Origin of the sequence: Glutamicibacter sp. BW77, from assembly GCF_002332285.1 — a bacterium.
In the GTDB taxonomy this organism is placed as follows: domain Bacteria; phylum Actinomycetota; class Actinomycetes; order Actinomycetales; family Micrococcaceae; genus Glutamicibacter; species Glutamicibacter bergerei.
In genome coordinates this window covers 57,672-102,342 of sequence record NZ_NRGT01000069.1, presented here as the reverse complement: position 1 = coordinate 102,342, position 44,671 = coordinate 57,672, and the positions used below count along the sequence as shown (strand labels likewise).

At 61.2% G+C, this 44,671-nt stretch carries 40 protein-coding genes and 1 tRNA gene (1 of these 41 running past the window's edge); 7 read left to right on the top strand and 34 right to left on the bottom strand.

Annotated elements, in window-relative coordinates:
• Positions 1 to 819 (top strand): HNH endonuclease signature motif containing protein (locus tag CIK74_RS12010; RefSeq protein ID WP_141392942.1); only part of this gene is annotated, 819 nt, incomplete at its 5' end.
• Between the two features lie 144 nt (positions 820 to 963).
• Here CIK74_RS12010 and CIK74_RS12005 read toward each other — a convergent pair.
• The 4 genes from CIK74_RS12005 to CIK74_RS11990 form a co-directional block, all read right to left on the bottom strand.
• On the bottom strand, positions 964 to 2,529 hold the full coding sequence (locus CIK74_RS12005; RefSeq protein ID WP_096256454.1) for a transporter: 1,566 nt from the start codon (positions 2,527 to 2,529) through the stop codon (positions 964 to 966).
• Complete coding sequence (locus tag CIK74_RS12000) at positions 2,511 to 3,269, bottom strand: ABC transporter ATP-binding protein (RefSeq protein WP_096256453.1); 759 nt, start codon at positions 3,267 to 3,269, stop codon at positions 2,511 to 2,513. The genes CIK74_RS12005 and CIK74_RS12000 overlap by 19 nt, the downstream gene beginning before the upstream one ends.
• A gap of 184 nt (positions 3,270 to 3,453) precedes the next feature.
• Positions 3,454 to 4,365: a tetratricopeptide repeat protein gene (locus CIK74_RS11995; protein WP_096256452.1), complete on the bottom strand. Its 912-nt coding sequence runs from the start codon at positions 4,363 to 4,365 to the stop codon at positions 3,454 to 3,456.
• On the bottom strand, positions 4,365 to 6,110 hold the full coding sequence (locus CIK74_RS11990) for a hypothetical protein (protein WP_096256451.1): 1,746 nt from the start codon (positions 6,108 to 6,110) through the stop codon (positions 4,365 to 4,367). Before CIK74_RS11990 ends, CIK74_RS11995 begins: the two co-directional genes overlap by 1 nt.
• A gap of 159 nt (positions 6,111 to 6,269) precedes the next feature.
• Between CIK74_RS11990 and CIK74_RS11985 the strand changes: the two genes are divergently transcribed.
• Positions 6,270 to 7,673, top strand: coding sequence for an AI-2E family transporter (locus CIK74_RS11985; RefSeq protein ID WP_240520534.1), 1,404 nt, complete (start codon positions 6,270 to 6,272; stop codon positions 7,671 to 7,673).
• A 30-nt stretch (positions 7,674 to 7,703) separates the two neighbouring features.
• On the opposite strand, the gene CIK74_RS11980 is transcribed toward CIK74_RS11985, so the two are convergent.
• Positions 7,704 to 8,054 (bottom strand): ATP/GTP-binding protein, encoded by a 351-nt coding sequence (locus tag CIK74_RS11980; protein WP_096256450.1) that lies wholly within the window; start codon positions 8,052 to 8,054, stop codon positions 7,704 to 7,706.
• Between the two features lie 91 nt (positions 8,055 to 8,145).
• On the opposite strand from CIK74_RS11980, the gene nucS reads away from it, so the two are divergent.
• A complete protein-coding gene (gene nucS, locus CIK74_RS11975; RefSeq protein WP_096256449.1) occupies positions 8,146 to 8,841 on the top strand; it encodes an endonuclease NucS in 696 nt (231 codons plus the stop codon).
• A gap of 9 nt (positions 8,842 to 8,850) precedes the next feature.
• Positions 8,851 to 10,059 (top strand): N-acetylglucosamine-6-phosphate deacetylase, encoded by a 1,209-nt coding sequence (locus CIK74_RS11970; protein WP_096256448.1) that lies wholly within the window; start codon positions 8,851 to 8,853, stop codon positions 10,057 to 10,059.
• A gap of 95 nt (positions 10,060 to 10,154) precedes the next feature.
• On the opposite strand, the gene CIK74_RS11965 is transcribed toward CIK74_RS11970, so the two are convergent.
• From CIK74_RS11965 to argS, 20 genes are all read right to left on the bottom strand, one after another.
• Complete coding sequence (locus CIK74_RS11965; RefSeq protein ID WP_096256447.1) at positions 10,155 to 10,583, bottom strand: DUF2550 domain-containing protein; 429 nt, start codon at positions 10,581 to 10,583, stop codon at positions 10,155 to 10,157.
• A gap of 8 nt (positions 10,584 to 10,591) precedes the next feature.
• On the bottom strand, positions 10,592 to 10,861 hold the full coding sequence (locus tag CIK74_RS11960; RefSeq protein WP_096256446.1) for a F0F1 ATP synthase subunit epsilon: 270 nt from the start codon (positions 10,859 to 10,861) through the stop codon (positions 10,592 to 10,594).
• Positions 10,862 to 10,863: 2 nt separating this feature from the next.
• Positions 10,864 to 12,309 (bottom strand): F0F1 ATP synthase subunit beta, encoded by a 1,446-nt coding sequence (gene atpD / locus CIK74_RS11955; RefSeq protein ID WP_096256445.1) that lies wholly within the window; start codon positions 12,307 to 12,309, stop codon positions 10,864 to 10,866.
• A gap of 38 nt (positions 12,310 to 12,347) precedes the next feature.
• Entirely contained in the window at positions 12,348 to 13,241 is an 894-nt protein-coding gene (locus CIK74_RS11950; RefSeq protein WP_096256444.1) for a F0F1 ATP synthase subunit gamma, read from the bottom strand.
• 78 nt (positions 13,242 to 13,319) lie between these two features.
• The gene (gene atpA / locus CIK74_RS11945) at positions 13,320 to 14,957 is read right to left on the bottom strand and encodes a F0F1 ATP synthase subunit alpha (protein WP_096256443.1); all 1,638 of its coding nucleotides are present in this window, start codon (positions 14,955 to 14,957) and stop codon (positions 13,320 to 13,322) included.
• A 132-nt stretch (positions 14,958 to 15,089) separates the two neighbouring features.
• On the bottom strand, positions 15,090 to 15,902 hold the full coding sequence (locus tag CIK74_RS11940; RefSeq protein ID WP_096256442.1) for a F0F1 ATP synthase subunit delta: 813 nt from the start codon (positions 15,900 to 15,902) through the stop codon (positions 15,090 to 15,092).
• On the bottom strand, positions 15,902 to 16,456 hold the full coding sequence (locus tag CIK74_RS11935; RefSeq protein WP_096256441.1) for a F0F1 ATP synthase subunit B: 555 nt from the start codon (positions 16,454 to 16,456) through the stop codon (positions 15,902 to 15,904). The genes CIK74_RS11940 and CIK74_RS11935 overlap by 1 nt, the downstream gene beginning before the upstream one ends.
• Positions 16,457 to 16,538: 82 nt before the next feature.
• Complete coding sequence (locus tag CIK74_RS11930; protein ID WP_096256440.1) at positions 16,539 to 16,751, bottom strand: hypothetical protein; 213 nt, start codon at positions 16,749 to 16,751, stop codon at positions 16,539 to 16,541.
• A 103-nt stretch (positions 16,752 to 16,854) separates the two neighbouring features.
• The gene (gene atpB, locus CIK74_RS11925) at positions 16,855 to 17,646 is read right to left on the bottom strand and encodes a F0F1 ATP synthase subunit A (RefSeq protein ID WP_096256439.1); all 792 of its coding nucleotides are present in this window, start codon (positions 17,644 to 17,646) and stop codon (positions 16,855 to 16,857) included.
• A gap of 286 nt (positions 17,647 to 17,932) precedes the next feature.
• Positions 17,933 to 18,367 carry a hypothetical protein gene (locus CIK74_RS11920; protein WP_096256438.1) on the bottom strand — a complete coding sequence of 145 codons (435 nt, stop codon included), beginning with the start codon at positions 18,365 to 18,367 and terminating at the stop codon, positions 17,933 to 17,935.
• A 147-nt stretch (positions 18,368 to 18,514) separates the two neighbouring features.
• Positions 18,515 to 19,633 carry an MraY family glycosyltransferase gene (locus CIK74_RS11915; RefSeq protein ID WP_096256437.1) on the bottom strand — a complete coding sequence of 373 codons (1,119 nt, stop codon included), beginning with the start codon at positions 19,631 to 19,633 and terminating at the stop codon, positions 18,515 to 18,517.
• Positions 19,630 to 20,316, bottom strand: coding sequence for an L-threonylcarbamoyladenylate synthase (locus CIK74_RS11910; protein ID WP_096256436.1), 687 nt, complete (start codon positions 20,314 to 20,316; stop codon positions 19,630 to 19,632). The genes CIK74_RS11915 and CIK74_RS11910 overlap by 4 nt, the downstream gene beginning before the upstream one ends.
• Positions 20,317 to 20,346: 30 nt before the next feature.
• Positions 20,347 to 21,201 (bottom strand): peptide chain release factor N(5)-glutamine methyltransferase, encoded by an 855-nt coding sequence (prmC, locus tag CIK74_RS11905; protein WP_240520533.1) that lies wholly within the window; start codon positions 21,199 to 21,201, stop codon positions 20,347 to 20,349.
• A gap of 16 nt (positions 21,202 to 21,217) precedes the next feature.
• Positions 21,218 to 22,294, bottom strand: coding sequence for a peptide chain release factor 1 (prfA, locus tag CIK74_RS11900; protein ID WP_096256434.1), 1,077 nt, complete (start codon positions 22,292 to 22,294; stop codon positions 21,218 to 21,220).
• Between the two features lie 148 nt (positions 22,295 to 22,442).
• Positions 22,443 to 24,923 carry a transcription termination factor Rho gene (gene rho / locus CIK74_RS11895; protein WP_096256433.1) on the bottom strand — a complete coding sequence of 827 codons (2,481 nt, stop codon included), beginning with the start codon at positions 24,921 to 24,923 and terminating at the stop codon, positions 22,443 to 22,445.
• A 331-nt stretch (positions 24,924 to 25,254) separates the two neighbouring features.
• On the bottom strand, positions 25,255 to 26,187 hold the full coding sequence (gene thrB, locus CIK74_RS11890; protein ID WP_096256432.1) for a homoserine kinase: 933 nt from the start codon (positions 26,185 to 26,187) through the stop codon (positions 25,255 to 25,257).
• A gap of 103 nt (positions 26,188 to 26,290) precedes the next feature.
• Complete coding sequence (gene thrC / locus CIK74_RS11885; RefSeq protein ID WP_096256431.1) at positions 26,291 to 27,391, bottom strand: threonine synthase; 1,101 nt, start codon at positions 27,389 to 27,391, stop codon at positions 26,291 to 26,293.
• Position 27,392: 1 nt separating this feature from the next.
• Positions 27,393 to 28,682: a homoserine dehydrogenase gene (locus CIK74_RS11880; RefSeq protein WP_096256430.1), complete on the bottom strand. Its 1,290-nt coding sequence runs from the start codon at positions 28,680 to 28,682 to the stop codon at positions 27,393 to 27,395.
• On the bottom strand, positions 28,683 to 30,104 hold the full coding sequence (lysA, locus tag CIK74_RS11875) for a diaminopimelate decarboxylase (RefSeq protein ID WP_096256429.1): 1,422 nt from the start codon (positions 30,102 to 30,104) through the stop codon (positions 28,683 to 28,685).
• A 4-nt stretch (positions 30,105 to 30,108) separates the two neighbouring features.
• Positions 30,109 to 31,749 (bottom strand): arginine--tRNA ligase, encoded by a 1,641-nt coding sequence (gene argS / locus CIK74_RS11870; RefSeq protein ID WP_096256428.1) that lies wholly within the window; start codon positions 31,747 to 31,749, stop codon positions 30,109 to 30,111.
• Positions 31,750 to 31,901: 152 nt separating this feature from the next.
• Between argS and CIK74_RS11865 the strand changes: the two genes are divergently transcribed.
• Positions 31,902 to 31,977: transfer RNA gene (locus tag CIK74_RS11865), tRNA-Arg, on the top strand.
• A gap of 113 nt (positions 31,978 to 32,090) precedes the next feature.
• Here the strand turns inward: CIK74_RS11865 and CIK74_RS11860 are convergent.
• From CIK74_RS11860 to CIK74_RS11845, 4 genes are all read right to left on the bottom strand, one after another.
• Complete coding sequence (locus tag CIK74_RS11860) at positions 32,091 to 33,122, bottom strand: GTP-binding protein (protein WP_096256427.1); 1,032 nt, start codon at positions 33,120 to 33,122, stop codon at positions 32,091 to 32,093.
• 206 nt (positions 33,123 to 33,328) lie between these two features.
• Positions 33,329 to 34,120 carry an ABC transporter ATP-binding protein gene (locus tag CIK74_RS11855; RefSeq protein ID WP_096256426.1) on the bottom strand — a complete coding sequence of 264 codons (792 nt, stop codon included), beginning with the start codon at positions 34,118 to 34,120 and terminating at the stop codon, positions 33,329 to 33,331.
• Entirely contained in the window at positions 34,113 to 35,033 is a 921-nt protein-coding gene (locus CIK74_RS11850) for an ABC transporter permease (protein WP_096256425.1), read from the bottom strand. Before CIK74_RS11850 ends, CIK74_RS11855 begins: the two co-directional genes overlap by 8 nt.
• A 101-nt stretch (positions 35,034 to 35,134) precedes the next feature.
• Positions 35,135 to 36,139, bottom strand: coding sequence for an ABC transporter substrate-binding protein (locus CIK74_RS11845; RefSeq protein WP_096256424.1), 1,005 nt, complete (start codon positions 36,137 to 36,139; stop codon positions 35,135 to 35,137).
• Between the two features lie 415 nt (positions 36,140 to 36,554).
• On the opposite strand from CIK74_RS11845, the gene hrpA reads away from it, so the two are divergent.
• Positions 36,555 to 40,568, top strand: coding sequence for an ATP-dependent RNA helicase HrpA (gene hrpA, locus CIK74_RS11840; protein ID WP_096256423.1), 4,014 nt, complete (start codon positions 36,555 to 36,557; stop codon positions 40,566 to 40,568).
• Between the two features lie 7 nt (positions 40,569 to 40,575).
• On the opposite strand, the gene CIK74_RS11835 is transcribed toward hrpA, so the two are convergent.
• The 3 genes from CIK74_RS11835 to CIK74_RS11825 are packed head-to-tail and all read right to left on the bottom strand — an operon-like array spanning position 40,576 to position 42,553.
• A complete protein-coding gene (locus CIK74_RS11835) occupies positions 40,576 to 41,004 on the bottom strand; it encodes an HIT family protein (protein ID WP_096256422.1) in 429 nt (142 codons plus the stop codon).
• 14 nt (positions 41,005 to 41,018) lie between these two features.
• Complete coding sequence (locus tag CIK74_RS11830; protein WP_096256421.1) at positions 41,019 to 41,873, bottom strand: sulfurtransferase; 855 nt, start codon at positions 41,871 to 41,873, stop codon at positions 41,019 to 41,021.
• Positions 41,870 to 42,553: an MBL fold metallo-hydrolase gene (locus CIK74_RS11825; RefSeq protein WP_096256420.1), complete on the bottom strand. Its 684-nt coding sequence runs from the start codon at positions 42,551 to 42,553 to the stop codon at positions 41,870 to 41,872. The genes CIK74_RS11830 and CIK74_RS11825 overlap by 4 nt, the downstream gene beginning before the upstream one ends.
• A 141-nt stretch (positions 42,554 to 42,694) precedes the next feature.
• Here CIK74_RS11825 and CIK74_RS11820 point away from each other — a divergent pair, with 141 nt between their 5' ends.
• Positions 42,695 to 43,099, top strand: a complete 405-nt coding sequence (locus CIK74_RS11820) for a Fur family transcriptional regulator (RefSeq protein WP_096256419.1) — start codon at positions 42,695 to 42,697, stop codon at positions 43,097 to 43,099.
• A gap of 60 nt (positions 43,100 to 43,159) precedes the next feature.
• Here CIK74_RS11820 and CIK74_RS11815 read toward each other — a convergent pair whose 3' ends face one another.
• Positions 43,160 to 44,017 carry a metal ABC transporter permease gene (locus CIK74_RS11815; RefSeq protein WP_096256418.1) on the bottom strand — a complete coding sequence of 286 codons (858 nt, stop codon included), beginning with the start codon at positions 44,015 to 44,017 and terminating at the stop codon, positions 43,160 to 43,162.
• Positions 44,018 to 44,023: 6 nt separating this feature from the next.
• A protein-coding gene (locus tag CIK74_RS11810) for a metal ABC transporter ATP-binding protein (RefSeq protein WP_096256417.1) crosses the window boundary here: on the bottom strand, positions 44,024 to 44,671 show its 3' portion. It continues 186 nt past the right edge of the window; the window shows 648 of its 834 coding nt (coding positions 187–834); its start codon lies beyond the right edge, outside the window — the gene reads right to left on this strand; it ends in the stop codon at positions 44,024 to 44,026.

Genomic DNA, 44,671 nt, shown 5'->3' with positions numbered 1-44,671 from the left:
GCGCAGGCTCGGGTCAACCGGCCTCCCCAGGCCGGCCCGGTTGATGAGTCGGCTAGTGCTACGGACTCTTCCTCCACTGAGCAAGCTATTGCCGAACCCGCACCCGCTGCTGCTGCTGAGCCAACCACCACACCAGAACCACAAGACGAAGCACCAGAGCAGACAACCCCAGCAGAACCCACAGTAGAACCCAGCATCCTGGATTTCTTACCCGAAGGGGCACAGGAGGAAGCAATCTGGGAACCAGAAACCATGGAACGCCCAGCTACGGTCCCCGAACGAGCGCTCAACGCGTTGATGGACATCCTCACCACAATCCCCACGACCGGGGGTGGTAGCCAACGGATCAGACCTGAAGTCCTGGTGCATTTGAAGCTCGAAAATTTGCAGGACCTCGCCTCCGGAGATGCCCGCACCGCCCACGGGGTGAAACTTCCGCCCGGGGATTTGAGACGGTTGTTATGCGAAGCAGATATCATCCCGGCAGTGTTCAATTCGAAGAGTGAACTGCTCGATTATGGTCGAGCTCAACGGTTGGTGCCGGAGAAACTCAAACGCGCGGTGCTCGCGCGTGATCATGGGTGTATTGTGCCTGGTTGTACCGAGCCACCGGAGAAGATTGAGTTCCATCATATTGATCCGTGGTGGATGGGCGGCGAAACGAAGTTGATCAATTTGAGTGGCCTGTGCCGGGGTGCGCATATGGATGCTGATTCGGGTCGGATCAAGATTGTGGTGGTTGACGGGCTACCGCACGTGATTTTGCCGAAGCATATTGACCCGGAACAGTTACCGCGGCGTAATACTTACTGGGATTGACCCCGCCGGTCAGCGAGGGCAATACCGCGTCGGACCCCACTCGAAACGACTCAGTCGAAACGCCCCCTAAAACGCGACAACGCCCGCAGCCCTCGAACCAGATTTCTCCGGTCCGAGCGCTGCGGGCGTAGTCGCTGGGTACCTCTAGCGGTTGATCATGACCGACTGCATCAGCTCAGGCGCACGTTGATCCATAGTCCTGCCACCAATCCGGATGCCAAAGAACAGCATCAGCGAACCGGTAATCAGCCCTACGGCCAAGCTAATGTATCCGGCCAACGACGAGTGCATCACCCAACCGGTGATGTACGGAATCAGCGTCGGAATCAGCAGCACACCCATGATGCCGAAGGTCGCAAGCTGAGTCACCGCCACACGCGCTCCACTTCCCGGTGGAGTTTTCATCGGGTTATCTCCCGGCAGCGGTACCGCGTAGGTGTAGCGGGCCGAGGCGATCGAGGAAACACCCAGCGCAATCAAGAATGCGCCGAGCGACAGCCCCAAGTCTCCGGGGATGCGCCACGGCTGACCGGTCAGCGCGGCAGGAAGTACCGCGGCCAAAATCAGCGGCACGATCACCAGCACGAAGCAGGCCATCACGCGTCCCAAACGATCGGCCTTGCCCGAGACGCCGGTGAGCACATGCAACGCAAAGGCGGTGTTGTCATAAGACACATCGGCGGAGATCGCAAACCCCATCAGGATGCCGATCATCGGTCCCAACAACAGCATCATCGTGTAGCTACCGGTAGATCCACCGGCAAAGTAGAAGATCACCGGCAACATCGGCACCATGATCACACTCAGTGCGTAGCGCGGGTCCTTGAACCAATAGGTCAGGGCGCGAGCGGCCACCGCACCGGCGGGTGTAGCCGGGGTGAGTTTGAAGAAGCCCAAGCCTTTGGCGCTCGACGCACGCTGCGCCGCAGGAGGAGTCACCGTCGCCTTACCGGTAGCCCGGGTGAGCAAGAAGTACAGTCCGATCAGGTACACCAGAGCTAGGCCGGCATACATCGCAGTCATGCCCATCTCCCCGGCAGCCAACGCGCCGGGCACCGCAGCAAAAGCACCCAAGGGGGTGTAGCCGAGCACCGCGGAAATCGGCACCAACACTTCAAAGATAGATTCCGCGTTTGAGCCGATGGTACTGAAGATCGGCCCCAGGCCAACCAGCAATAGGAACAACAAGGCAAAGGACAATTCGCGGAAGCGTCGCTTGGCACGCAGCGCGGTGGCCACGATCGTCAGGTACTGACAGGCGAACATTGCCATCAGCCAGGTACCCACCGCACAGAGCAGCCCGACCACGAACACCGCCGGGTCAAGCCGCCAGATCGTGGAGAACCCTAGGGCGGCGAGCAGCGTCAACGCCGCCGGGATGGAGATGAACCCGGCCAGGATCAGCCCGCGCGCCAATGTCTTTTCTTCGATCCCAAAGTGCACAAAGCGCTGTGGTTCAAGGGTTAGATCCACACCGGTAATCAACGGCGGAATCACCGCCCAGCCCAGCACGATCACCGATCCGGCCAGAATAGCTACCCAGCCGCGCAGATCACTTTGGTCGGCGGTAAACCAGCCGGCCAGCGAAAGCATCACCACGATCCCTAGCGCGTAGAGCCCACCGATGATCACGCCCACCAGTTGCCAGGGGCTTCGTTTAAACCCGTTGCCTAGCAGCCGTAACTTCAGCCTTAGGAGGTGCGCAACCATGACAGCCCTTCGCTGGTTCCGCGCCCGCCGACCAGATCCACAAAGCGATCTTCGAGGCTCATGCCGTCGCGTACCTCGTCCACCGATCCGGAGGCTTTAAGCATGCCGCCGTCGATGACCGCCACGTGCGAGCACATCCGCTGCACCAGGTCCATCACGTGGCTGGAGACGATCACGGTGCCGCCAAAGGACACATAGTCATTGAGGATGTCGCGGATATTCGCCGCCGACACCGGGTCCACCGCCTCGAAAGGCTCATCGAGCACCAGCAGCTTCGGTGAGTGAATCATCGCGGTCGCCAGGGAAATCTTCTTCGTCATACCTGCGGAGTAATCTACGACGAGCTTGTCGCCGTCCTCGCCGAGGTCCATCACGCGTAGCAAATCTTCGGTGCGCGTGGCCACTTCCTCGCGATCCATGCCGCGCAGCAGTCCGGCATAGGTCACCAGCTGCCGTCCGGTCAGCCGGTCAAACTGACGTACCCCATCGGCAAGTACGCCTAGCGTAGCCTTGGCCTCGTGTGGAGCGGCCCAGATATCTACGCCGTTGACTAGTGCACTTCCCTGGTCCGGGCGTAGCAACCCGGTGGCCATCGATAACATCGTGGTTTTACCCGCCCCATTGGGTCCGACCAGTCCGTAAAAGGATCCGGTGGGCACCTGAAGGCTGACGTTATTCACCGCCACCTTGTCGCCAAACTGCTTGGCAAGATTTCTAATTTCGAGCGCCATGCTATTCATGTTTCGAGACTATCAATCGCCCAAGTCAACTCGCATCATCCTTTGGAGTTAATCTCGAAGCCCAGCGCTCTGCTAGGGCGGAGCCCAATCGATGGGGATGCCACGTCAGGGCGCAAAAAAGGCGACCGGCCACATCAGCTAAAAATGTGGCCGGTCGCCTCTACGACGGGTAAAGCTGCACGGGTTAGAAGAGCACGCGAGATAATTTCTGGCGCGAAGCTGCCACGCGCGGATCGGCGTTGCCGATCACCGCATACAGTTCAATCAACCGACGACGCACACGCTCACGGTCCTCATCGGCCAGTCGGGAAATCAACGTAACCAACCGCGCGAAGGCGTCTTCCACATGCCCGCCGACCAAATCCAGGTCGGCAACGTTGAGCTGCATGTCAAGATCATCGGGGTTCGCTGCCGCCGCGGCGCGCGAATCGTTCAAATCAAGATTTGCCGTACGCGAAAGCAAACGCACCTGATACACGCCCACCTGCGCGTCGTGATCATTAGGCTTTTCGGCCAAAGCTTCGAGGTATGCGGCCTCCGCGGCCGCATAATCACCGGCGTCGATCGCATCCACCGCCTTCTGATGCAACGGCGGCAGTTCTGCTTCGCCGCTGTCACCGGAGAACGCCGGAACGCTCCCGCCAAGCCCCTGCTGCGTCGCCAGTTCGGCCAGCTGGTTGAGCACCTGGTCGATCTGTTCGGCAGCTGCCGGACCTTGGAACAAAGGCACCGGCTGCCCGTTGACCAGCGCGATCACCATCGGGATCTGCTCGGCGTTGAAGGCCTTAGCGATATTTGGGTACTTCTCCGCGTCGACCACACCGAGCACCATCTTGCCGGCACGGCGATCGACGAGGGTTTTGAGCGCAGCATCAAGATCGACCGAAACCTGCACGCGCGGCGAGCCCAGGGAGACGATCGCCGGAACCCGCTGAGACAGGGCAACAAACGGCTGGAACGCGGCCTCATCAAGGTTCATCGTCCAGCTGGCAACTGTCGCAGCCGCGCTATCTGACTCGGTGGCCTGTGGCCCGGAACTTGCCAGCGCGCCGAGGTCGATGGCTCCGCGCGCGGAAGGGATATGTGGTTCAGTCATTAGTTTTCCTCCACCTGCTTGACGCTCAGCAACGAAACCTCGCTGGCGACCAGCTGAATCTTGTCGTCGTTACCGGATGCGGGGATGTACATCATCACCGGTTCGGCGTACGTGATCTCTACGTTACCGTTTGAGGTGCTCGATCCAAGCAGCTTCTTGGTCAGCTCGTCGGCGCTCTCCAATGGGTCGGCATCCTCGGTGCGTTCAAAGACTGCCTTCTGGTTCAGTCGACCGGTGACGATCGCCCCGCCATCAGGAGTGGAAACCACTTGGGTGTCCTTATCGGTGACCGTGCGCGAGTACTTCACCTTCGCCTCCTTGGCATCCTTCTGCTCGGCCTTCTGCCCGGAGTGGATCGCCTTAATAAATTCGGATTCCGCGAAGTTGTCCTTGCGCTTGGACTTTTCGTTGGTCAGCACGTCGGCCAGCTGCGTCAGCGCGTCTTTTGGCTTCACCTTCAGCCCCTCGGCATTGGCGTCGAGCTGCGTCACCGATGGGTCACCGACCGCAATCCCGGGGAAGGTTGAGTTCGGCAGCATCTGCGCCGCGAAGGTGAGCTTGTAGTTATCCCGGGCACTGTTCTGTTGCAGGGTCAACGCGATTGGCAAGGTGGCCGGATCGGAATCCTTCGCGGTCACCACGGTGATCACGCGCGGGAACTTCGCCTCGGAGCTATTAGGCACCGCGGCCGAACGAATGACCGAGGTCTTCAGCGCCAGTGGCTTAGCGATCTTGATCTTGTCGTTGAGGATGTCGTAACGCTTGGTGCGCAGGTCCTTAAAGGCACCGGAGGCGCGCGAGTCCAAATCCTTCTTGGTGTTCTTCTCGTCGGCCTTGCCGATCTGCTTCTCCACGTCGCTGAGCACGCGCTGCAGCTGTTCTTCGGTGAGTACCGGGTAGCTCGGCTTTTCCTCCGCAGTAGATTCCGAAGGTTTTGCCGAGGCCGACGCAGATTCAGAGGCCGACGCAGATTCAGAGGCTTTTGGCGAGTCCGATGGCTTATCGCTGGTCGGCGCCATCGGTACGCTAATTCCGCTCACCGCGAGGGCCAGCACCGCGGCAACCGCGAGCGAATTCTGCTTCGTCGGTCCGTTCTTAGTATTTGCTACCGCGGTTTCTGCCCGACGCCCGGAGTTAGCCGATTTAGCCGGCTTGATCACGCGCATCACCAGCAGTGCCACACCGAGTACCAACAGCAGTGCACCGATGATGATCAGTGGCAACGCCCATGGCATGGCGTCATCGTTGGCGTAGGTCACCGAGATCTCACTGGGCGCCGCCTTGGTGCCGTCGGCTGCCAGCAGCAGCGACCAGTCACCGTCATCCGGGGCGGTCCAGCGGTAGGTCATCGTGCCATCGGCCTTCTGCGAATCGAAGAACAGGTCATCTCCTGCGGGGTTCGGAGTCTTCTTCTCCCCATCGATGCGCTCGGCGATCAGCTGATGATTTTCGCGATCCACACCGGTCAGCTCCACGTGGGCAGCGTCGCCCACCCAGGCTTCCACGTCATAACTGCGCGCCAGCGAGGCGGTAAATTCGCCCTTGCCGGTGATCACCAGTTCCACCGGCTCGGAGCCCGGGTTCTGCACCGAGGGTTGAATAACCGTCAGCGGCGACTCTTCCTTAAACTCTGGCATGCTTGCGGTGACCGTTTCGGGCGGGGCCCAAAAGGTCTTCTGTCCGATGCCTACTACCAGGGCAATTGCCCCCAGTAGGATCGCGATCACGGAGATAACTTTTCGCACGACTTCACCTATTCGCCAACGGTCACAGCTGTTCTTTCACAAGTCTAACGAGTCCTTAGCCCCAATGGTTCCGAGAACAGACTGTGAACTGCCTCAAATGCACATGTCGGGGTGTCATAGAGCACTTTGTCACGCTCGCCGAGCGGTATGCTCAGTGCCATGGACAGTAATCAGTCGCCCGATCAGCGCGGCGATGCGGCAAAGCACCACGCCGCACAAGGCCCGGCCAGCGAACCGGCACACCCCACACAGTCCGCCACACCCTCCGGGCAGCCGCCAATCCCCAAAGCTAGCGGCCCGGCGCCCGGCTCACCTCACACATCCCCGGCCACCGGCGCGCATTCCCACGGCTCATCACCGCGGCCCGCAGCCGAGGCAGATCCCGAAGATCCCGCCGAGAGTCGTTCTGCCACTACCCGCTGGGCGCGTCGGCTCTCGCGCACGGTCAACTCACTGTTCAAAGCCCCGAACCACCCCGGTGCACTTGATGAACTACCCGAGAGCGAAACCGATACTCCCCAGCCGATCCCTGCGTTACACCCGATCTCCATGGGATTTCTTGGCACCATCGGCGTCGGCATCGCGCTGGCCGGCTACTACCTGCTGACAAATGTCGGCTCGCTGATCACCTGGATTTCGATCGCGCTGTTCATCGCACTGGGCCTCGACCCGGTGGTGCGCTTCCTGATGCGCCGCGGGCTGAACCGTCCGCTGGCGGTGACCAGCACAATGGTGGGCCTGCTCGCAATTTTTGGCGGCTTCATGGCGCTGATCATTCCTACCCTGATCGCGCAGATCACCCAATTCATCTCGCGCGCCCCGGAGATCGTGGATAACTTCTTAAACAGTGCCTGGGTCAAGCAAATCGACGCGCAATACGCGGTCTCGTCGCGCATTAATACCGAGGTCGAACGCTTCTTTGGCGATTCCGGCGCGGTCACCAATGTATTCGGTGGCGTCTTGGGCGTGTCGCAGACCGTCGCGCAGTCGATGTTCGGGGTGCTGATCGTGCTGGTGTTGGCGATCTACTTCCTCGCCTCGCTGCCGGGCATGATGTCTTTCTCGCTGCGCCTGGTCCCGCGTTCCAAGCGCAACCGCGCCGATCAGATCATCACGCGCATCACCCGCTCGGTGGGTAATTATGTGATGGGTCAGGCCAGCGTCGCGGTGCTCAACGCCTCGGTCGCGCTTATTTTGATGACACTGCTGAAGGTCCCCTTTGCGGCCTTGCTGACCTTATTGGTCGCGATGCTCGCCTTCATTCCGCTGGTCGGAGCGGTGATCGCCGGGGTCTTGGTCACCCTGGTCACGCTCACCCTAGGCTGGCAACCCGCGCTGATCTACGCGATCTGCTACTTCGGTTACCTTCAGGTCGAGGCGTACTTCATCTCCCCGCGCATTATGAACAAGGCGGTCGCGGTCCCCGGCGCGGTCGCGGTGATCTCGGTAATCGCCGGCGGCACACTGGTGGGCATCACCGGCGCGCTGATGGCCATTCCGGTCGCCGCCAGCGCCATGATTTTGCTGCGTGAGGTGTTCATCGCCCGCCAAGACCGGCTTTAATGTCCGATCCGTGCGCACACCGGGCACAACTCAGTACCGGTAGGAGCGCGATTCCCAGCAGTTCGGATGCCAATGCCGACGGTTTCCGGCCGCCGCCTCATCACCGGACCAATGATCGGCCCGCCAGGTCACCAGGTGAGCCACCCCGGGGGTAATCGGCCGATGACAGCCCGGGCAGGTATAGGTTTTTTGCGCGTTCAGCGGGGAAACCTTGCGCACATGCCACTGCCCATCGGGGGCATCTTGCAACTTTGCCACCCCGTAGCGGGCGCGCTGCATCCAGTCATCTTCCGCGCCCTGATCACGGGTTGGCCCCGCGGATCGCGACCTGGATTTTGCGGCGGGTCCGCTGGAGCGGCGTGGACGGTTCGAGCGTGGCATGCCTTTAATCATGCCGTATCGCCGGCCCCGCAGACGAACTGCGCGCAGATCGGGTCGCAAACCTCGCCGGCTTAGCGGTAGGCTTGATCGCGTGCGTTTAGTGGTTGCAAAGTGTTCAGTAGATTACGAGGGCCGTCTTCGAGCCCACCTCCCCCTAGCTACCCGGCTGATTATGGTCAAGGCCGATGGTTCGGTGTTGATCCACTCCGACGGCGGCAGTTACAAGCCGCTGAACTGGATGAATCCGCCGCTGGTATTACGTGAGGCGAGTCCCGATGAGGACGCCGCCGCACTTGGCGCGCTCAGCGTCTGGAACGTCTCCAGCGCGAAGACCGATGACAAGCTGACCATTTACTTCCACTCCATCGAACACGATTCGGCCCACGAGTTGGGGACCGACCCGGGGCTGATCAAAGATGGTGTGGAGGCCGATCTGCAACGCCTGCTGGCCGAACAGATCGAACTTTTGGGCACCGGGCACCGGCTGGTACGCCGCGAATATATGACCGCGATCGGCCCGGTAGACATCCTGGCCCGCGATGCTTCGGGCGCCGCGGTGGCCGTGGAGCTTAAACGCCGCGGCGACATCGACGGGGTGGAACAACTCACCCGGTACCTAGAACTGCTCAACCGCGACCCGCTGCTCAAGCCGGTCACCGGAGTCTTCGCCGCCCAACAGATCAAACCACAGGCGCGCACCCTGGCCGAGGACCGCGGAATCCGCTGCCTGACCCTAGATTACGATGCAATGCGCGGAATCGATGACTCTTCGGGCAGACTCTTCTAAGCTAGGTACATGAATACCGCTTCGCGTTACGCCATCTTCGCCACGCTCATCTCCGACGGGCAGAAAATCAGCGATGGCGCATTGGCCATCGAGGACGATCGCATCCGTTTTGCCGGTAGCCGCGATGACTGGCTCACCCAGTCCGACGCCGACCAATTCCCCGAGCACCCGGTGCCACTCGGTTCCATCCTGATCCCCGGGCTCATCGACCTGCACAACCACGGGGCGCTGGGCGCGGACTTCGCTAACCCGGAACACGGACAGGTCTCCGACGCCCTGGACTACCTGCACCGCGCAGGCACCACCACGTTGCTGGCCTCATTGGTCACCGCCGAACCGGCAGAAATGCTGCGCGCCGCGGAAATCCTTGCCGAATTCGCCGAGGCCGGAAAGATCGCCGGCATCCACGCCGAAGGTCCGTTCCTCTCCGAGGCCCGCTGCGGCGCCCAAGACCCACGATTCCTGCGCGATCCGGATCCAGAATTTATCGACGAGTTGATCTCCGCCAGTCGTGGCCAGCTGCGCACGATGACCTACGCACCCGAACGCCCTGGCAGCGAGGAGCTCATCGAACAGCTAGTCGCACTCGGTGTGGTGCCCTCACTGGGCCATACCAACGCCAGTGCGCAGGTCACCGCCACCTCACTACAGTTCGCCCGCGAACAGCTTCAAAACGCCGGCGTGGATGGCTTCACCGAAAAGCCGACCGTCACCCACCTGTTTAACGGCATGCCCTCGCTGCATCACCGTGAGCCGGGTCCGGTAGCCGCCTGCCTGGAAGAAGCCGCGCGAGGCAACGCCTACCTCGAATTGATCGCCGACGATGTCCACCTGTCCCCGGAGACCGTGCGATTGGTGTTTAACCTCATCGGTGGCCACCGTGTGGTGCTGGTCAGCGATTCGATGTCCGCTACCGGACTTTCCGACGGGCAGTACACCTTAGGCCCGGCCAAGGTCACCGTCAGCGACGGCCAAGCCCGCCTTGCCGACGGTTCGCTGGCCGGGGGCACCGCCACGCTACTTGAGGTGTTGCGCTGTACGGTCAGCGCCGGTATCGCGCTCACCCGCGCGGTCGAGTCCGCGACCTCCATCCCCGCCTCGCTGATCGGCCTGGCCGACGAGGTAGGCTCGCTGCATTACGGTTTCTGCGCCGATGTGGTGGTACTCGACGCCCAGCTGGAGCTGCACCAGGTCATCCGCAACGGCCAGGTACTCTAAAACAAAATTACCCCCACGCAAAAAATCCCGTCGCATAACACCTAATAGGTGCCATGCGGCGGGATTCGTGCTGCGGGTGGGCCCCGCAGAAAAACTTAGATTTGCCAGCTACCGGCGATCGGCCCGGCTTCAAGCCAGGCGGAAAAACCGGTGTAGTCACGGTAATCCATGGCCAGTTCCCGATCTTCGCCGGCCTGTACCAGTTGCACGATGATAAATCCCGGGGGAATTAGCATCGCTTCGTTCGCCGTTGGCCGGCGCCAACCATTGAGGTCTAGTCCGTGGCGCTGCAGTACAAAACGCGGCACCGGGGAGACAGAGAAAAACCGCAACAGATCCACATGTCCCCCGCCGTAGCGGGCGATCACCATCATCCACCGGCCTTTCGGCGTGAGGATGGAGGCGTCGAAGGTGCCCAGCGTGCGCCGCAGTTGAATGCGGCGCACGGCCATGGCCCCGAAGAACAGCACGATGCACGTCAAAACGAGCAGTGCGAGCAGAACTGGTGCGGTTATCTCAATCAATGGTTCGCCTACGCTGCGGTACCAATCACAGCGTTATCGGCGACGATCACTACGCGGTCCGAATCGACTGAGAAGAATCCTCCGTCGATCTGCACCGTGAAGCGAGCTTCGGAAACTGGAGCGATTTCCAGATCCCCAGAGGCAAGCACCGAAAGCATCGGAACGTGACCGGGCAAAACGCCGATCTCGCCGTCAACCGACCGTGCCTTGACCAGCTTCGCAGCGCCGGACCACACGAAGTGATCCGCCGCAACGATTTCTACCTGAAGCTCAGCCATAATTAGCTGGCCTTCTGGATTTCGGCCCACTGGCGCTCGACGTCGTCAAGACCGCCGATGTTGAAGAACGCCTGCTCTGCAATGTGGTCCAATTCGCCATCGGCGATGGCCTTGAAGCCTTCGATGGTGTCCTTGATGTCCACGGTCGAACCCTCAACACCGGTGAACTGCTTCGCGGTGTAGGTGTTCTGCGAGAGGAACTGCTGCATACGACGTGCACGGGCGACAACAATCTTGTCTTCTTCGCCCAGTTCGTCGATACCCAGGATCGCGATGATGTCCTGAAGTTCCTTGTTCTTCTGCAGAATCGCCTTCACACGGATGGCGGTATCGTAGTGATCCTGTCCGATGTACTGCGGATCCAGGATGCGCGAGGTCGAGGTCAGCGGATCGATCGCTGGGTACAGACCACGCGAGGCGATTTCACGCGACAGCTCGGTGGTTGCATCCAAGTGAGCGAAGGTTGCTGCTGGAGCCGGGTCGGTGTAGTCATCGGCCGGGACGTAGACTGCCTGCATCGAGGTGATCGAGCGGCCCTTCGTCGAGGTGATGCGTTCCTGCAGCAGACCCATTTCATCGGCCAAGTTCGGCTGGTAACCCACGGCCGAAGGCATGCGGCCCAACAGGGTCGACACCTCGGAACCGGCCTGGGTGAAGCGGAAGATGTTGTCGATGAACAGCAGCACGTCCTGGTTCTGCACATCGCGGAAGTATTCCGCCATGGTCAGTGCCGACAGTGCCACGCGCAAACGAGTTCCAGGTGGCTCATCCATCTGGCCGAACACCAAGGCGGTGTCCTTCAGAACGTTGGCTTCTTCCATTTCGACCCAGAGGTCGTTACCTTCACGGGTGCGCTCGCCCACACCGGCGAATACCGAAGTACCACCGAAGTTACGTGCAACACGGGTGATCATTTCCTGGATCAGCACGGTCTTACCCACGCCTGCGCCGCCGAACAGACCAATCTTGCCACCCTTGATGTAAGGGGTGAGAAGGTCGATCGATTTGATGCCAGTTTCCATCATCTCGGTCGAACCCTCAAGGTCCGCGAACTTCGGTGCTGGGCGGTGGATTGGCCAGCGCTCGGTGACCTGAATCTCCGAGTTATCAACGTCTAGGGCATCGCCCAATACGTTGAAGATGTGGCCCTTGACGCCGTCGCCTACTGGGACGGAGATCGAAGCGCCGGTGTCCTTCACCTGGGCACCGCGAACCAGGCCGTCAGTGGCCTGAAGCGATACCGCACGGACCAGGCCCTCACCGAGGTGCTGGCTGGTTTCGAAGGTAATAGTTTTGGTTACACCGTTGAGGGTTAGCTCTGCGGTGAGTGCGTTGTAGATTGAAGGCAGTGCATCGGCAGGGAACTCGACGTCCACGACCGGGCCAATCACGCGGGCAATACGGCCGGTGGCCCCTGCGGTAACCTGCTCGTTGATTTGGGCAGTCATCTTTCTCACTTCTTATCTGGTCGGAGAGAAACGGAAATTTAGCTGTCCAGCGCGTCTGCGCCGGCAATAATTTCCGAAAGCTCCTGGGTGATTTCAGCCTGACGGGCGTTGTTAAGCAATCGCGTGAACTTCTTGATCAGTTCGCCGGCGTTGTCGCCTGCAGCCTTCATCGCGCGCTGACGTGCAGCAAGCTCCGAGGCTGCGGACTGCAGCTGGGCATTGAACAATCGAGAATCGATGTATCGCGGAAGCAGTGCGTCCAGCACTTCTTCCGGCGATGGCTCAAACTCGTACAGTGGCAAAAGCTCGTCGGTTGGAGTCTCGGAATCATCCTCGACAACCTCCAACGGCAACAGACGGATGACCGTCGGTTCCTGCGTAACCATCGACTTGAACTGGGTGTATACGACGTGGATTTCGTCCACGCCACCCTGCTCGTAGTCGGTGGCGAAATCCTCTAGGAGGATATCGCGCAGCTCGCGTGCGGTTTCGAAACGCGGAGAATCGGTATCCCCGGTCCACACTCGCTCATATCCGCGTGAACGGAAATCGAAGTAAGCCTGAGCCTTGCGGCCGACCAAATAGGTCTTGACTTCCTTACCATCCTCACGCAGGAGTTCCACGAGGTGCTCAGCCTGCTTCAGAACGCTGGCGGAGTAGGACCCGGCAAGTCCTCGGTCCGAAGTCATCACCAAAACGGCTGCCCGTCGAACCTGTGCAGGCTCGGTGGTCAGTGGGTGTTCGACATCGGCCTGGGACGCGACGGCGGTTACTGCACGGGTAATCGCATTGGCATACGGCAATGAAGCCGAAACACGCGTACGTGCCTTACCAATGCGGGATGCAGCAATCAGTTCCATCGCCTTGAAGATCTTGGCCATCGACTTAGTCGATCCGATCTTCTGGCGGTAGACCCGAATCTGGGCTCCCATGTGTGTCCTTTCCTTATTCCCTACGTTCGGGGTGTGGCGCCGCTAGCGACGCCGCACCCCAAAACGTGAAGGAAATTGTCAGCGCTTCTGCTTGACGATCTTTTCCTGGTCAACGGACTCGGCATCGAGAGCGTCGTGCTCTTCGTGTCCGGCGGCGACCAGCTGGTCATCACCGTCACCGAAGAATCCGGCCTTGAAGTCTACAACCGCAGTCTTCATGGCTTCCAGAGTCTCGTTCTCCAGCTTGCCGGTCTGGCCGATCACGTTCAGTACCTCGGTGCGGTGACGCAGGTAGTCGATGAATTCAGCTTCGAAACGCTGAACATCTTCCACTGGGACATCGTCGAGGTAACCGTTGGTGCCCGACCAGATCGAAACGACCTGATCTTCAACCGGGTACGGGGTGTACTGACCCTGCTTGAGCAGCTCCATCAGACGTGCACCACGGGTCAGCTGCTGCTTGGAAGCAGCATCCAGGTCCGAGGCGAACATCGCGAAGGCAGCCATGTCGCGGTACTGAGCCAATTCAAGCTTCAAAGTACCGGAAACCTTCTTCATGGCCTTGACCTGTGCCGAACCACCCACGCGGGACACCGAGATGCCCACATCGACGGCTGGACGCTGGTTAGCGTTGAACAGGTCCGACTGCAAGAAGATCTGACCATCGGTAATCGAGATAACGTTGGTCGGGATGAACGCGCCTACGTCGTTAGCCTTGGTTTCGATGATTGGCAGACCAGTCATCGAACCTGCACCGAGCTCGTCCGAAAGCTTGGCACAACGCTCAAGCAGACGGGAGTGTAGGTAGAAGACGTCGCCTGGGTAAGCTTCGCGTCCTGGTGGACGGCGCAGCAACAGCGATACCGCACGGTAAGCTTCAGCCTGCTTGGACAGATCATCAAAGACGATCAGAACGTGCTTGCCACCGTACATCCAGTGCTGGCCGATGGCCGAGCCTGCGTAAGGTGCCAGGTACTTGAAGCCTGCTGGGTCAGATGCTGGGGACGCCACGATCGTGGTGTATTCCAGTGCACCCTTATCTGCGAGGGTCTGACGAACGGCAGCGATAGTCGATGCCTTCTGTCCGATAGCCACGTAGATGCAGCGAACCTGCTTGGTTTCGTCTCCGGTTGCCCAGTTGGCGCGCTGGTTCAGAATGGTGTCAACCGCAATAGCGGTCTTACCGGTCTGGCGGTCACCAATGATCAGCTGACGCTGGCCACGGCCGATCGGGATCATGGCGTCGATAGCCTTCAGACCGGTCTGCATTGGCTCGTGCACGCTCTTGCGCTGAGTGACACCTGGTGCCTGAAGCTCCAAGGCACGACGGCCTTCGGCTTCAATTGGGCCCAGGTTATCCATTGGCTCACCCAGTGGGTCAACCACGCGGCCCAAGTAGCCGTCGCCGACTGGAACCGAAAGGATCTCGCCGGTGCGCTCGACCTTCTGGCCAGCTTCGATGCCGGTGAAGTCACCAAGCACAACAACACCGATTTCGCGGGTGTCAAGGTTCTGGGCTAGGCCCAGGGTGCCATCAGCGAATTTCAGCAATTCGTTGGCCATGACGGAAGGAAGACCTTCCACCTTGGCGATGCCGTCGCTCGCGGCGACGACGCGTCCCACCTCGGTACGCTCTGCCTTACCCGGTTCGTAGGAAGATGCGAACTCGTTTAGGGCATTACGGACGTCGTTGGCATTGATGGTCAAATCGGCCATCTGCAGTCCCTGCTCTCCTAAATTGTGACTCGTGTCTGAAAAGAAAAGATACGAATCGAATGTGAATGAAGTCTGTTGTGGTCCTGGTAGCTAGGACATTGGATTCGGGATTACTCCCGGTTTCAATGAGACCTAGCTAGCCAGGGCGCGGCGCAAGTCGGCCACGCGTGATGCCACGGAAGCGTCGACAACTTCGTCGCCAACCTTGACCACCAGTCCACCGACCAGCGATGGGTCGGTGGTGGCATTGAGCTTAAGCTGACGACCGTAAAGCTTGTTCAGGCTGGTCTCCAGACGCGATAGCTGAGCCTCAGAGAGCTGCACAGTGCTGGTCACCGAAGCGATCCAACGCTGCTGGCGCTTGGCCACGAGCTCAACAAAACGTGCAACCAAAGCTGCTGGCTTCAAACCGCGAGGGTTTGAAACAGCCTGGGAGATCAAAACCTGCGCGGTCTGCGACGCGTTAGGCACGAGCTTGAGCGCCAGTGCACGCTTAGCCTCGTCTGGGGCCTGAGCATCATCCAACGCACGCTGCAGCTCGTGGTTAGCACGAACTACCTCGATGAAGGAGAACAGATCCTGCTCCAGCTTGTTCAGCCCATTAACGCCGTCCTGCTGCTCGGCTACCGCGGAGACCGCGGTAACTGCCAGCGTTTCGAGCGCATCGCTAATGTCGCGTTCCGAGCTCCAGCGGGTGGAAGCCAACTGCGCAACGGTAGCCTCGGCATCAGCCGAAACCTTTCCGCGCAAAAGCTGTGCCAGAAGGCCTGCCTTATCGGCAACTTCACGGGCTGGATCAGTCATTGCGCGGCGAAGACCGGCATTTGCATCCAGTACTTCCAGGACCGCGAACAGTTCCTTTGGCAGATCAATAGATGCCTGTGCCAGCTTGGGTTCTAAAAACTCCAAAGCCTTTGCTAGTGACTCGCTCGATACACTTGCCATTAGTTCGATGCACCTGCGTTCTGCTGAGCTTCTAAATCGGTCAGGAACTGATCAACCACGCGCTGTGCACGGGCATCGTCCTTGAGAGCTTCGTCAACTACCTTGCTTGCAAGCTCGGTAGCCAATACGCCCACGTCGGTGCGGAGCGAAGTCAGAGCAGCAACGCGCTCTGCCTCAATCTGACGGTGCGACTGCTCGGTGATACGAGTAGCCTCATCGGTTGCTTTGGTCTTCAGATCTGCAAGGATCTGAGCGCCTTCGCTACGAGCTTCCTCACGGATGCGGTTGGCTTCCGTGCGGGCTTCGAGAAGCTGAGCCTTGTACAGTGCCAAGGTCTCTTCTGCTTCTTTCTGCGCTGCTTCAGCCTTCTCCAGGCCACCTTCGATCGCGGTGACGCGATCTTCATAGGACTGCTCGAACTTCGGAGCAATTACCTTGATGACGATGAACAGAAGGACCGCGAAACCAACGCCCGTGACGAGAATCTCCCACGGGTTCGGCAACAACGGGTTAACCGATTCGCTCGCAGCGAGGATGAAATCAGTGCTGTTCATTCTCACTATTCCTTATCTACTAGTTTCCGCTTTGTGTGTACGCCTCGCGATAGTGGCGAGGCCACTACAAGTTGCGAAAAGACTAGGCGCCGACGACGAAGGCGAAGACCAAGCCCAAAATTGCAAGTGCTTCAGCAAGTGCGAAGCCAAGCATTGCGATTGGCTGCAGGATGCGCTGTGCTTCTGGCTGACGAGCAACACCATTGATGTAAGCAGCGAAGATCATGCCAACGCCGATAGCCGAACCAATTGCAGCCAGGCCGTAGCCGATCATATTCAGGGAGCCATGCAACATGTGATTATGTTCCTTTCAAGATACCGGGCTTTTGCCGGTAGGTTGTGAGGTATTCCTTGAGCGATTCAAGGAAGATCTTTAGTGGGTGGAAGAAGTGTTGGCCTTAGTGGGCGTCGGCTTCAATTGCACCCTGGAGGTAGATCGCGGTCAGCAGGGTGAAAACAAAGGCCTGCAGGACCATGATCAGAAGTTCCAGGAAGTACATTGCGACCGATCCGAGGATGACCAAGACGCCAAGACCATTCATAGCCAAGGAATCCTGAACAACAATCAGGTGACGAGCACCGGAAGCTGCCAACATCACGATGATGTGACCGGCCAGCATCGTTGCCATCAAACGCAGCGAGTGCGTCAGCGGGCGAACGATGAAGTTAGAGATGATTTCCAAAGGAATCATCAGTGGCATGATCCAGCCCGGAACACCGGACGGAACAACTGCCAATTTGAAGTAGCGAATACCATGGTTTTTCAAACCTACGGCAATCCAGGTGCCGTAGATGATGATGGCCATCGCATATGCAGAACCAGCGTGTGAGAACGATGGAATCTGCAGGAATGGGATTGCTCCGAAGAGGTTATTCAGCAGGACGAAGAAGAAGGTCGCGAACAGCAGAGGAATCCAAGGACGGAAGTTCTTCTCACCAATGATGTCGCGGCCAATTCCGTTACGCACGAAAGCGTAGCCGGACTCGGCGAGGTACTGCGTCTTGCTTGGAACCAGCTTCGGGTTCTTGATGGCCGCGGTGAAGAACCAAGTAATGAGCACGATCGAAAGCACGATCATGAACATCTGCTTGCCGAAACCGGTTCCGTACTCAGCGAACCACGGGAAAATGTCCGGGAGGTGAGTATCGGATACGGATGGCGGAATAAATCCGCCTTCTTCTGAGGCCATTGGGAGCGCAAACGCGAACAACGCGCTGTCCTCTCTGCAGTAACGGTCACGGGCAAAAGGCGGTGACTGGCGGTAACTGCCTCTCACCGTGTGAAGAAAAAATCAAACGGGTTACATCGGAGTTTTTGCGAAACGCATCGACGCTGATGAAGTGCCATCCTCAGGTTGCCCCAAGGATGCCAGTCATAGACGGCCGATCACCGTTAAGCAACCCACCAAAAATGACCCGTAGTAAGCTTATCAAACTCACAGCTCGCCCCAGACCTAAAGACTGGTGGCACTATGTCTATGCTTCGTTGTAGATGGCAAGACGTGTCTTCATAAAGGCACGAATCTCACCGGTCTGCCAGGCAACGAGGCTGACTGCAGCTGCAAGCACGAATCCCTGTCGATTGACCCAGTCAGGCAATCCCAGGTTCAACAGCAAGAAGGCAATACCAAATACCTTGATGACGAAAGTTCCCAGAAACGCGGGCATGGCCCACGTGCTGCGGAATCGTCCGGCGGCCTCAGCAATCAAAATGCTGACGGCGAAAAAGCCGATCACTAAGCCGTAAGCTAAAGCCCCGGACAGTGCATATCGCAAATCTGCAAACAACCACGAAATCAGGAAAAATGCGGCCGCTGCGATCAACGAGTACAGCATGGAGATACCAAGAATTGGTAGCCAGATGGATTTCGGAGCGGCAGAGACGACAACGCGAGCCGAATGTGAATTCATGGCCGCACTCTCCCTCTAGTTCGCTGTCAAAGATCTATCTGCAACCGAATAATGCTGATGAAACTCATTACCCCCGCGCAGTATAAAACTACTTGGGAGATGATCCGTAATGAATTCTACACGAGATAGAAACTGATTGCTTGGGAATTACTTGTCAAGCCTTCTTCGCAGATTCACAAAACGAACCGAGACCAACGGCCACCAGGTCAGCAAAGCGGCGCCAATGACCAGAATTACAATGATTGGGATCAACACCGCAAGCGGGATGAACGCGATCAAAACCACCGTGGCAGCAACCAAAGCGGCCCAAACATAGAGCAACACCACACTTTTGCGCACTGAGTGGCCTTGGGAGAGCATCCGGTGGTGAATGTGCTTGGAGTCAGGTGAGAACGGTGAGCGCTTGTTGAGTAGCCGGCGCACCACCGACAGGCTCAGATCGAGCACCGGCAAGAAGACGATCACCATCGGCAAGACCATCGGCATATAGGCCGGCACGTTGCGGAAGCGGTGCGCGTCCAGCCCCTGCACGTCTCCGGTGACGGCAATTGCAGAGACCGAGAGAATCAGCCCGATGGTGAGCACCCCGGTCTCCCCCATGAAGATATTCGCGGGGTTAAAATTATGTGGCAAGAATCCCAAACAAGCGCCGAGTAACAATGCGCAAAGAAGCGCGCCGACATTGGCGTAGTCATCGGCGCTTACATGGGTAGCCAGGATGTAGGAGTAGATAAAGAAGGTGGCAGCGCCGATGGCTGCGAGCCCGGCGGCGAGTCCGTCGAGCCCGTCGGAGAAGTTGATCGCGTTCATTGTCAGCACGACCAGAAAGACCGTGAGGGCGCCTTGCACCCACGGTTCTTCGATTCGCCAGGTACCTACCGGCAAGGATCGGATCACTAGCCCATGCGCGGCGATCACGATGCCGATCACCACCTGGCCGGCGGCCTTATAGTACCAGCGCAGATCTCCGACATCGTCCCAGAGGCCGAGCACGGCGATCAGGATCAGCGCGATCCCGACTCCACGCAGCGGGTCCGAGTTCTCAAAGACCCCGGAGAAGAAACTCAGTTGGCTGGCCAGCCAGAGTCCCGCGCCGAAGGCGATCATGATGCCCAGGCCACCAAATTTGACGATCGGTGCCTGGTGTTGGTCGCGTTCGCGCACCAGTTGTCCGCGGATAAAACGTTCTCCCACCGAACGAATCATCGGGGTGAGCAAAAATGCGGTCGCGAAGCTAAACGCGATCAGTACGACGTAGCTTCTCATGCGTCCTGATTCGGCGTGTCAGGCTTCGCGGGGAGAATATTGGGCACTACCACACGCAGCTCATCGATGTTGATCGCTCCCGCGCGCACCACCACCAGGGTGTTCCCGGTGGCATCGACGATGGTCGAGGGCAAGGTGCTTTCCGCCTCGTCGGTGGCACGCGAGCCGCCGTCGAGGTACACCTCAACGCTGTCACCCAACTGGGCGATGGCCTCTTCTACGGTGGTGGCAGCCGGCTGACCGGTGCGGTTTGCCGAGGAGACCGCCAGCGGTCCGGTGGCGCGCAAAAGTTCTAGCGCGGTTTCATCGTTGGGTACACGCAGCGCGACGGTGCCGCGGGTCTCCCCCAGATCCCAGGTCAGCGAGGGCTGAGCGGGCAGGATCAGGGTCAGCGCACCGGGCCAGAAAGCGTCGGCAAGTTTGCGCGCGTCATCGGGGATGTCGCGGGCCAACCCATCCATGGTGGCGACCTGTGCGATCAGCACCGGAGGTGGCATATTTCGTGAGCGCCCCTTGGCCGCCATCAGCATCGCTACCCCCTGAGGGCTGAACGCGTCGGCGCCGATCCCGTACACGGTATCGGTGGGCAGCACGATGCAACGCTTCTCACCTAAGGTGGCTTTTGCTGCGGCGATCGCTGCCTCGCGCTGCGCTTCGGTGCTAACCAAGTATGTTGTGCTCACGGGTTTATTCTTTCATGCGTTGAACGGTTATTAGGTCAGCGGGGCCAGCGCGCTGGTGGCTCGCGGACGACCACTGAGGTCAAGGTGTCCGGTAACCTGTGTGAATCCGAGTTCGATCAGCATGGCCGCGGCGCTTGCGGCTTGCACCTCGGCGTGTTCCATCACGTAGAGTCCCCCGCCGCGCAGCAGGCGTTTGGCTTCCGCGGAAACTAAGCGCGGGATCTGCAGCCCGTCCTCGCCCAAACCGTAGAGCGCCATCTGCGGGTCATGCTCGCGCACTTCTTGTTCGCGTGGCACCGCATGAGGCGGAATGTAGGGCGGGTTGGAGATCACCAGGTCGATGCTGCCGTGCAGCTGCGGCGGTAGCGCCGAGGCGTCCTGATGAAGCACGGTGACCCCATAGGGCTCACAATTTGCGCGGGTGTAGCTAATGGCCTCGTCGGATAGTTCCACCGCCCACACCTGTGCTGATCTAAGTTCCGTGGCCAACGCCGCGGCGATCGCCCCGGAGCCCGAACACAAATCTACACAGCGTGAACCTTGTACATCGCCGAGGAAGTCCAGTCCGACCTGCACCACGGTTTCGGTTTCCGGACGCGGAGAGAAGACCCCGGGGCCAACTTTCAGCGTCAGGTAGCGAAAATACGCTTCACCGGTCAGGTGTTGCAACGGAATACGCTGCGCACGCCGATTCACAAGGTCCAGATATTGTGCGTACTGCCCCTCGGTGAGGCTCTCCCCGCGCAGTTCGCGCAGTTTGAGCTCCGCACGGCTATCGCCGGTCACAAAACTCAGTAACAGGTCCGCATCAACACCCGGCGAGGGAACCGCCGCTTCGCTAAGTTGCGCGGCGGCGGTGCGCCGGGCGGTATTCAGTTGCTCCACAAGAATCCGCTGGCGCTTACTGCTCGCCCAGCGCTGCCAGGCGCTCTTCTTCATCCATCTGGATGCAGGATTCGATCACCGGCGCCAATTCGCCGTCCATCACCGCGTCAAGGTTGTACGCCTTGTACCCGGTGCGGTGATCGGCAATGCGGTTTTCCGGGTAGTTGTAGGTGCGGATGCGCTCGGAACGGTCCATGGTGCGGATCTGGCTGGCACGCACGGCCGAGTTCTCTTCGTCGATGATGGCCTGCTGGTGGGCCAGCAAACGCGAACGAAGCACACGCATCGCGGCTTCACGGTTCTGGATCTGCGACTTTTCGTTCTGCATGGCCACCACGATGCCGGTAGGCAAGTGGGTCAGGCGCACCGCGGAGTCGGTGGTGTTCACGGACTGCCCGCCGGGGCCCGAGGAACGGTACACGTCGACCTTCAGATCGTTCGCGTGGATGTCGACCTCTTCGGGCTCGTCCACCTCGGGCAGCACCAGCACGCCGGCGGCCGAGGTGTGGATGCGGCCCTGGGACTCGGTCTGCGGCACGCGCTGCACGCGGTGCACGCCGCCCTCAAATTTCAGCTGCGCGTAGACGCCTTCGGCCGGATCATTCGACTTGCCCTTGATCGCCACCTGGGCGTCCTTGTAGCCGCCCAGATCGGACTCGTTGAAGGAGATCATCTCCACCTTCCAGCCCTTGTGCTCGGCGAAACGGGTGTACATGCGCAGCAGGTCTGCGGCGAACAGCGCCGCCTCGTCGCCGCCTTCGCCACCCTTGACCTCTAGAATCACGTCGCGTGCGTCGTTGGGGTCGCGTGGGATCAGCAGCCGGCGAAGCTTTTCTTCCAGCTCCGGCAAGGTGACCTGCAGGCTCGCGACTTCCTCGGCGAAATCCGGGTCCTCGTCGGCCATTTCCTGGGCGGTTTCCAGATCTTCGGTCGCCGACTTCCAGCGGTTATATGCGTCGACGATACCGTTGAGCTGCGCCGAGCGACGGCCGAGCTTGCGGGCCTTAGCCTGGTCGGCGTAAACCGCTGGGTCTGAGAGCTCCGCCTGAATCGCGGCGTGCTCCTGAAGTAGCGTCTTGACGGATTCAAACATAATCGCTGTTCTTCCTGTTCTGCGGTGCCCGGCTCACGGATCGTGTGTCGCGGACTCTAAGTCAAAGTCTAAGTGGTGTGACGCGCCGATGGCGTCCAGGCGGTCGGCGTGAATGCCAACTGCCTGAACGCCATGGCGGTCAGCGGTGCTAATCCTTGGTCGGGGTGGTCTTGTTGACCAGCATCAAGAATTCAGCGTTCGATCCGGTCTCGCGGATCTTTCCGGTGAGTACTTCCAGTGCCTGCTGTGGTTCGATGCCCGAGAGCATCCGGCGCAGACGCCACATGATGCGCACCTCTTCGGCGCTCATCAGCTGCTCTTCACGGCGGGTGCTCGACTCGTTGACGTCGACCGCTGGGAAGATGCGCTTGTCGGCGAGCTTGCGCGAGAGGCGTAGCTCCATGTTGCCGGTGCCCTTGAACTCCTCGAAGATGACCTCGTCCATCTTGGACCCGGTCTCCACCAGTGCGGTAGCCAAGATGGTCAGCGAGCCACCGTTTTCGATATTACGTGCGGCACCGAAGAAACGCTTCGGTGGGTACAGCGCGGCCGAATCCACACCACCGGACAGGATACGTCCGGAGGCAGGGGCTGCCAGGTTGTAGGCACGGCCCAGGCGGGTCATCGAGTCCAGCAGGACCACGACGTCCATGCCCATTTCCACCAGGCGCTTGGCACGCTCGATGGCGAGCTCCGCGACGGTGGTGTGGTCATCGGCCGGACGGTCGAAGGTGGAGGCAATAACCTCACCCTTGACGGTGCGCTGCATGTCGGTGACTTCCTCGGGACGTTCGTCCACGAGCACCATCATCAGGTGCACCTCTGGGTTGTTGACGGTGATCGCGTTCGCGATAGCCTGCAAGATCATCGTCTTACCGGCCTTTGGAGGCGACACGATCAGACCACGCTGGCCCTTACCGATCGGAGCGACCAGGTCGATCACACGAGGACCGACCAGCTTCGGATCGGTTTCCAGGCGCAGGCGCTCGGTCGGGTACAGCGGAACGAGCTTGTTGAACTCGACGCGTTCCATATTGTCTTCAGGCTTTTTGCCGTTCACCGAGGTCAACTGCACCAGCGCGTTGAACTTCTGGCGTGGGTTCGGGGTCTCGCCATCACGCGGAGCACGCACGGCGCCGACGATCGCATCGCCCTTGCGCAGGTTGTACTTCTTCACCTGGCCCAGGGTCACGTAGATGTCGTTGGTACCTGGCAGGTAGCCGGAGGTGCGGACGAACGCGTAGTTCTCCAGCACGTCCAGGATGCCTGCCACCGGCAGCAAGACATCGTCTTCGCTCAGCTGTGGCTCGTCCAGGTCATCGCGGCGGTTGCGACGGTTGCGGTTGTTGCGATCATTACGATCGTTGCGATCGTTACGGTCCCCACGATCATTACGATCATTGCGGTCGTTACGGTTGCGCTCGCGACGGTTGCGGTTACGCTCGGTGCGCTCTGCATTACGGTCGTTGCGATCGTTGGAGCGGTCCTCGGAATCCTGGCCGCCCTGCTCATCGTTACGATCGTTGGTACGCTCGTTGCGGTCATTACGATCGTTGTTTCGCTCGTTGCGCTCATTACGATCGTTGTTTCGCTCACGACGCTCGTTGGAGCGCTCACGGCGATCGTTGCGATCGTTGGAGCGATCCTCGGAATCCTGGCCGCCCTGCTCATCGTTACGCTCAGCATTACGGTCGTTATTACGATCGTTGTTGCGGTCGTTGTTACGCTCACGACGCTCGTTGGAACGCTCACGGCGATCGTTGCGATCATTGCGATCGTTGCGATCGTTGGAACGATCCTCGGAATCCTGGCCGCCCTGCTCGTCGTTACGCTCAGCACTACGATCAGCATTGCGATCGTTGTTGCGGTCGTTATTACGTTCACGACGGTTCGAGTTGCGATCGCGACGGTTGCCACGTTCGCGACGCTCATCGCGTGCCTCACCGGACTGCTCGGTCTCGGCAGCACCGTTCGAAGTAGCCTGCTCAGCTGGGGCTTGCGCCTCAGAGCCGGTGTTTTCGCTGGTTTCTGGCTGCTCAACCTTGGCGCGTGAATTACGACGCTGACGGGTAGCGCGAACCGGCTCTGCGTCAGCCTGTGGCGCTTGCTCGGTCTGCGGTGCCTGTGACGCCTGGGCAGCTTCGGTGTTTTCGGCCGATGCCGGAGCGTTGATCTTGCCCGAATCGGTCACGCGGCGCGAGGTGCGACGAGCGCGCACAGGCTTTTCGGCCTGCTGCGCGGCTGGGGCCGGGGCTTCGGTCACGGCAACGTTTTCGGTTGCTGCTGGCGCTTCGGCTGCCTTCGGTGCCCGACGACCGCGGGTGGCCTTGGCCGGTGCCTTGGTCTCGGACTTCGCCGGAGCCTGTGCGGTTTCGGTCTGCTGGGTGGCAGGTGCCGAAGCGGTTTTAGCCGATTCCTTAGCTGCGTCCTTCGCGGCAATGGAGCCGCCACGCTGATGATCGCCAATGGACTTCACCAGGTCGGCTTTGCGCATGCGCGAGCCGCCGGTGATGCCGAGCTGGGAGGCCAGCTGCTGGAGCTGGGTCATCTTCAAAGAGGCCAGGCCGGCGCTCTTGGTTTCGGAAGTCTTGGTGTCCACGCCTTCGTTGAGGCTTGTGGTTTCGGTCACGAAAGTTCCTTCTGACTCGTAGGATGGGCTGGTTCAAACAGACCCACTGTGCCGTTTATATGAGGTGCCACCGCCGGTAAACAGTGGTTGTGACACCGTCCAAGCCGCTCACGGCACATAGAATGCCTGAGGCGAACGCTGGACTTAATGGGTAGATACCTCCGGGCACAAGCGTGCACAAAAAAGGGGTATCAAGGGTGCTGTGAACTGCAGAAAAGATCCGGAAGGGCTGGACGAAGAGAATTGCGGAACCCGCGTTTCCTCCGGTCAACACTGGCCAAGTGGATTCGCTACAGCGCAGTGCGCTTAGCAATCCGGTCTGCCTTGAGTGTTACAGCACTTCTACTGTAACACCGTTCGATGCCAACGCAGGCACTTTGATGTCCCATTGCACCGAAGAATCTGTGGCGAAGGACTCGATGACCGCGCGTGCGGCCTGCACGCCGGCCTCGTCGGCGACCAAGGTCAGCACCGTCGGCCCGGCACCAGAAATCACCGCGGCCAAGGAATTTTCGCGCAAAGCCGCGAGCAACGCCGCGCTTTGCGGCATCGCCACCGCCCGGTAATCCTGGTGCAGGTAGTCACGGGTACCGGCCAAAAGCACGGCCGGGTCGTTACTCAGCGCGTGAATCAGCAAGGCGGCGCTGGCGGAGTTTGCGGCGGCCTTTGCATGTTCGATCTGGGCGGGCAACACCCCGCGCGCGGCCTCGGTAGACAATCCGTTAGATGGCACCGCGAGCACCGCGCGCACCGCAGGGTGCAGCGGAACCTGCACGGAGCTAAAGCTTCCATCGGCGTTGGTCGTGGAAATGCTCAATCCCCCGAACACCGCCGGCGCCACATTATCCGGGTGTCCTTCCCAGGCGGCGGCAGCTTGGAAAATCGCGTCAATCCCACCTTGGGCTGACGCCGGTAGCAGCGCGTCGGCGGCGGCAAAAGCGGCGACGATGGCCGCGGCGGAGGATCCCATACCGCGGGCGTGAGCGATGTTGTTCTCCGCGTGCAGTTCGATGCCCACCGGCGCAAAACCGCGCGCCTTCCAGTAATTATGGATCTGCGCGATGATCAGGTGCGACTCATCGGTTGGGAGGGTGTCCGCGCCCTCGCCGAGCAGCGTGACGCGGCTGTGCTGCGCGGTGCGGATGGTAAGCCGGTCGCGGTATTCCAGGGCCAGACCTAGCGAGTCAAAACCCGGTCCGAGGTTTGCGCTGGTGGCCGGTGGGGCCACGATGATCTGCTGGCCCAGGGCGATCTGCTGCGTCATGATTCCTTCGAGGTTCGCGCGCTAGCGCTTGGGAGAAAATGCCGGTGGTCGTACTCGGCCCGCCGCGCCCTTTTTAAGGACCCGGCGGGCCGGAACTTCATGGTTAGGACAGGCCCAATGCGGTGGCAACTTCCACCACGTCGAAGCCGACCTTGGTGGGTTCTACGGTGCTGCCGTCGGGATTCTGCAGGGCCCAGTTCGGGTCCTTCAGGCCGTGGCCGGTGACCGTGATGACGATCTTCTTGCCGGTCGGTACGTTGCCGGCGGCCTGGTGCTTGATCAGACCTGCCACCCCGGCGGCGGAACCAGGTTCCACAAACACGCCTTCACGCGCCGAGAGCCAGCGGTGTGCGGCAAGGATCTCTTCGTCGGTGACCGAGTCGATCAGTCCGCCGGATTCATCACGCGCCGCCTCTGCCTGTTCCCAGGAAGCCGGGTTGCCGATGCGAATGGCGGTAGCGATGGTGTCCGGCTCGGTGACCGGGTGACCTAGCACGATCGGGGCGGCCCCGGCAGCCTGGAAGCCCCACATGATCGGGGTCTTGCTGGACACCGCGTCGAGCACCTGCCCGGCCTGGTTGGTGTAGGGAGCGGCGTACTCCTTGTAGCCCTTCCAGTAGGCGGTGATATTGCCGGCGTTACCCACCGGAAGCACGTGGTAATCCGGCGCGTCACCCAAAAAGTCGACGACCTCAAAGGCGCCGGTCTTCTGGCCTTCGATGCGCGCCGGGTTCACCGAGTTCACCAGGAACACCGGGTAGCTTTCGCTGAGCTTGCGCGCGACGTCTAGGCAGTTATCAAAGTTGCCGTCGATCTGGATGATGTCCGCACCGTGGGCGATCGCCTGGGACATTTTTCCCATGGAGATTTTGCCCTCCGGGACCAGCACCGCACATTTGAGCCCGGCCTGGGTGGCGTAGGCGGCGGCGGAGGCCGAGGTGTTACCAGTGGAAGCGCAGACGACAGCCTTCGCGCCGGCGGCCACCGCGGCGGTCATCGCCATCGTCATCCCACGGTCCTTGAACGACCCGGTGGGGTTCATCCCCTCAACCTTGAGGTACACCTGGCAACCGGTGAGCTGCGAAAGCGCCGGGGCGAAGACCAACGGGGTGCCACCTTCGCCCAGCGTGACCACTTGGGTGTTCTCATCGACCGGCAGACGGTCGGCATATTCGCGGATGACTCCACGCCACTGATGAGCCATGTTAGTTTCCTTCAACTCGCATTACGGATAGAACGGTGTCCACCGCGTCCAGCGCCTTCAGCGCGGCGACGGTGGAGGCCAGAGCGGCTTCGGTGCCCTGGTGGGTGAGGATGCGCAGCGCGGCCGGACCGTCGCCGAGCGCAGCCTGCTGGTTCATGGATTCGATCGATACCCCATGTTCGCCAAAGATCGCAGCGATCCGGGCGAGCACCCCGGGCTCGTCAAAAACGGTCAAACCGATCCAGTAGCGGGTGCTGATCGCGGAGAAATCGATCAACTGCGCCGCGCTATCAGCCGAACCATGAGGCAGCGGGGCCCCGGCAGAGAGCTGACGGGCCACCGCAACAACATCGCCCATAACCGCGCTGGCGGTCGGGTTTCCCCCGGCGCCGGCGCCATAGAACATCAGGTCGCCAGCGTTTTCTGCCTCCACAAACACCGCGTTGAACGCGCCGCGTACGGAGGCCAGCGGGTGATCCCTTTTGATCAGCGACGGGTACACGCGCACGGAAATGCCCGCCTCAAGCTTTTCCGCGATCGCCAGAAGTTTGATCACATATCCGGCGGCGGCGGCAGCAGTAACGTCGGCGGCCGACACCTCGGTGATGCCTTCGGTGTGCACCTGATCCGAGGAGACGGTGGTGTGGAAGGCCAGCGAGGCGAGGATTGCTGCCTTCGCGGCGGCGTCGAGCCCGCCCACGTCGGCGGTGGGATCGGCCTCGGCATAACCCAGCGCCTGAGCTTCGGCGAGCACGTCGTCAAAGGCCGCACCGGTGGAATCCATCGCGTCGAGGATGAAGTTTGTGGTGCCGTTGACGATGCCCATGACCTTGTTAATGTGGTCTCCGGCCAGCGAATCGGCGATCGGACGCAGGATCGGAATTGCGCCGGCCACCGCTGCCTCGTAGCGCAGCTGCGCGCCGGTGGACGCGGCCACGGCGTTGAGCGCGGCACCGCGGGCGGCGATCAACGCCTTATTACCGGTGATCACGCTCGCCCCGCGGGCCAGCGCACGTTCGATATACGCCCCGGCCGGTTCCATCCCGCCGAGCAGTTCGATGACCACGTCGGCGGAATCGATCAGCGCCTCGGCGTCGAGCGTGAAGAGCTTCGCGTCGAGCTGCACATCACGCTTGGCTTCCAGGTTGCGCACGGCAATCCCGGTCAATTCCAAGCTGGCGCCGCTGCGGGCCGCCAGCGCGCCACCGTCCTCGATCAGGATTCGTGCCACCTGGGCACCCACCGTGCCGCAACCTAGTAGTGCGACCTTCAGGCTTTTTTCACCGCTCACTTAAACTCCCATGTCACGGGCCAACAAATCGGATTCGGTTTCCCTGCGCACGATCAAACGGGCTGCGCCGTCGGCCACCGCAACTACCGCCGGACGGGTCAGATAGTTGTAGTTGCTAGACAGCGCCCAGCAATAGGCTCCGGTGCCCGGAACCGCCAGCAAATCTTGGGCGGCTACGTCGTCGGGCAGGTAAACGTCTTTCACGACTATGTCACCTGACTCGCAGTGTTTCCCAACTACGCGAGAAATAATCGCGTCGTTTTGCGTCATACGGTTGGCCAGCACCGCGGAATAATCCGCGTCGTAGAGCACCGGGCGGGCGTTGTCGCTCATCCCGCCGTCCACCGACACATAGCGCCGCGGGCTTGTGGACCCGGAACCATCCTCGACGTTGACGTCCTTGCGCACGCCCACCTCGTACAGGGTGAAGGTCGAGGGGCCTGCGATCGCACGTCCCGGTTCGATCGAGATGCGCGGGCAATCCAGCGCGAGTTCCTGACAGGTTTGCGCGACCACCTCGGCCATCTGCCCGGCAAGGATCGTCGGGGTGGAGGGGGTGTCCGCCTCGGTGTAGGCGATGCCATAACCGCCGCCTAGGTCCAGCTCGGGCAGGCTCACCGAATGGATTTCACGCACCTGGGCCACAATGCCCAGCATCGTGCGGGCGACGATCGCAAAACCGTCGGACTCAAAAATTTGTGAGCCAATATGCGCGTGCAAACCGAGCAGGCTGATGGCAGGGGCTTCGATGGCGCGGGCGATCGCCTGCATGGCCGGCGAGGTACCGGTGGCGCCGGGCTGGATGGAGAGCCCGAACTTCTGGTCCTCGTGCGCGGTGGCGATCGCCTCATGGGTGGAGGCGTGCACCCCGGGGGTCAGCCGCAGCATCACCGGTGCGCTCACCCCAAGTTCGGTGGCGATCAGAATCACGCGTTCTAATTCATCGAGCGAGTCGATCACGATGCGCCCCACACCCATGTTCAGCGCCCGGGTGATTTCAGCGACCGACTTGTTGTTGCCGTGCAGCGAGAGCTTGGCCCCCGGCACCCCGGCGGCCGCGGCCACGGCAAGTTCGCCACCCGAACAGGTGTCCAGGCGCAAGCCCTGGTTGATCACGGCGCGGGCCACGGAGGTGCACAAAAACGCCTTGCCGGCGTAGTACACGTCGACGCCCCCGCACAGCTGCTTAAACGCTGCGTCGAACGCGGTCTTAAAACCCCGGGCGCGCGCGGCGAAGTCATCCTCGTCCATGACAAACAGCGGCGTCCCAAATTCCTTGGCGAGGGCGCTCACGCCCAGCCCCTGCACCGAAAGCTCACCGGCGGGATCCCGGGAAACCCCGGCGGCCCACTGGATCTCGCGCAGGGCGTTGACGTCGGTCGGGAAAGAGAGCCAGGCCGGAGCCAGCGGTGAAGCGGTCATAAAATTACATCCTCTCGGGCGCGGAGACGCCCAGCAGTGACAGTCCGTTGGCCAAAACCTGGGTGGTCGCGTCGTTGAGCCACAACCGGGTGTGGTGTACTTCTTGCACCGGCTCGTCCCCCAGCGGGGTGACGCGGGTGGCGGCATACCAGGAGTGGTACGCGCCGGCGACCTGTTCGAGGTAGCGGGCGATGCGGTGTGGTTCGCGTGATTGCGCGGCGCCGGCAACCACCGAAGGGAACTGGCCGAGCACCGCCAACAATTCGTTTTCGCTCGGATCGGTGAGCAGCGAGGCGTCGAAGGATGCGCGGGTCACACCCTTGGCCTGCGCGTTGGCCGAGGCGCCGAAGGAGCGTGCGTGAGCGTACTGCACGTAGAAGACCGGGTTGTCGTTGGTGTTCTTCTTCAGCTGTTCCGGGTCCAGTGCGATCGGCGAATCGGCCGGGTAGCGCGCCAGCGAGTAACGCAGCGCGTCGGCACCGATCCAGTTGATCAGATCGCGCAGCTCGATGATGTTGCCGGCACGCTTGGACAGCTTTGCACCATTAACGCTGATCAATTGTCCGATCAGCACCTCGATGTTTTTGTCCTTGTCATCCCCCGCACAGGCGGCGATGGCCTTGAGCCGGTTCACATACCCGTGGTGATCGGCACCCAGCAGGTAGATTTTTTCGCTGAAGCCACGATCCTTTTTGGACAGGTAGTACGCGGCGTCGGCGGCGAAGTAGGTTGGTTCGCCATTCGCGCGGATCAGCACGCGGTCCTTGTCATCGCCGAAGTCGGTGGTGCGCAGCCAGACCGCGCCCTCCAGATCGAAGATGTGGCCCTGTGCGCGCAAGCGTGCCACCGCGTCAGCCACCGCCCCGCCATCGTGCAAGGCACTTTCGGAGAAGAAGACGTCGAAGTTCACGCCGAAGTCTGCCAGCGTGGACTTAATATCTGCCAGCTGCGCGGTGTAAGCAAGTTCGCGCAGTGTTGGCAGCGCGGTTTTCTCGTCCTGCTCGGCAAGCTGTGGAGCTTCGCGCAGCACAATGTCCGCCAGCTCCTTGATGTACTCGCCCGGGTATCCACCGTCGGGAACCGGCAGGCCGTGCATGCGGTTGTAGACCGAACGCGCGAACACGTTCATCTGGTTGCCGGCGTCGTTGATGTAGTACTCGCTGGTGACCTGTGCGCCAGAAGCGCGAAGTACGCGGGCGATCGCATCGCCCAGCGCGGCCCAGCGGGTGTGGCCGATGTGCAGCGGTCCGGTGGGGTTCGCGGAGACAAATTCCATGTTCACCACGTGACCGGTCAGCGCCTGGTTGTGGCCGAAGTTCTCCCCCGCCTCCACGATGGTGCGCGCCAGCTCGCCGGCCGCGGCGGTATCAAGGGTGATGTTCAGGAAGCCAGGCCCGGCGATCTCTACGCCGCCGATGCCTTCAACCTCGGAAAGTCGTCGCACCAGCATGGCCGCGAAGTCGCGCGGCGCCATGGACGCCTTCTTGCCCAGTTGCAGCGCGATGTTCGTGGACCAGTCGCCGTGCTCACGGCTTTTGGGTCGCTCGACGCGTACGGTGTCGGGTACTTCGACGGCGATTTCGCCGGCGGCTACGGCCTGCGAAAGGCATGCGGATATGGCAGCGGAGAGTTCTTCAGGAGTCACCGTACAAGAATAGCGGTTTTTCGTGCGCTTCTTAGGCATTCATGACATAACCGCTTGTGATGCTGTAGGCATTTGACCGCCGCGTGCGGCCCGGATGGATTGCGCAGATGCCGCGGTCACCTGATAGTATTTTTCCTGTTGCTTAGCAACACGCCTCTGTAGCTCAGTGGATAGAGCGTCTGCCTCCGGAGCAGAAGGCCGAAGGTTCGATTCCTTTCAGGGGCACCAGCAAAAAGGTTCCGCGTCGCTGCGGGGCCTTTTTCTTTACCCTTTTCCAGCGCCCGATCTTACCGCGCTGCCGCCAGATCTCACCGCGCTGCACCCGGTTGCACCCGGCTGGGCTAGGCGCTGAGCCGTGCGTGGCGTTGTAACCGACGCATTCCCGCAGCATCCGCCGCCCCGCTTGGTTGCACCGCGGTTTCCAGCACCGCGCGCACCGCCTGTTCATCGATCCCCACACCGATGGCCACCAGCCCCGGTTGGTTGCTGGCCCGATCGCTGGCCCGATGGCTGGCCACATGGATCTGCCGGCCGGTGAGATTCACCGCCCACCACTTTGCGCCACGCGCGGTAGCCACCGGCACAATTCCCTTCAACCGGTACACCCCGGACGGCGGGCGTTCAAGCAGATCGACCAGCGCGCTCGCGGAAATCGGCTCCGGCGCGTCCACCGTCACCGCCGCCGCATGCTGGTGGGTGTGCGATCCATGTTCGGCGCGCAGCAGTGCGCCCAGCGGTAGCTGATCCTCGGGATCTTCTGCCAGGGCCACATCGAAGACCAGATCCGGGTCGATCGCCCCACGCCGGGCTCGTATCAATGGCAGCTGCCCGTTACGTAGCGCGATCCGCGCCGCGATGCGCGCCAGCTGAGCCTCGTGGTCTTGCTCGCTGCCCTCGAGCAGGTCGATCTTGTTCAGCACCAACAGCGAGGCGGCTTCAAAACGTGCAGGTGGTTGATCGTGGGTATCCACCGTGTCAAAGTAGTTCGCCGCGTCCACCACCTCGATCAGCCCGCCGGGGCGCACATTTTTTGCCTGACTGAAACGAATCAGCCGGGCGAGCGCCAAGGGTTCGGCCACCCCGCTGGCCTCGATGATGATCGCATCCAGTCGCAGCCGAGGGGCCGCAAGCGTGGCCAACGCCTGGTCTAATCCCCCGGAGTCATCCAGACAGCACACGCAGCCGCCGGCGATCGACTCGGCGGCATCCACCTGCCCGGTGATCAGTCCCGCGTCGACGTTGATCACCCCAAAGTCGTTGACCACTACGCCGATCCGGGCGCCGGGAGTGCGCAGCAAATGGTTGAGCAGCGTGGTTTTTCCGGCGCCTAAATACCCGGTTAACCCGATGACCGGAATCTGTGTGCGTGCCATCTACCCTCGCCTGTCTGCCCTTGCTTGATCTGCCCGGCCTGCCGTGCTTGTTCTGGCCCAGCGGTTTCGACTTCCACAGTAGTACGGCGCGGCGCCTTCAACCCAAAGATCGGCAGGTTAACGCAGCAAGCCGCCGGTGAATCCCGTCAAACGAAGGGAACACCGGCGGCTAGCACTACTGCACGGGCAAAACTACCCAAGCGACCTTACTGAAGCATCGTGCGATCATCGAGCTGCGCGCCCTTGATCTTCTCGAACTCGCCGAGCAGCCCCTTGACCGTCATCGCGGACTTCGCCTCCTGGTCCAGATCCAGAATGATCTGCCCATCGTGCATCATGATCAACCTGGTGCCCAGCGCGAGCGCCTGCTCCATATTGTGGGTGACCATCAGCGTGGTGAGCCGGTGGCGTTGCACGATCTCGTTGGTCAGCCGGGAAACCAGCGCCGCACGCTGCGGATCAAGCGCCGCGGTGTGCTCGTCAAGCAGCAGGATCTTCGGCTTCGAGAAGGTGGCCATCAGCAGGCTCAGCGCCTGACGCTGACCACCGGAGAGCAGCCCCACCTTGGTTTTCAGCCGGTTTTCCAGCCCGAGCTCCAAGGACTTGAGCTCTTCGACGAACAGCTCCCGACGCTTGGCGCTCACTCCCATGCTCAGTCCACGGAATCGGCCGCGGGCGTGAGCCAGCGCCATATTCTCTTCGATGCTCATCGTCGGCGCGGTGCCGGCCATCGGATCCTGGAAGACCCGGCCGATGTACTTCGCACGGCGGTAATCGGCCATCCGGGTGACGTTTTTACCGTCGACGGTGACCGAACCGGTGTCCGGGTACAGCTTGCCAGCGACCATGTTCAGCACCGTGGATTTACCGGCGCCGTTGGAGCCGATGACGGTGACAAATTCGCCGGAGCCCAGCGAGAGGTTGATATCGCGGAGCGCCTTGCGCTCGTTGACCGTTCCGGGGAAGAAGGTCCGTGACAGGTTCTTAATTTCAAGCATTGCTGCGCACCTCTTCGGTGATCGGTTCGGCGTCCGAGTCCTTGCGTTTGAAGTTTTTCATAATTTTCTGGAAGCCCTTCCACTTGGGAAGCAGCAGCGCAACGACCACCAGCACCGCAGAAATCAGCTTCATGTCGTTGACCTCCAGGCCGGCGACCAGCGCAAACTGGATGACCAGGCGATAGATGACCGCACCGAAGACGACGGCCACCGCGGCCAGCCAAATGTAACGCTGGGTGAAGATTGCCTGACCGACGATCACCGAGGCCAAACCAATGAGGATCACGCCGATACCCATGCCCACGTCGGCGAAGCCCTGGTACTGGGCGATCACCGCACCGGAAAGCGCCACAAAACCGTTAGACAATGCCAGGCCGAGGATCTTCTGGTTGTCGGTGGAGACACCGAAGGAGCGGATCATCTCGTGGTTATCGCCGGTGGCGCGCATGGCCATGCCCATCTCGGTGTGCAGAAACCAGACGATCGCGGCCACAAAGAGCAACGCGACGGCGAAGAGGATCAGTACCGAGCTGGCAGAGCCGAGAATTCCGGCCGCACGCAAGGGGCTGATCAGCGTGTCTTCGCCCAGCAACGGTGTATTTGCCTTGCCCATAATGCGCAGGTTGATCGAATAGAGCGCGATCATCGTCAAAATACCGGCGAGCAGGCCGTCGATCTTGCCCTTGGTGTGCAGCAGACCGGTGATCGCCCCGGCGACCATGCCGGCCAAGAAGGCCAACGCGGTGGCCAGCCACGGATTCATTCCGTTCACGATGCCTACCGCGGCGACCGCGGCACCGGTGGTGAAGCTGCCGTCGACGGTCAGGTCCGGGAAGTCCAGAATGCGGAACGTCAGATATACCCCGAGCGCCATCAACGCGTAAATCAGCCCGAGTTCAACCGCTGTGATCATTTGTGGATCCTTGAGTGGTAAGAAAGTTCATAGGTCACGAAGAAGGCGAGGCGTTAATTTCTCGCGCCTCGCCTCATTCGATGGTGGGTAGTGCTAAAGCCCTAGTAGGTTTCGATCGCCTGATCCTTGAGCTCCGCTGGGAATTCAAGGCCGATCTTCTTCGCTGCGGTCTCGTTCAGGTACAGGTCAACCTCGGTCAGCGTTTCTACCGGCATGCTGGCAGGCTTTGCTTCACCCTTGAGGATCTTGTCTGCCATCTTTGCGGTCTGCACGCCGAGCTTCTCGTAGTTGATGCCGAAGGTGGCGGTAGCGCCACGCTTGACCGAATCACCATCGGCGGCGATCACCGGGATCTTCTTGGTCTGTGCGGTCTGCAGCAGGCCTTCCAACGCGGAAACTACGGCGTTGTCGGTGGGCACGTAGAACGCGTCGACGTCTAGCGAGTTAGCCGCCTGCTGTACTTCCGAGGGAGCGGAGATTGCCGACTCTTCGATGGTTAGGCCCAGCTGCGCGGCCGCATCCTTGGCCCACTGGACCTGAACGGCGGAGTTCGCTTCGCCCGAGGAGTAGACGATGCCGACCTTCTTGGCGTCTGGGGAGATCTGCTTGAGCAGTTCTAGCTGTTCCTTCACCGGGTTCTTGTCCGAGGTGCCGGTGACATTTGCGCCCGGTGCCTCGTTGGAAGCTACCAGCTTCGCGTCCACTGGATCGGTGACGGCGGAGAAGAGTACCGGAATGCTGGTGATCGACTGCGCCGCAGCCTGAGCCGATGGGGTGGCGATCGCGAGAACCAGATCGATGTCCGAATCTGAGGCGAGCTTGCCGACGATCGAGGCGTTGGTGGCCTGATCGCCCTGGGCGTTGTTGTCGTCGTAGGAAATCTTGTCGCCGGTGTACCCAGCTTCTTCCATACCCTTTTTGAAGCCCTTGGTGACTGCGTCCAGTGACGGGTGCGAAACGTACTGGATGGTGCCGATCTTGACCGGACCCTCCGCAGCGGCGCCGTTGCCTGCGGCTTCCTCCCCGGTACTGCCGCCACAAGCGGTCAGTGCCAGCGCGCCGGAGGCGGCAAGTGCAACAAGTTTCAAAGCGGTGAAGCTCTTCATGGTGTTCCTTTCAACAAGTTCCCATATGCGAGTGATGTCCCCATGCCCGACCGATTCGGTAACCGGCCCGTCAGCGAGGACGAACCGGAGCGGGAACTACCCGAACCACGTGCAGGTGATTACCCACGATCTTACATGTGAACGACCTCACCTAGGCTTCAAACCCGAGGTGAGTAAAGACGTTTAACCCCACAATCGCCCCCTAACGCGCACAACTGCACGCTTTGCGCCGATCCTAAGGCAAATCCGTATCTTCGTTCGCGAAACTGGGCGCGGGACACTGGACGGAACGAAAAATTGACAGCCCCGCAAATGTGACACAAATCAACGGTTTATCCCGCGAGCGGGGGCCTCGCACGGCCTGCGGTGCCCGAAGTCGGCGTTGCTGAGCATCGGGCCATAGAATGGGATCATCATGGCCATCAGCATTTCTTATCCCGAAACCCTTCCGGTATCCGCGCGTCGCGAGGACATCATCGAGATGATCCGCGCAAACCAGGTGGTGATCATCGCCGGCGAGACCGGGTCCGGTAAAACCACGCAGCTACCCAAAATGCTGCTGGAACTCGGGCTGGCACAGAATGGCATGATCGGGCATACCCAACCGCGCCGCCTCGCCGCACGCACCGTGGCCGAGCGCATCGCCGAGGAGCTGGGCACCAAGATCGGCGACGAGGTGGGCTTCCACGTGCGTTTCACCGGCGAAGTCTCCCGCCAAACGCAGCTGAAGGTGATGACCGACGGCATCCTGCTGGCAGAAATCCAGCGCGACAAGCTGCTCAAAAAGTATTCCGCGATCATCATCGATGAGGCGCACGAACGCAGCCTGAACATCGACTTTTTGCTCGGTTACCTGAAAGAAATTCTGCCTAAACGGCCGGACTTTAAACTCATCATCACCTCCGCGACCATCGACCCACAACGTTTTGCCACACACTTTGGCACACTCCTGGACTCCGGTGAGGTTGACCCCGCGCCCATCATCGAGGTTTCCGGGCGTACCTTCCCCGTCGAAATCCGCTACCGTCCGCTGGAGGCATCCACCGAGGAATTATCCGACGAGGACACTACTTCGCTCGAAGATGACCGTGATCCGTTGGACGCGGTCACCGACGCGGTGCGTGAGCTGGCAAACGAGGCGCCCGGGGATATCCTGATCTTCTTCTCCGGGGAGCGCGAAATTCGCGATGCCGCCGACGCGTTACGCGCGCTGGTGGTGGCAAACAAAAAGTTGCCGCGCTACCAGGTGTTACCTCTGTTCGCCCGGCTCTCGCTGGCCGAACAGCATGCGGTCTTCCACCCGGGGGCCGCGCCGCGCATCATCCTGGCGACCAACGTGGCCGAAACCTCGCTGACGGTGCCCGGCATCAAGTACGTGATCGACACCGGCACCGCGCGCATCTCGCGCTACAGCCACCGCACCAAGGTGCAGCGCCTGCCGATCGAACGGGTCTCCCAGGCCAGCGCTAATCAGCGTTCGGGGCGTTGTGGGCGTGTCTCGGAGGGCATCGCGATCAGGCTGTACTCCGAGGCGGACTTCGAGTCGCGCCCGGAATTTACCGACCCGGAAATTCTGCGCACCTCGCTGGCAAGTGTCATCTTGCAAATGATTTCGATGGGTGTGGTGGCCACCGCCGCCGAGGTTTCAAACTTCGGTTTTGTGCAGCCGCCTGACGCGCGGGCGATCTCCGACGGGGTGAACCTGCTGCGCGAGCTCGGGGCGCTGAGCGAAGACAAGCGCGCGGTGGTGACCGATGTGGGACGCAAACTCGCGTTGCTTCCGCTCGATGTGCGGTTGGGCCGGATGATTTTGGAATCCGCGAACCGTTCGGTGGCTAAGGAACTGATGGTGCTGGCTGCCGCGCTGAGCATCCAAGATCCGCGCGAACGACCCAGCGAAGACACCGGGCAGCGCGAAAAAGCCGCGCTGCTGCATAAGCGCTTCGCCGACGAAAAGTCGGACTTCATCGGGCTGCTGAACCTCTGGGCTTACCTCCAAGAACAGCAAAAAGAGCTGTCTTCCTCGGCGTTTCGCCGGCTGTGCAAGTCCGAACACATTAACTACCTGCGGGTGCGCGAGTGGCAGGATCTGTTCACCCAGCTGCGCCAGCTGTCCAAGTCGCTGCAGATTACCGTGGCCGCCGCACCGATTGACCCGGCGGCGAACGAGGATCAGGTCCACAAGTCGCTGCTGGCCGGGTTGCTGGGGCACATCGGGCTCTATGATGAACGCAAACGCGATTACCAGGGGGCACGTGGCGGGCGCTTCGCGATCTTCCCGGGATCTGCCCTGTTTAAGAAGTCACCGACCTGGGTGATGGCCGCCGAACTGGTGGAAACCTCTCGGCTGTGGGCGCGCACCGCGGCGGTCATCGACCCGGCCTGGGTGGAGGAACTCGCGCCGAATCTGCTCAAGCACAGTTATTCGGAGCCGCACTGGTCCAAAAAAATGGGCTCGGTGATGGGCTACGAGAAGGTCACGCTCTTCGGGCTGCCGATCGTGGCCAAGCGTCGCATGCACTACTGGCGGGTGGATCAGCCGCTGGCCCGCGAACTGTTTATCCGCCACGCCCTGGTAGAGGGCGATTGGCGTACCCACCACAAGTTCTTCGCCCGCAACCGGGCGGTGCTTGCCGAAGTTGAAGAGCTCGAAACCCGGATGCGCCGTCATGACCTGCGCATTAGCGATGAGGACCTCTTCGACTTCTACGACTCGCGTCTGGGCGAAAATGTTGTCTCCGAGCGGCACTTTGACCGCTGGTATAAGCGTGCGGCGGCCGCCGATCCTGGGCTACTGGACTTTGATCCGGCGGCGGTGCTTGCCTCGGATGCAGATCAGTTGGATGAGACCGCGTTCCCGCGCACCTGGTCCCACGGTTCCATCGCGCTTCCGCTGTCTTATGAGTACAACCCGGCGGCTACCGGGCCCGAGGGTGACGGCGTCTCGCTGCAGGTTCCGGTGGTGTTCTTAAACCAGTTGGATCCGGCACGTTTTAGCTGGCTGATCCCGGGGCTGCGCCACGAACTGATCACCGCGTTGATTCGTTCGATGCCCAAGGCGATTCGCAAGAACTTTGTTCCGGCTCCCGATGTGGCCGGCCGTGCGCTCACCATGTTGGAGGCCGATTTTGACCCGGACAGCGACGATTTGGCGCAATCCTTAGCGCTGGTGCTGCGCCGTTTGGGCGGCATTGTGGTGGACCCGGGCGTGTTTGATTTTTCCACGCTTCCAGCGCACCTGCGCTTCGGTTTTGAGGTGGTTGACTCGGCCGGCACGGTGCTTGGACGAGGCGATGACCTGGCCGCGTTGCAGTATAAGTTGGCGGCGGCGAACCGGGCGGCGCTGGCCAGTGGGGTCAACTCCCCTAGCTCCGCTCGACCGGCGGCCCCGGCTGCTGATAAAGCTGGCAAGGCTGGCGCGGCTGGTGCGAAGGCTAAAAATGTCCAGGGTGCAAACCCTGCCCAGGGCGCCAAAAACGCCAAGCGGCCCAAGACCTCGGCAACCGCGGGGGCCACGGGGTCATCCGAGTCATCCGGCCAGTGGGATCAGCATGGGCTAACCGCCTGGCCGGCGCTGCACACTCAGGCGGACGTACTGCCGACAAAGGTCACCACCACCGTGATGGGTCAGGAAATTACCGCTTATCCGGGGTTGGTGGATACCGGCAAGGATGTGAGCCTGAGCGTTTATCGCAGCTCCGCCGAACGCGACAGCGCACATCGCGGCGGAATTATCCGTTTGCTGATGCTGCGCCTGCCGGCCGCCTCAAAGTTTGTCATCGGGCATCTGGATAATGCCGAGCGGCTGGCCTTTAGCCAAAATCCGCATGGTTCAATCGATGAGCTGATCGCCGATTGCACGATGGCCGCGGTGGACAAATTGGTCCCCGAGGCACTGCCGATGGATCGTGCCGGATTTGAGAAGTTGTTTGAAACGGTGCGCGCCGAGCAAATCGACACAGTTTTTGCGATCACCGCGGTCATTTCCAAGGTGTTTGGCTCCGCAACCCGGGTACACACCGCGCTGAAGTCGACCAAGTCGCTGGCGATGTTTGCCGCGGTCAGCGACATTCGCTCGCAGCTGGAACAGCTCATTTACCCAGGGTTTATCGCCGCAACCGGGGCCGGCCACCTGATGCGCTTGCCGCGCTATTTGGAAGGCATCGAATCACGTCTGGCCAAGCTCACCTCCGGGGCGGTGACCAGGGATGGCCACGGGCTGATGGTGATCCAGAAATTAGAGGATGACTACGACGCGGCGCTGGCCAAGGTCCCCGAGGGAGCTCGCACTCCGGCGGGGCTGCGCGAGGTGAAGTGGATGCTCGAAGAGATGCGCATCTCGCTGTTTGCCCAAGAGTTGGGTACCGCGTATTCGGTCAGCGAGAAGCGCATCCGCAAGGCGATTAAGGATTCGCTGGCGGCGCTGTAGGGTGCGCCTAGTCGGCCGGGACGAACTGCGCGTAGCCGTCTTCACGCAAGGCCGCGCGCAGTGTGGCCGCATTCTCATCCATGCGTGCCGGATCCGGGTTGACCGCCGCGTTGGACAGGTCAAAGTCGGCTAGCGAATTGGTCGGCCAGACGTGCACGTGCAGGTGTGGAACCTCAAAACCGGCGATCATCAGCCCGGCACGCGCCGCATTAAACGCACGTTTCTGCGCGCGGCCGATCTTCACCGCCACCAGGTTCAGGTGCGTGAGCAGTGCGTCGTCCGCGTCGGTAAATTCGTCGATCTCCGCGCGCGGCACCACCAGGGTGTGGCCATCGCGCAGCGGTCCGATGGAAAGGAACGCGACGCAGGTCTGATCGGACCAGATAAAGCGTCCCGGGATGTCTCCGTTAATAATTTTGCTAAAGAGCGTGCTCATAAAGGGCCTTTCGGTTAGTGACGGTGTTGTTCATCGCTGGTGGTGACTGGCGCCTGCGGGTAGGAACAGTATTGTGACCAGCTGCCCGGGTAGAGCGCGATCTGAAGCCCGGCCTGGGCGCCGGCGAGCACCTGGTGGCAGGCGGTCACCCCGGACCCGCAATAGGCGGCTAACCGCGCGTCATCCCCGGCTGTTTTCGCGCCCTGTTGCAGAGTTTGAAAGGCGCGGGCTAGGTCGGCGGGTGGCAAAAATTTGGCTTGCGCGTCGAGGTTGTCGGTGGTTGGCCGATTACGCGCCCCGGGAATATGCCCGGCCACCGGGTCGATAGGTTCCTCGATTCCCAGGTAGCGGGCGGTGGCGCGCGAATCGATCAGCGTGCCGGTAAAACCCTCTAGCTGCGCAAAGTCGAGCACCGGCATGGCGCCCCAGCTGAGTTGCACGTCCCCGGGCGGGTTATTTTCCTCCCCGCTTGCCAGCTGTCCGCCTAGCTCTTTATACGCGTCCAATCCGCCGTCGAGCACCGCCACCTGGTCAAAATCCGCGTGGCGCAGTAACCACCAGGCGCGGGCTGCGGCCAGCGCGCCGGAATCATCGTAAATTACCACGGAGGAATCCTGACCGATCCCCCACCTGCGCGCGCTCGCCTCAAATTCTGCGGGCGTTGGCAGCGGGTGGCGGCCAGAATGCGTGGTGGTGGTGGTCCCCGACAGTTCGGTGTCTAGGTCGACGAACACCGCGCCGGGAATATGTTGCGCGGCATAGTGCGCCTTGCCGTCGGTGCGGCCCAGCACCCAGCGCACGTCAAGGAGCACTAGCGTGGGCTCGGCCAGCCGTGCGGCCAGCTCGGAGGCCGAAATTAGTGGTTTCATGCGTCCGTTCCGATCTGTGCAAGTTCGTAGCTGGTGCCCGGCTCTAGTCGGCGCAGCCTCGCGCCGGAGCCCTGGGCTCGGGTCGATAGTTGGGTGTCAAAGAGGTTGCGGCCACGCTCGTTGAGCAGCCCGTCGTGGATCGGCACCCATACCGGCGCACCCACCGCGGTAGCAAAATCCATGGTCTCCGCGATTTTTGCCCACGGGGCCATCAGCGGCAGCGCCAACACCTGCGGCCGAATCCCGATGGGCACCTGATAGCTGTCACCGGGGTGGAAGAGCTCGCTCTCGCCGAGCAGGTAGCCGAGGTTCGCCACCAGCTCGATCGAACTATGAATGGTGGCGTGGGTGCCACCGAAGGCGCGCACGCGGATTCCGCCGACCACAAAGTCGTCCCCGGCCTGTACCGTCGTAATCTGCGCCTGGTGCGGGCCGGGCAGCGCCGCACGCAGGGCCCGGGCCAACGCGTCGGGCGCATAGACGCGCAACATCGAATTTTCGATCACCGCGCTCACAATCCGTGGCTGATCTGCGTGGTCCGCATGCTGATGGGTGAGCAGCACCGCGTTAATGCCGGTGAAGGCCCCTGCAAGCTCGGACCAAACGCCCGGATCGAGCAACAACGAACCGTCGATGGTGGCCACGTGAATGGCGGAATGCCCGCGTAATGTGATGCGCATAGCTTCAGCCTAGGCCGACGGCGCGCCCTCGGCCAGTCACAGACACGGATCTTGCTGGGAAGTTGGCTAAAATTGAGGTTCTAAGGGCGCGCTTGGGCGGGCCCGGACCAAAAAGTTTTCAGGAAGGAACGGTGCAGCGAGATGACGCAGCCAGAAACCCGCGTGACCAAACAGAGGCTCGCGGTATCCGAGGCGTTGGGCGAGGTCGACGATTTTGCCACCGCTCAGGAACTGCACCGCTGGCTGGTGGACACGCAGAAGAAGGTCTCGCTGGCCACCGTATACCGGCTGCTGCAGTCGATGGCCGACGATGGCCTGGTCGATGTGTTGCGCAGCGGTGACGGCGAGGCGCGTTTTCGGCGCTGTGAGACCGAGGTGCACCACCACCATCTGGTCTGCCGGGTGTGTTCGAAGACCGTTGAGGTGCTCGCCCCGGCGGTGGAACGCTGGGCGGCGCGGGTGGCCGCGGAAAATGGGTTCACCGACCCGGAGCACACCGTAGAAATTTATGGGCTCTGCGAGGACTGCCGACGCAAAGCCAGCTGAGCAAAGCCGCGACTCAACCGCCGGATCGTCCGGCGGATCAGTCCGCGGACCTGCCGGCGGTTAAACCTGGTGTTTGCGCGGACTACGCAGCGCTTCCACGCCGCGGCAGACCAGGTAGATCACGAAGGAAATGGTGGTCACGTACGGGCTGATCGGCAGCGAACCGGCCAGGGCGAGCAGGATTCCGCCGAGCACCGAAATTTCGGCAAACACGATCGCTAGGATCACCGTCAGTGCCGGGTTGGAGCTGATCCGCAGTGCTGCGGCGGCCGGGGTGATCAGCAGCGCCAACACCAATAGCGCGCCAACCACCTGGATGGCGACGGCCACCGCCAACGCCAAAATCACCATAAAGATGATCGATAGTCCGCCGGTGCGGACGCCTCGGGCGTTGGCCAATACCGGGTCCACCGAGGCGAAGGTCAGCGGGCGCCAGATAAGGATCAGCGCCAGCACCACCACCGCGCACAACGCCAGCATGCCTCCTAGCTGCACGTCATCAACCGCGACAATCTGCCCGGTGAGCAGGCCAAACTTATTTGCACTGCGCCCTTCATAGAGCGAGAGGAATAGGATGCCCAGGCCCAGGCCGAAGGGCATCAGCACCCCGGTGATCGAGTTGCGATCCTTAGCCCGGGTTCCTAAGACGCCGAGCACCAGTGCGGCGATCAGCGAGCCGGCCACCGACCCGGTCACCACATCGACCCCGATGAGCAGCGCAAAGGCGGCCCCGGCGAAGGAAAGTTCGGCGATCCCGTGGACCGCGAAGGCCATATCGCGCATCATGATGAAGATGCCGATCAGCCCGCCGACGATGCCCAGGGCGGCGCCTGCGATCAGCGAGTTGGACACCAGCGGCAGCAGTAGCCCATAGTCGTCAAAGTTCAACGTGCGGTCGATAAAATCTGCGAAGTTCATCGTCGCTTACTTCCCGGTCTCTCGCGTGGCATCTTCGGCGTGCTCATGCCCGTCGGGCGGTAATTGGCGTTGCCCATCGCCGCTGACCACCACAATCCGTCCGTTGACGCGCAGAACTTCCACCGGGGCACCATAAAGCCTGCTCAACACCGAGGACTGCATCACCTCGTCCACGCTGCCGAGGTGGAACTTGCCCTCGGCCAGATAGAGCACCCGGTCCACATAGGGCAAGATCGGGTTGATCTCGTGGGTGACGAAGATGACCGCGGCGCCGTGCTGCGCGGCCTGGCGGTGAATGACCTGGCTGATCGCCTGCTGATGGTGCAGGTCAAGGGAGAGCAATGGTTCATCGCACAGCAGCACCCGAGGATCCCCGGCCAACGCTTGGGCGGCGCGTAAACGTTGCTGTTCGCCGCCGGAGAGGTCACTCACCGGGCGGTCCGCGTACGCGCTGGCGCCGACCAATTCAAGTAGCTGATCGACCTTGGTGTGCACCGCCTTGCGGGCGATGCGGATACCGGGCCGGTTGCCGTCCACCCCGAGTGCCACCAGATCCCGCGCGCGTAAGGGAACGTTGTCACCAAAAGGGCGTTGTTGCGGGATCAGGCCGACCAGGTTCGAGCCGCGGCGAACCGGGGCCCCGGCGATGGACAC

What these genes read in the sequence shown, in the direction of transcription:
- CIK74_RS11920 (WP_096256438.1), bottom strand. Translation starts at nt 18,367, where the DNA reads ATGAATTCACATTCGGCTCGCGTTGTCGTCTCTGCCGCTCCGAAATCC.
- CIK74_RS11850 (WP_096256425.1), bottom strand. Translation starts at nt 35,033, where the DNA reads ATGATCACAGCGGTTGAACTCGGGCTGATTTACGCGTTGATGGCGCTC.
- CIK74_RS11830 (WP_096256421.1), bottom strand. Translation starts at nt 41,873, where the DNA reads ATGAAACCACTAATTTCGGCCTCCGAGCTGGCCGCACGGCTGGCCGAG.
- CIK74_RS11940 (WP_096256442.1), bottom strand. Translation starts at nt 15,902, where the DNA reads ATGGCAAGTGTATCGAGCGAGTCACTAGCAAAGGCTTTGGAGTTTTTA.
- CIK74_RS11860 (WP_096256427.1), bottom strand. Translation starts at nt 33,122, where the DNA reads ATGGCACGCACACAGATTCCGGTCATCGGGTTAACCGGGTATTTAGGC.
- CIK74_RS11915 (WP_096256437.1), bottom strand. Translation starts at nt 19,633, where the DNA reads ATGAGAAGCTACGTCGTACTGATCGCGTTTAGCTTCGCGACCGCATTT.
- CIK74_RS11985 (WP_240520534.1), top strand. Translation starts at nt 6,270, where the DNA reads ATGGACAGTAATCAGTCGCCCGATCAGCGCGGCGATGCGGCAAAGCAC.
- CIK74_RS11950 (WP_096256444.1), bottom strand. Translation starts at nt 13,241, where the DNA reads ATGGGAGCCCAGATTCGGGTCTACCGCCAGAAGATCGGATCGACTAAG.
- CIK74_RS11835 (WP_096256422.1), bottom strand. Translation starts at nt 41,004, where the DNA reads ATGAGCACGCTCTTTAGCAAAATTATTAACGGAGACATCCCGGGACGC.
- CIK74_RS11995 (WP_096256452.1), bottom strand. Translation starts at nt 4,365, where the DNA reads ATGACTGAACCACATATCCCTTCCGCGCGCGGAGCCATCGACCTCGGC.
- lysA (WP_096256429.1), bottom strand. Translation starts at nt 30,104, where the DNA reads ATGACCGCTTCACCGCTGGCTCCGGCCTGGCTCTCTTTCCCGACCGAC.
- CIK74_RS11935 (WP_096256441.1), bottom strand. Translation starts at nt 16,456, where the DNA reads ATGAACAGCACTGATTTCATCCTCGCTGCGAGCGAATCGGTTAACCCG.
- atpA (WP_096256443.1), bottom strand. Translation starts at nt 14,957, where the DNA reads ATGGCCGATTTGACCATCAATGCCAACGACGTCCGTAATGCCCTAAAC.
- CIK74_RS11825 (WP_096256420.1), bottom strand. Translation starts at nt 42,553, where the DNA reads ATGCGCATCACATTACGCGGGCATTCCGCCATTCACGTGGCCACCATC.
- atpB (WP_096256439.1), bottom strand. Translation starts at nt 17,646, where the DNA reads ATGGCCTCAGAAGAAGGCGGATTTATTCCGCCATCCGTATCCGATACT.
- hrpA (WP_096256423.1), top strand. Translation starts at nt 36,555, where the DNA reads ATGGCCATCAGCATTTCTTATCCCGAAACCCTTCCGGTATCCGCGCGT.
- CIK74_RS12000 (WP_096256453.1), bottom strand. Translation starts at nt 3,269, where the DNA reads ATGAATAGCATGGCGCTCGAAATTAGAAATCTTGCCAAGCAGTTTGGC.
- CIK74_RS11855 (WP_096256426.1), bottom strand. Translation starts at nt 34,120, where the DNA reads ATGCTTGAAATTAAGAACCTGTCACGGACCTTCTTCCCCGGAACGGTC.
- CIK74_RS11845 (WP_096256424.1), bottom strand. Translation starts at nt 36,139, where the DNA reads ATGAAGAGCTTCACCGCTTTGAAACTTGTTGCACTTGCCGCCTCCGGC.
- atpD (WP_096256445.1), bottom strand. Translation starts at nt 12,309, where the DNA reads ATGACTGCCCAAATCAACGAGCAGGTTACCGCAGGGGCCACCGGCCGT.
- CIK74_RS11930 (WP_096256440.1), bottom strand. Translation starts at nt 16,751, where the DNA reads ATGTTGCATGGCTCCCTGAATATGATCGGCTACGGCCTGGCTGCAATT.
- CIK74_RS11815 (WP_096256418.1), bottom strand. Translation starts at nt 44,017, where the DNA reads ATGAACTTCGCAGATTTTATCGACCGCACGTTGAACTTTGACGACTAT.
- prfA (WP_096256434.1), bottom strand. Translation starts at nt 22,294, where the DNA reads ATGTTTGAATCCGTCAAGACGCTACTTCAGGAGCACGCCGCGATTCAG.
- thrB (WP_096256432.1), bottom strand. Translation starts at nt 26,187, where the DNA reads ATGACGCAGCAGATCGCCCTGGGCCAGCAGATCATCGTGGCCCCACCG.
- CIK74_RS11980 (WP_096256450.1), bottom strand. Translation starts at nt 8,054, where the DNA reads ATGCCACGCTCGAACCGTCCACGCCGCTCCAGCGGACCCGCCGCAAAA.
- CIK74_RS11970 (WP_096256448.1), top strand. Translation starts at nt 8,851, where the DNA reads ATGAATACCGCTTCGCGTTACGCCATCTTCGCCACGCTCATCTCCGAC.
- thrC (WP_096256431.1), bottom strand. Translation starts at nt 27,391, where the DNA reads ATGGCTCATCAGTGGCGTGGAGTCATCCGCGAATATGCCGACCGTCTG.
- CIK74_RS11960 (WP_096256446.1), bottom strand. Translation starts at nt 10,861, where the DNA reads ATGGCTGAGCTTCAGGTAGAAATCGTTGCGGCGGATCACTTCGTGTGG.
- CIK74_RS12005 (WP_096256454.1), bottom strand. Translation starts at nt 2,529, where the DNA reads ATGGTTGCGCACCTCCTAAGGCTGAAGTTACGGCTGCTAGGCAACGGG.
- CIK74_RS11820 (WP_096256419.1), top strand. Translation starts at nt 42,695, where the DNA reads ATGACGCAGCCAGAAACCCGCGTGACCAAACAGAGGCTCGCGGTATCC.